This is a genomic window from Shewanella sp. S1-58-MNA-CIBAN-0166, from assembly GCF_040310085.1.
Lineage (GTDB): Bacteria > Pseudomonadota > Gammaproteobacteria > Enterobacterales > Shewanellaceae > Shewanella.
In genome coordinates this window covers 1-54,988 of record NZ_JBEOPN010000033.1, presented here as the reverse complement: position 1 = coordinate 54,988, position 54,988 = coordinate 1, and the positions used below count along the sequence as shown (strand labels likewise).

The 54,988-nt window shown below is 40.7% G+C and carries 47 protein-coding genes and 1 riboswitch; of the genes, 16 read left to right on the top strand and 31 right to left on the bottom strand.

Translation table 11 applies throughout. The features are described from left to right. The first annotated feature begins 260 nt into the window (after positions 1–260). The gene (locus AAEY99_RS17575; protein ID WP_162022300.1) at positions 261–458 is read left to right on the top strand and encodes a hypothetical protein; all 198 of its coding nucleotides are present in this window, start codon (positions 261–263) and stop codon (positions 456–458) included. A 12-nt stretch (positions 459–470) separates the two neighbouring features. On the opposite strand, the gene AAEY99_RS17570 is transcribed toward AAEY99_RS17575, so the two are convergent. Continuing rightward, entirely contained in the window at positions 471–956 is a 486-nt protein-coding gene (locus AAEY99_RS17570) for a GNAT family N-acetyltransferase (RefSeq protein WP_157822781.1), read from the bottom strand. Positions 957–1,268: 312 nt separating this feature from the next. Here AAEY99_RS17570 and AAEY99_RS17565 point away from each other — a divergent pair, with 312 nt between their 5' ends. After that, on the top strand, positions 1,269–1,709 hold the full coding sequence (locus AAEY99_RS17565) for a DUF3429 domain-containing protein (RefSeq protein WP_101086135.1): 441 nt from the start codon (positions 1,269–1,271) through the stop codon (positions 1,707–1,709). 79 nt (positions 1,710–1,788) lie between these two features. On the opposite strand, the gene AAEY99_RS17560 is transcribed toward AAEY99_RS17565, so the two are convergent. Then, positions 1,789–4,836 (bottom strand): transglycosylase domain-containing protein, encoded by a 3,048-nt coding sequence (locus tag AAEY99_RS17560; RefSeq protein ID WP_351011406.1) that lies wholly within the window; start codon positions 4,834–4,836, stop codon positions 1,789–1,791. Positions 4,837–5,057: 221 nt separating this feature from the next. Here AAEY99_RS17560 and AAEY99_RS17555 point away from each other — a divergent pair, with 221 nt between their 5' ends. From AAEY99_RS17555 to AAEY99_RS17540, 4 genes are all read left to right on the top strand, one after another. Beyond that, positions 5,058–5,963: a DUF72 domain-containing protein gene (locus AAEY99_RS17555; RefSeq protein WP_502959510.1), complete on the top strand. Its 906-nt coding sequence runs from the start codon at positions 5,058–5,060 to the stop codon at positions 5,961–5,963. Between the two features lie 141 nt (positions 5,964–6,104). Then, positions 6,105–6,986, top strand: a complete 882-nt coding sequence (gene rluF, locus AAEY99_RS17550) for a 23S rRNA pseudouridine(2604) synthase RluF (RefSeq protein ID WP_351011404.1) — start codon at positions 6,105–6,107, stop codon at positions 6,984–6,986. 329 nt (positions 6,987–7,315) lie between these two features. Next, positions 7,316–7,948: a response regulator transcription factor gene (locus tag AAEY99_RS17545; RefSeq protein ID WP_192115456.1), complete on the top strand. Its 633-nt coding sequence runs from the start codon at positions 7,316–7,318 to the stop codon at positions 7,946–7,948. A 147-nt stretch (positions 7,949–8,095) separates the two neighbouring features. Beyond that, entirely contained in the window at positions 8,096–9,916 is a 1,821-nt protein-coding gene (locus tag AAEY99_RS17540) for a hypothetical protein (RefSeq protein ID WP_351011403.1), read from the top strand. Positions 9,917–10,057: 141 nt separating this feature from the next. On the opposite strand, the gene AAEY99_RS17535 is transcribed toward AAEY99_RS17540, so the two are convergent. The 13 genes from AAEY99_RS17535 to AAEY99_RS17475 all read right to left on the bottom strand — a co-directional run bounded on the left by AAEY99_RS17535 (position 10,058) and on the right by AAEY99_RS17475 (position 21,430). Next, positions 10,058–10,657 carry a hypothetical protein gene (locus tag AAEY99_RS17535; protein WP_351011401.1) on the bottom strand — a complete coding sequence of 200 codons (600 nt, stop codon included), beginning with the start codon at positions 10,655–10,657 and terminating at the stop codon, positions 10,058–10,060. 54 nt (positions 10,658–10,711) lie between these two features. Next, the gene (locus AAEY99_RS17530; RefSeq protein WP_350997746.1) at positions 10,712–11,743 is read right to left on the bottom strand and encodes a hypothetical protein; all 1,032 of its coding nucleotides are present in this window, start codon (positions 11,741–11,743) and stop codon (positions 10,712–10,714) included. 148 nt (positions 11,744–11,891) lie between these two features. After that, the gene (locus AAEY99_RS17525; protein ID WP_350997749.1) at positions 11,892–12,368 is read right to left on the bottom strand and encodes a hypothetical protein; all 477 of its coding nucleotides are present in this window, start codon (positions 12,366–12,368) and stop codon (positions 11,892–11,894) included. Between the two features lie 199 nt (positions 12,369–12,567). Then, positions 12,568–13,128: a hypothetical protein gene (locus AAEY99_RS17520; RefSeq protein WP_351011400.1), complete on the bottom strand. Its 561-nt coding sequence runs from the start codon at positions 13,126–13,128 to the stop codon at positions 12,568–12,570. Between the two features lie 333 nt (positions 13,129–13,461). Further along, positions 13,462–14,439: a transposase gene (locus tag AAEY99_RS17515; RefSeq protein WP_192115450.1), complete on the bottom strand. Its 978-nt coding sequence runs from the start codon at positions 14,437–14,439 to the stop codon at positions 13,462–13,464. Positions 14,440–14,555: 116 nt separating this feature from the next. Continuing rightward, on the bottom strand, positions 14,556–15,533 hold the full coding sequence (locus AAEY99_RS17510) for a transposase (RefSeq protein ID WP_192115450.1): 978 nt from the start codon (positions 15,531–15,533) through the stop codon (positions 14,556–14,558). Between the two features lie 78 nt (positions 15,534–15,611). Beyond that, positions 15,612–15,980 (bottom strand): hypothetical protein, encoded by a 369-nt coding sequence (locus AAEY99_RS17505; RefSeq protein WP_351011398.1) that lies wholly within the window; start codon positions 15,978–15,980, stop codon positions 15,612–15,614. 48 nt (positions 15,981–16,028) lie between these two features. Next, positions 16,029–16,631: a hypothetical protein gene (locus tag AAEY99_RS17500; protein WP_351011396.1), complete on the bottom strand. Its 603-nt coding sequence runs from the start codon at positions 16,629–16,631 to the stop codon at positions 16,029–16,031. 183 nt (positions 16,632–16,814) lie between these two features. Next, positions 16,815–17,321 carry a hypothetical protein gene (locus AAEY99_RS17495; RefSeq protein WP_182743568.1) on the bottom strand — a complete coding sequence of 169 codons (507 nt, stop codon included), beginning with the start codon at positions 17,319–17,321 and terminating at the stop codon, positions 16,815–16,817. 44 nt (positions 17,322–17,365) lie between these two features. Continuing rightward, positions 17,366–18,679, bottom strand: a complete 1,314-nt coding sequence (locus tag AAEY99_RS17490) for a hypothetical protein (protein ID WP_351011394.1) — start codon at positions 18,677–18,679, stop codon at positions 17,366–17,368. Positions 18,680–18,757: 78 nt separating this feature from the next. Continuing rightward, on the bottom strand, positions 18,758–20,002 hold the full coding sequence (locus AAEY99_RS17485) for a hypothetical protein (RefSeq protein WP_351011392.1): 1,245 nt from the start codon (positions 20,000–20,002) through the stop codon (positions 18,758–18,760). A 158-nt stretch (positions 20,003–20,160) separates the two neighbouring features. Next, positions 20,161–20,664 carry a hypothetical protein gene (locus tag AAEY99_RS17480; RefSeq protein WP_351011390.1) on the bottom strand — a complete coding sequence of 168 codons (504 nt, stop codon included), beginning with the start codon at positions 20,662–20,664 and terminating at the stop codon, positions 20,161–20,163. 85 nt (positions 20,665–20,749) lie between these two features. Further along, positions 20,750–21,430 carry a hypothetical protein gene (locus AAEY99_RS17475; RefSeq protein WP_351011389.1) on the bottom strand — a complete coding sequence of 227 codons (681 nt, stop codon included), beginning with the start codon at positions 21,428–21,430 and terminating at the stop codon, positions 20,750–20,752. A gap of 276 nt (positions 21,431–21,706) precedes the next feature. Between AAEY99_RS17475 and AAEY99_RS17470 the strand changes: the two genes are divergently transcribed. Beyond that, entirely contained in the window at positions 21,707–23,155 is a 1,449-nt protein-coding gene (locus AAEY99_RS17470) for a DUF4892 domain-containing protein (protein ID WP_351011387.1), read from the top strand. Between the two features lie 350 nt (positions 23,156–23,505). On the opposite strand, the gene AAEY99_RS17465 is transcribed toward AAEY99_RS17470, so the two are convergent. The 3 genes from AAEY99_RS17465 to AAEY99_RS17455 all read right to left on the bottom strand — a co-directional run bounded on the left by AAEY99_RS17465 (position 23,506) and on the right by AAEY99_RS17455 (position 26,759). Further along, the gene (locus AAEY99_RS17465; protein WP_162022290.1) at positions 23,506–23,898 is read right to left on the bottom strand and encodes a hypothetical protein; all 393 of its coding nucleotides are present in this window, start codon (positions 23,896–23,898) and stop codon (positions 23,506–23,508) included. Beyond that, on the bottom strand, positions 23,898–25,487 hold the full coding sequence (locus AAEY99_RS17460) for a S41 family peptidase (RefSeq protein WP_351011384.1): 1,590 nt from the start codon (positions 25,485–25,487) through the stop codon (positions 23,898–23,900). Before AAEY99_RS17460 ends, AAEY99_RS17465 begins: the two co-directional genes overlap by 1 nt. A gap of 828 nt (positions 25,488–26,315) precedes the next feature. Beyond that, entirely contained in the window at positions 26,316–26,759 is a 444-nt protein-coding gene (locus AAEY99_RS17455) for a DUF2057 family protein (RefSeq protein ID WP_157822782.1), read from the bottom strand. 623 nt (positions 26,760–27,382) lie between these two features. Between AAEY99_RS17455 and AAEY99_RS17450 the strand changes: the two genes are divergently transcribed. Beyond that, a complete protein-coding gene (locus tag AAEY99_RS17450) occupies positions 27,383–30,817 on the top strand; it encodes a PAS domain S-box protein (protein ID WP_351011382.1) in 3,435 nt (1,144 codons plus the stop codon). A 127-nt stretch (positions 30,818–30,944) separates the two neighbouring features. On the opposite strand, the gene pyrC is transcribed toward AAEY99_RS17450, so the two are convergent. Beyond that, complete coding sequence (gene pyrC / locus AAEY99_RS17445; protein WP_351011380.1) at positions 30,945–31,982, bottom strand: dihydroorotase; 1,038 nt, start codon at positions 31,980–31,982, stop codon at positions 30,945–30,947. Positions 31,983–32,199: 217 nt separating this feature from the next. On the opposite strand from pyrC, the gene AAEY99_RS17440 reads away from it, so the two are divergent. From AAEY99_RS17440 to AAEY99_RS17420, 5 genes are all read left to right on the top strand, one after another. Then, entirely contained in the window at positions 32,200–33,204 is a 1,005-nt protein-coding gene (locus AAEY99_RS17440; protein ID WP_350997829.1) for a WD40 repeat domain-containing protein, read from the top strand. A gap of 350 nt (positions 33,205–33,554) precedes the next feature. After that, the gene (locus AAEY99_RS17435; protein ID WP_059747677.1) at positions 33,555–33,836 is read left to right on the top strand and encodes a DUF134 domain-containing protein; all 282 of its coding nucleotides are present in this window, start codon (positions 33,555–33,557) and stop codon (positions 33,834–33,836) included. 45 nt (positions 33,837–33,881) lie between these two features. Continuing rightward, positions 33,882–34,325, top strand: a complete 444-nt coding sequence (locus AAEY99_RS17430) for a transcriptional repressor (protein ID WP_350976986.1) — start codon at positions 33,882–33,884, stop codon at positions 34,323–34,325. A 39-nt stretch (positions 34,326–34,364) separates the two neighbouring features. After that, on the top strand, positions 34,365–36,074 hold the full coding sequence (locus tag AAEY99_RS17425; protein WP_351011378.1) for an FAD-dependent oxidoreductase: 1,710 nt from the start codon (positions 34,365–34,367) through the stop codon (positions 36,072–36,074). 62 nt (positions 36,075–36,136) lie between these two features. After that, entirely contained in the window at positions 36,137–36,565 is a 429-nt protein-coding gene (locus AAEY99_RS17420) for a PaaI family thioesterase (RefSeq protein ID WP_351011376.1), read from the top strand. A gap of 124 nt (positions 36,566–36,689) precedes the next feature. Here AAEY99_RS17420 and lysS read toward each other — a convergent pair whose 3' ends face one another. The 6 genes from lysS to ohrR all read right to left on the bottom strand — a co-directional run bounded on the left by lysS (position 36,690) and on the right by ohrR (position 44,392). Further along, a complete protein-coding gene (gene lysS, locus AAEY99_RS17415) occupies positions 36,690–38,192 on the bottom strand; it encodes a lysine--tRNA ligase (RefSeq protein WP_182743557.1) in 1,503 nt (500 codons plus the stop codon). A gap of 54 nt (positions 38,193–38,246) precedes the next feature. Beyond that, positions 38,247–39,345, bottom strand: a protein-coding gene (gene prfB / locus AAEY99_RS17410) for a peptide chain release factor 2 (protein WP_162022282.1) whose coding sequence is annotated in 2 segments (ribosomal slippage) — positions 38,247–39,269 and positions 39,271–39,345 — 1,098 coding nt in all. Because the reading frame shifts where the segments join, the coding sequence is not laid out codon by codon here. 298 nt (positions 39,346–39,643) lie between these two features. Then, positions 39,644–41,308 carry a methyl-accepting chemotaxis protein gene (locus AAEY99_RS17405; RefSeq protein ID WP_335690630.1) on the bottom strand — a complete coding sequence of 555 codons (1,665 nt, stop codon included), beginning with the start codon at positions 41,306–41,308 and terminating at the stop codon, positions 39,644–39,646. 139 nt (positions 41,309–41,447) lie between these two features. Continuing rightward, a complete protein-coding gene (gene chrA, locus AAEY99_RS17400) occupies positions 41,448–42,599 on the bottom strand; it encodes a chromate efflux transporter (protein ID WP_351011374.1) in 1,152 nt (383 codons plus the stop codon). Positions 42,600–42,777: 178 nt separating this feature from the next. Continuing rightward, complete coding sequence (rlmC, locus tag AAEY99_RS17395) at positions 42,778–43,911, bottom strand: 23S rRNA (uracil(747)-C(5))-methyltransferase RlmC (RefSeq protein WP_101086158.1); 1,134 nt, start codon at positions 43,909–43,911, stop codon at positions 42,778–42,780. Then, positions 43,901–44,392, bottom strand: coding sequence for a transcriptional regulator OhrR (ohrR, locus tag AAEY99_RS17390; protein WP_335690626.1), 492 nt, complete (start codon positions 44,390–44,392; stop codon positions 43,901–43,903). The genes rlmC and ohrR overlap by 11 nt, the downstream gene beginning before the upstream one ends. Before the next feature lie 163 nt (positions 44,393–44,555). Here ohrR and AAEY99_RS17385 point away from each other — a divergent pair, with 163 nt between their 5' ends. Next, positions 44,556–44,750 (top strand): cytoplasmic protein, encoded by a 195-nt coding sequence (locus AAEY99_RS17385; protein ID WP_101086160.1) that lies wholly within the window; start codon positions 44,556–44,558, stop codon positions 44,748–44,750. 100 nt (positions 44,751–44,850) lie between these two features. Here AAEY99_RS17385 and AAEY99_RS17380 read toward each other — a convergent pair whose 3' ends face one another. The 3 genes from AAEY99_RS17380 to AAEY99_RS17370 all read right to left on the bottom strand — a co-directional run bounded on the left by AAEY99_RS17380 (position 44,851) and on the right by AAEY99_RS17370 (position 47,474). Further along, a complete protein-coding gene (locus tag AAEY99_RS17380) occupies positions 44,851–45,231 on the bottom strand; it encodes a SpoIIAA family protein (RefSeq protein ID WP_162022277.1) in 381 nt (126 codons plus the stop codon). 267 nt (positions 45,232–45,498) lie between these two features. Further along, positions 45,499–46,908, bottom strand: coding sequence for a multidrug transporter subunit MdtD (gene mdtD / locus AAEY99_RS17375; RefSeq protein WP_351011372.1), 1,410 nt, complete (start codon positions 46,906–46,908; stop codon positions 45,499–45,501). Positions 46,909–46,919: 11 nt separating this feature from the next. Then, on the bottom strand, positions 46,920–47,474 hold the full coding sequence (locus tag AAEY99_RS17370) for a TMEM165/GDT1 family protein (protein WP_192115431.1): 555 nt from the start codon (positions 47,472–47,474) through the stop codon (positions 46,920–46,922). Positions 47,475–47,569: 95 nt separating this feature from the next. Further along, positions 47,570–47,681: riboswitch (yybP-ykoY riboswitch) on the bottom strand. Positions 47,682–47,939: 258 nt separating this feature from the next. On the opposite strand from AAEY99_RS17370, the gene AAEY99_RS17365 reads away from it, so the two are divergent. Continuing rightward, the gene (locus AAEY99_RS17365) at positions 47,940–49,142 is read left to right on the top strand and encodes an aromatic amino acid transport family protein (RefSeq protein WP_101086163.1); all 1,203 of its coding nucleotides are present in this window, start codon (positions 47,940–47,942) and stop codon (positions 49,140–49,142) included. Positions 49,143–49,357: 215 nt separating this feature from the next. After that, positions 49,358–51,514, top strand: coding sequence for a S46 family peptidase (locus tag AAEY99_RS17360; protein WP_335690619.1), 2,157 nt, complete (start codon positions 49,358–49,360; stop codon positions 51,512–51,514). Positions 51,515–51,517: 3 nt separating this feature from the next. On the opposite strand, the gene AAEY99_RS17355 is transcribed toward AAEY99_RS17360, so the two are convergent. From AAEY99_RS17355 to AAEY99_RS17345, 3 genes are all read right to left on the bottom strand, one after another. Then, the gene (locus AAEY99_RS17355) at positions 51,518–52,225 is read right to left on the bottom strand and encodes a 23S rRNA pseudouridine(2604) synthase RluF (RefSeq protein ID WP_162024265.1); all 708 of its coding nucleotides are present in this window, start codon (positions 52,223–52,225) and stop codon (positions 51,518–51,520) included. Between the two features lie 108 nt (positions 52,226–52,333). Beyond that, on the bottom strand, positions 52,334–53,026 hold the full coding sequence (locus AAEY99_RS17350; RefSeq protein ID WP_335690617.1) for a hypothetical protein: 693 nt from the start codon (positions 53,024–53,026) through the stop codon (positions 52,334–52,336). A 276-nt stretch (positions 53,027–53,302) separates the two neighbouring features. Next, positions 53,303–54,646, bottom strand: a complete 1,344-nt coding sequence (locus AAEY99_RS17345; RefSeq protein WP_101086167.1) for a Na+/H+ antiporter NhaC family protein — start codon at positions 54,644–54,646, stop codon at positions 53,303–53,305. Between the last annotated feature and the right edge of the window lie 342 nt (positions 54,647–54,988).

The following is a 54,988-nucleotide window of genomic DNA, read 5'->3' as shown; positions in this document are numbered from 1 at the left end:
TAAGCCACAACTCAATATTACGAATGCTGAGTTTGGCGCTATTGTTGTTATGGCTTAAACCGATCTCAGGTTAATTAACACGGCAGTTAAATGTGATGCTCAACACATCTTAAGCAGGTCGAGCTTTTTGCGGCAGATATCACTTGACTAAAAAAGTAAGCCTTATACAATTTAAACATGCAAATAAAAAACATGTTTAAATTTAGCCACTAGATTTCATCACAACATTACACAATCAGCTCCCATAACGAGGTATCACCATGAGTTTTTCAATTAGCGGTATTTTCAAGCCAGCCAAGCAAGCTGAACCAGTTAGCAATGTGGCACCTACAGCCCAGGACACTGCTGTAACAGACTCGAACTCTGCAACAGAAAAAGTATCTCAGGCTGAAAATACTACCAAAAAACAAGCTAATGGTGGCAGTTGTTGCGGTGGATGTGGCGGCGGCAATCATTAATCCACGAGAATATTAAACGTTACCACGTCTGAATAAACGTAAATTGTCTTTACTGATTAATTGCGGATACTGCGCTGTAACGTCGAAAAAGCCATTGGCATACGCCACTGCCACTGAGCCTTGATTCTGTTTCTCGATATAAGCAAAAACTGGGCTCGAAATAAATTGCTTTAAAAACATTTCCACTGCTTTGGTGGCAATGCCCTTGCCCCAATGTTCACGTCCAATCCAATACCCAACTAAACGCATTTGTGGGTCGGACTTTGCTGCTGCGTCGGTATTAATCCACGATAAAACATTACCCACTAAAACATCATCGATCCAAATCCCTTGCGCTATCGCCTTTTCATTAGCCAATACTTTTTGCTGCCAATGCAGGTTAAAAGCCTTACGTTTACGCGGCACAAAATCTGCCATTTTATTAGCAATAGGGTCGTTTTCAAATTCAAACAATATATCTAAATCTGCTTCAGTAATGGGATGAAGAGAAATATTCATTTCGGGTTCGCCTTTTCTATGTTGTGTCACCAAGATCATTTATATTATAGATAACCTCAGCTCTAAAAAGAGATGGGATAAATCGTTAAAAACGGGTTTAATTCAAGTCTGCAATATCAAACTTGCCATGTGTTTTGCTAACAAGGCATATTGGACGTATCAATAGCTCGCCTATTGTAAGTCGATTCAACACTGATAGCGGAAATGCCTGTTTGATGACCGTTTATTATCCATAATTGAGGTTATATATTCTCATTCATCGACACACTTGACGATGAATAACCGTATCAACATGCATTAAAGGACTACAGGATGAAAAGCATTAAAACATGGCAATGGTTGGGCTTTGCTGGCCTTTTACCTTTTATTATTCTCAGTGTATTAGCCTTCAATCATAGCCTATTAGCACCCGAACATACTATGCTAGGGTTTGTTAGCTATAGCGCAGTGATTTTAAGTTTTGTTGCCGGTACTCTGTGGGGCAAAGCGGTTATATTAACCTTAGATGACAACATCGCTAAGTTACTTATCATTAGTAATATCATCGCTCTCGCTTGTTGGATTGCACTGTTAACACCATTTGCATTATCCGCGCTTATCCTACTCGCCAGTGGTTATCTGTATCTATTGTATATTGAATTTAAAGCCAAACAATTATCAACCACCACCAGCTACCTCACATTACGCACAATATTAACCAGTGCTGCTGTAGTATGCCACATTATTGTTATGCTCAGTCTTTTTAGCGTTTAACAACATGTTAATTCGAACAAAAAGCCCATACTTTACAGCATGGGCTTTTTTGTTGATCGCAGCAAGCTGGATTCATCATTTATAAACCAGTTTGACACTGTTCTTGCTGGTTTATCATCGGTGATAAAATCGGCATCATGCCTTTAAGTACTTGTAATGGCAGTGCTGAAGTAAAGCTAAAGTCGTCGGCCTTCTCCCCTGGCACAAACGCCGTCAAGGTACCAAAGTGACGATCGCCTAAATAGAACACAAACGTTGCGGTACGGTTTATAGCGGTTGAAGACACTTTACGGCCATTACGAATTTCAGTCGCAATACGGTTATCACCAGTACCCGTTTTACCACCCATAACAACAGCCTGGCCATTGCTATCCACCAAGCTGCCTTTGAGTCTTCTCGCAGTGCCATTTTCGACCACATTTGCCAGTGCTTTTTTCAACGCTCGCGCAACTTCTTGATGCATCACCCGCGTTACTGTTTGCTTATTATTAGCCAATGTCACCTCATATGGTGTGTCCTTGGCAAACTGCAGCTCATCAATTCTCACTGTAGGGTAACGATAGCCATCATTTTGAATAATACCCATTAACTCAGCCAATGCTGCAGGTCTGTCGCCCGAGCTGCCTAAAGCTGAGCCTAATGAAGGCACCATGTATTCAAACGGATAACCCATTCTCACCCATCGCTGATGAATACTTAAAAAAGCTTCAACTTCTAACATCACTTGAATACGCACATCACGTGCATTTTGATGACGCGTTCTAAACAGCCAGCGATATACTTCTTGTAGCTGCGGCTGCGCATCCTCTAATACTTGAGTAAGACCCGTTTCTGGATAGTCATTTAAATAACGTAATACCCACAGCTCTAACGGGTGCACCCGCGCAATATAGCCTTGATCAGCCAAATTGAACTTTTCTTCGCCATACTTGTTGTACAACACATTAATTTGTTTATCAGTAAAGGTTTTTGCTGGTAAACGCCCTGCAAGAAAAATCTTTAACTCACGGGCACCATCGTAAGGTTTTAAATAACGATAAACCGCCGTTAACTTGTGCTCTTGTTGTTGAATACCATCAAATAACACCTCAAGACGTTGCTCTGGTGCAAGCTGACGATACTTGCGATAAAAACGTTTTACAAACGAACTGCCCTCACGCTTAGCAAATGCTTTTAGGTATTCTTCACGGCGCGGATCTTTGTCGTTACGCAATAGCTGCGACACACTGCCTTCACTGTTATAACTACTACTGTAATTAACAATGTCTTGCATTAAGCGCACAAAAGGCAAGTTTATTGACTCTTGCAATGCTTGATATAATGTTGGTACGCGGCTGTTTTCTTTTTTATTAAAATTGTTAAATACATGCAAACCACCACCGGTGAAGAAACGTTCTTCTGGTGAAGCCGAATATTCGCGCTGCAGTGCTGCATCTAACATTCGGGTTAAATTACGGTCACGGGTGGTAATCAAATAATCGACCACCCAGCGTGTAATATGGTCTTTACGTTCCACATCCACTTGGCGTAAATCAGCCACCGTCATTGCCGAAAAACGTTGTTGTAATTCAGCAATAATGTCTAAATATGTCGCTAATACACGTAACTTAGCCGTTGAACCTAACTCCAGCTTACTGCCTTCATTAATATCAAACGGTTGATCAATACTGTCGGTTTGAATCCGTACCCTATTGGCGCTGTCGGTACTTTCATACAAGGTAAAGCTGTACAACACTTTATCTAACTGCTGCACCGACAGTAAACGCTCACCCAGTAGTCCGATACGTTCAGCCGAACTGGGCTGAGCTAAACTACGTAAGTAATCGCTAACTTGTTGTTGCAAGTCACCGTGGAAGGTACTGTTAATTGATAAATCGTAGCGATCGAGATCAAATAAACTTAATCCCAACATACCCGCAGTACGAATACGTACCGCATTAACCCCTTTATTGTTAGCGAGGTTAGTCGTCGCTAACTTACTAGAATTAAATTGTAATGTTTGCTCAAGTGCCGACACCATCAATTGCGTTTCAATCAGACCATCACCGCCCAGTAAACGTAAATAGCTGTCTACTAACGATTCTAAATCCTCATGACCTTGGCGTAAGTAATACGACGGCCGACGCTGAGCAATCATTAAGGCCACGATTTGACGAAACACCTTGCCACGCTCAGCAGCATTTTGCTGAGTATGACGGCTCAATAGTATTTGATTAGCTTGATTAAAATCTGTTTTAAACCAGGCCCATAAGCCATCACCAATACCATGAACTTCACCAAACCCTGGCGCCGATGATAATGGCACTGTGTTGAGATAATCTTGTACGATACGTTGGCGAGCGCCAATGGTGCTTTCACCTTGTTGATACACTCGTACAATTGCCGAACCAATTTGTAATAACTTATCTTTAATACTCAAGGTTAAGCCGTGGTTAGAATGCCTAAATTTTTCAATTTGGGTGGCCAAAGTACTACCACCCGCTTTAGACATATCAGCCCCAAAAATACCCGCTACCTGACTGGCGGCTGCCAGCACAAATCGAGGCCAGTCAACCACAGGGTTGTAGTTAGCTTCTGGACTCAACATTTCACGATTTTCGATAAACAATAAGGTATTGATGATTTGATCTGGGATTTTATCTTGGTCTTGATACACTCGTTTAGGATAGGAGAAATCGAATACCGTCATGTCACGGCAATCTTTTATCATTAAGCCTGATTGGGCTTTTTCATGATACGGCGGAAAAAAACCAATATTGGTATAATCCATCAACATTGGTGAAAATGCTACTTGCTGAGTTATCTGATAATTACGCTCAATAAGACGCGCTATTTTCTGCGGTAATTGGCTATAACCATGGCGATCATCAAAAGGACCATACTTAGGATAAATCACTGCATCGCTGCGATAATCACGTACTTTATAGGTTAATTTAGTCGCATATTGATGCAAAAAATAAGATTGATAATACGATGTCCGCACCTCAAACTCGATCAGATAGGCTGTGGCTAACAATAATACGATGAATAACCAACCCGCTTTACTGCGACGAACCGGAGCCGGTTTGGCGGAAGATGTATTAGGTCGATAATTATCAAACTGACTGTCTGTATTTGGACTAGACACAAACTCTCCATCTAACGCATAAAATCACAATAACGCACCATTTAACTTTTGGTTGAGATGTTCAATACATCGCGTAACTAATTGTGATAATTTTATCAGATGGGTAAAGCCATTAGATATAGACAAAAATAACTAAATGTTGTTTTTTAGCCCATTAAAGACCTTATTAGCACAATATCGATATTTTTATATAAAACACTTACCCAAGTCTAAGGATTGTTTTGGACAATAGCACTTCAACAGCGACTATTTATCCGCCATTAAGATTAGGTTTAGCCATGTGGTCACAAAACCAATGGCAACAAACCGTCTACGGCAATAGCCAAGCACATCGGCTCGCGCGCTATGCCGAAATATTTAATACCGTTGAAGGTAACACTACTTTCTATGCCACGCCGTCGTTACAGAATGTACAAAATTGGTACGCCGCAACCCATGACGAGTTTAAATTTACCTTTAAACTGCCCAAGCACATCACTCATGAATTACAGCTACAACATGCAGGGCCGGCCCTACAACAATTCTTTAGCGTAATGGAACCGCTAATTAACCGAACCGGGGTGTGGAAAATTCAACTTCCGGCCAGTTTTGGGCCACAATCGTTGCCACAGTTAGCACAATTTTTAACTCAAGTACCACAAGGCCTAACCTATGGCGTCGAAGTACGTAATAGCGCCTTTTTTGCTAAAGGTGAAGCAGAGCAAGCATTAAACCGCTTACTCATCGACAATAACTGCAATCGTATCATTATGGATACGAGGCCTGTTTTTGCGGCCGCGCCAACCACAGCCGCAGTGATAGATGCCCACCAAAAAAAGCCTAAAGTGCCAGTACACGCCATTGCAACCGCACACAATCCTGTGGTGCGCTTTATTGGTCATCCGCAAGCGGAAGCCAATATACATTTTTTCCAAAACTGGCTTAAACAGCTGCCTTTATGGATCGCGCAAAACAAACAACCCTATTTGTTTATCCACACCCCAGACAATCACAATGCACCGCAATTAGCGGTCGATTTGTACCGTTTACTGCAACAACAGTTGGCACACAGTGCATCAGTATTGGCCGACATTAACCTATTACCTCAACAACAGCACACCACAACGCAACTGGGTTTTGATTTGTGATACTCACCTATATGACATAGGAAACCTCAACGACTGATAATAAACGTTTATCAAACAGCTCTTTGTCCGGTTATTTTATGATATTATCTGCGCCGATCCAGCCTGCCTTTGCAGTGCGTTTATGTTGATAAAGGAACCACCATGAGTGAATCTGCAACCCGTCTAAATAAGTACATTAGTGAGAGTGGTATTTGCTCACGCCGTGAAGCAGACCGCTACATTGAGCAAGGTAATGTTTTTATCAACGGTAAACGCGCCAAAATTGGTGACAGCGTCGAATTTGGCGATAAAGTCAAAGTGAATGGTCACGATATCGCCCCTCGAGACGAAGCCGATCTTGTTTTCATCGCCCTTAATAAACCAGTAGGTATTGTGAGTACCACCGAAAATACCGAACGCGATAATATTGTCGATTTTGTAAACCACAGCGAACGCGTATTTCCGATTGGTCGTTTAGACAAAGATTCACAAGGGTTAATATTTCTCACCAGCAATGGTGACTTAGTCAATAAAATTCTCCGCGCAGGCAACAATCACGACAAAGAATATGTGGTCACGGTTAATAAGCCGATCACCGAAGCATTTTTACAAGGTATGCGAGCAGGCGTGCCGATGTTAGGTGTCATCACTAAAAAATGTAAAGTTGAACAAGTTTCAACGTTCGTATTTAACATAATTCTAGTGCAAGGGCTTAATCGTCAAATTCGTCGAATGTGCGAACATTTCAACTTTGAAGTGACCAAGCTAGAACGTCAGTCAATTATGAATGTGTCGCTTAAAGGGCTGCCTGTAGGAGAGTGGCGCGATTTGGATGAGCAAGAACTCAGCACGCTAATGAAGTTAATTGAACATTCATCTTCAGAAGTCAAAAACGCGCCCAAAAAAGCCAAGAAAAAGCCGACTCAAAGTTTACGAGATAAAATTGAAGGTCCAGAGCACTTTATGCAAGGTCGAGGCGCGAAACCTAAAAAGCCGGTGGCGAATAAAGGTAAACCAAGTCATTCAAGAAAACCTAAACGTTGATCCAAAAAAACAGCATAAGTGATACACCGCTTAGGATAAGCTTACGGGTTAAAAATAATCATTTTACCGTATGCAATAGTCTTTTTATGTTGTAGGATACTGCTCTGAGCATTATTTAAACAATCAATATTGCTCAAATGTAAATAAAACATCGGTTTACAGTAAACATTGTATAATCACTCATGCTAATAGATTACACAAAATGCATTTTTTATTGATTTGATACATGCTAGTGTTGCTGCAAGTTTTCAATAAATAGCACAAACAAACATCGAAAAAGTATAAAACAACAGCAAACGGACGCTGGGTTTTTAAACAAGGAATGTGACATGTTCAGCAATAACCTTATAATCGTAGATTTCCCTGTCCATCTTCATGGACAATTTCAAAATCTCGCTAGTTTGATTGAATTTAACTTAATTCCAACCAATGCGAACTGCGCGTTATCAGAATTGTCTGCTGCATCAAATGCCGAAAATGGCAGCGCCATTATGGTTCATTATCTTGATAATCCATTACAAGAAATTGGTTACTTATCTGCTGAATTATTTAAAAGCGACTTGCACATTGCATTTTGTTCTGCTTTGAATGTAGAACTAGAAGTTATCCTTATTTCATCTGGATTTCATGGCGCCATTAGTGTCTCTGACTCTATAGCTCATCAAATACAAAGCATTAAACAAGTACAAGATGGCGACATTAGCTTTAACCCTAAAGCCGTTTCTAAATACATCCTCCAAAGAAAGCGTATTCCATCATCAGGTAATCGCGCCAAAATACTTGCCGTCACCACAAAAAAAGAACAACAAGTCTTATCACTTATACTGCATGGATTAACCAACGAAGAAATGGCCAAAGAGCTCAACATCTCTGTTAATACCGTCAAAATGCACGTACAGAATATTTATAAAAAAACCAAGATTAAAAACCGTGGCCAATTATTTGCTTTCGCTGCCGGTTAATCCTCTATCAAATACTCCAGTTAGCACTTAAAAAGTGAGCCTAACAATGTATCCAGTAAACGATACATTATTAGGCTCGCTTAATATTTCACACTCGATATTTTCATTGTTTAAAAACACTTCACCCCATAATGTAAGGACACATTAATGCACCATAAAAGCATATTAGCCATATTAATCTCTGGCACACTCTTAGTCGGTTGCGGTTCATCTGACGACGACTCTAGTATCGAAATCACGCAACCAGATTCAAGTACACCTCCCCCGATTACTACGCCGCCAGTAGCATCAGAATACACTCACCAGGTAAACGGCCTTGCGGTCTATCAAGGGGCATTATCTGGCGCAACCGTGTGTGCTGATTTAAATAAAAACTTAGTTTGTGATAGCGATGAACCTTTTACTATTACAGATGTTGACGGTAACTATCAAATAGACTGGAAGAGCGAAGTTGAAACCCCAGACTATTACTTAGTGGCTAACTGGCAAGCAGCAACAGCAACACAAGCAATCCAGGCCCGCTCTTTAGCACTTAAGGTTAAAAACCCGACTAACCGAGCAGCACCAAAAGCTATCGTTAATGATGCAGGACAAGGGACATTAATCGCAAGCCCACAATACAATGGCGCGATTAACAACCTGACTCATATTAAACAGTCTCGCATTATAGAAATGATGAATCAAAACCTGTCTGACAGTGACATTAGTCAACTATCAACCGAGTTAGACACGCTATTAGCTATTTTGTATCAATTAGATGCAAATACCCTGTACTCAGTTTCTGCTGAAATGTCAGCCACCGCGAGTTTTACCCGCATAGAATATGTCATTGCCTATTTACAACAAGTCATCGCGACTCAAATTCCAAACATAATCGCAGCAGAAAAAATACTTGCTGCGACTTATGCAGAGCTTTGGCAAATATTAAGTGATAGCGGCCTTTCTATCGAAGAGTTCTTCTCAGATGACGCCTTTACCTTAGCCATTAATATACTCTTTAGCGACTCAGCCATCGCATTAGGATTTACAGAATTACCTATCGATTCTCGTATTTTGTCACAAAATGATTGGGATGTTGTGCTAGGTAATATCATTAATGAAAGCGGTTTTGCTAACACCTTATCACTTACTTTATCTTCTGATCTAAGTGGGTTTTCTATGCAAAATGCCGACAACACAAAAGTGTTGGTCTGGGTCTCCGCTCTAACCGGCCAAGGCCTAGCATTTGAAGCACCATTAGATGAAGACGATGACGAGCTTACAGAATGTTGGCACACAACAGACAAGCGCTGGTATACAGAAGACAATGGCCCAGTGACTGAACCTAGCATTACAGGAAATACCTACAATACGGTTTATACAGGCACGAATGTTCCTATTACTATCGATATCAATAAGATCACTAACGCCAACACCAGCGACTTTTGGCAATCAGTGTTAAATACATCTCCAGAAATGTTAAAATTAGACGCATTAACCTGGCCAGATACGCTGTATAGTTTAACGGTCACTCAAGCCGATGATGTGATGTGCCGTGTAGTTGAAGATTATGAAACATATGCGCTATCAAGCTTTGTCACTGAAGAAACACTTTCTACAACAATGGTAGCCGAAGTCTTATTTGATTTTTATTTCCCGCTCGACATCATTATCGATGAAGAAAACCAAACCATTGCCTTGCTTGATAGCGATGGCAATATTGAACAACGTTATCAAATGACTAAAAGCAATAGTCCAAGTGATCAGTTATTAATTAAAGTGGCTGAAATCGTCGAAGGCACCGCACAGGAATATGTGTATCCAGACTACTTCTTATTTGATGAGCAGCGGTTGATCAGAGTTGAACTCAATGAAAAAATGCAAACGTCTGCTTCTAACAATGTGTCAGTCACCTTTGATAACAACACAGGGTTTACTCAAACGTTATACCAACACTTATATGATCAGGTTAATCCACTGGTATTTTAACCCTAGTCATATAGTCATTTGTGTCGCTTAACTTAAGGCGTTTTCACAGATAACAATAAACCCCATAAGCAAAAGCGAATGGGGTTTATTTTTGATGCTGCATTACAATTGCGCGTTAATAAATGATCACTCATATAGACTTTACTGCTCTTCTTCCGCTTGCATACGCTCAACATCTTGCTTGGTGTATCCCATCGCTTCGGTGACATAGCACATCTTCACCAGTTGGAACATTTGCACCAAACTACCCACCTGCCCGGCATGCATTTGCAAATTTAATACTGCCATCGTAGCAGCCATTTCATCACCCGGCGCGACCGTGTTAGTTAACTCAGATAAAGATTGATTCTTAGTTGCGACCTCATTAATAAGCTGATTATATTCAGTGACATTTTCAGGTGTATAACAGGTAGAGGTTTCAGGTAATTGCGCTAAAAACTGCTCATACTCTTTGACAAACAGCTTAGCTTGCACCAACGTCTGCTCGCCTAGAGCTTGTAACTCTATAACCTTACCGCTTTGAAATACTGCAGCAGCATTACCCGACGCCACGAGCTGATTAAACTCACCCATCAACGCTAATTGTTTTTCTGATATCACTTTTGCATCTTGGGCAATCGGTTTAGTTTTAGCCTCAAATGCATCAATAGCACCCTGATTACTCGCCAATGCTGCAAAGCTCACTGTCGTAATGGCGGTAGTCATGGCCACCAGCAAGCTGGCTTTTTTCATCATATTCATCGATAACATCCTGTTAGTTGAGTTTTAAATAAGTGCTTATAATAAATCCAGCGTTTAGCGTTTCAGATATGGCATTAACCAACTGTGAATCGCATAGCTGTGCTCTGTTGGTAATCTAAAAGCTAACCATTCGGCACCTAATCGAGTCACTAAATACGTATTTCGGGTAATGTTTACTACACCAATGATATCTGAACGTTTATAGGTTTTTTCGTTAAACACACCATGTTTAACAATCAAAGTATCATTATAAATTCTGAGTTTTGTCCCCGCTGCGCGGTAAAAAAATACCCAAGAAAAAAAGCCAATCAGTAACGCTGATAAAGCATATTGAACTGGCAAGGATACATAAGGCGTAAAAACGGATTCAGAAAAGAATAATATAAATATCGAAATAAAAAATGATATGCCTATGGTACTCATCGCAAACAACCAAAATCTTAATGATGTAAAAGGCATGCCGCCGATAGTTAGTTGCTGAAAGCCTGATTCATGTACTAAATCACCTGTTGGAAGTGCAGTCGGCTTATGGTCTTTTAATAACCCTTTGGTACTAAATTTGTGCCTTTTATGTTGAACAACTAATGCCAAATCGGTATCAAAGTGTTTTTCAAAAAACATCACAATATTGATCATGGTTGATACATTTCTGATAGTGATATGCCATTCAGGGAAGCTATAAAACTTAAGCGCATAATGATGCCTAACTATTTCTTGACGATCAAAAAAAGCGTTAAATTCACCGGTAATGAAACCAGACATTTCTAGTAAAGATAAACCGCTATTCGTGACTATTTCTTTATTGCTGGTAATACCAAACCAGGACTTGGTTTTCACCACCTCTTTACGTGTCGCATCAATCGTTAATCGGTTACGCTTAAACATAGGAAAGAATAAACAACTGCCGACGAGGGCTATAATGAGTGGCATGAATATCTCACCGGTATCTTGGTAGCCAAACCAACCTAAATATATAACCCCTGCGCCAAGTGACGCAAACACTATTCCAAAAATGAAATCGATGATGCCACCAGTATCTTGCAGCACAATATGCTCATCCGTCTGCTTAATAATTTTATAACTCATTAAATCCCTTTAATATTTTTTAGGCATTAAAAAAACAAAGTGACGTAGTTTAATTGATACGACTAGCCTAGGTCACTATGTCCATTATGTGCTTGTACTCGCTTAACAACAAAATGAGTCGGTTAGCGGTTTGAGCTCACATGTCTTGTTAATCTAACTGATTTATAAACGGTATGTTGCAGAAATCTGCTATTTGCTTGCCTAGAGATTGCATTCGATATAATCCCCCATACTCAAACCTTAACGGTTCAGTTTGGGTGTGCATCACGATTAATAACTCGTAAGCACGACCGCCATTACTACTTGCCCTGCGGCGTAATTGCAGCGCTGCAATATTCCTGATGGGAATAACCTGCTGAGTTAATAAATAGAGAGAGCTGATTTTGGTGGTGATTTGCTGGCTTTGAAGATCAAATGTGACTTGTCGCTTTGCAAATGTGAAATGCCACCAGAGTAGCGCAAGAGTTGAATACATGAACACCTCATCATATGTGTGTTGCGCAATATCCACCATGACAATTAAAAGCATACAAGCAAACACACAGCTAAAAAACACTCGGGTGATAATGTGTAAACGAGTCTTGGCCATAACGGCCTTTGTTGGCGATAGTGGTTTGAAAAACATGCTATAAGCCTCCGATGTATTTCATGGAAAAGCAAAATAACAATATAAAAGGTAATGGGTATAACAGCCTTAATCCAATACGAACTTGCCAAAGTGGTTGGATAAACATTGACGGTGAATCAATGGAATTTGTCTGCTTGGCATTAGCTTTATGCAAAGAGTTAGAGTTAGAGGTAGGCATATCCATGGTATAAATGCCTTAAGAGCCCGATTCAGCCAATGATGCGGCTGGCACATGAGTATCTAAAGTATGGATGTTAGGAAAGTCAGTAACTTGCTCTTTTGCTGTAATATTAAAATTTTGTGAAATAAATAACACAAGCTCAGATGTTTCTTCAAGAGTACCAATCATATAGCTGGTACCGTTTAATCTCATGCAGTATTGGCTTCTGTCATTAACATTATGCAGCAAGATTAATTCAGTTGACTGCAGTGACTCACAGTTATTTTTTTTAAAGCAATAACCTAACAATTGTAATTGCACAAAACGTTGATTAATTGCGCGGTCAAACACGAGGTAGTGTTGGCACAAACCTAATAATATTAGCGTCGGTAATAATAATGCCACCACAGCTTGATAAAAAAGTTGCTGGTTTCCATCAAGTGTTAAAGTCATTAGCACTGATGCACACAGAGGTATTAGCCCAAGAAAACAAAACGCCTTACAAAAATAATGCCTTTTAGTGGCAATGCGTAATTGCTCTGGCAGCCCTACTGGATTGATAAATTTATACTGTTTAGATAATTGCGAATACTGCATTTGTTATCCTTAACAACGATACGAAATGCCAACAATGCAAATGCCAACAATGCCAACAATGCCAACAATGCCACCCATTTTTATAATGAAATAACTTACTGCCAACAATGCTGCCAACAATGCCACCCATTTTTATAATGAAATAACTTACTGCCTTTTCACTTGAATTACGATAGCCTTTTATGACTATACAAAAACAAAAATACATCCTTTTAAACAGTAAATAAGTTTTTAAACTTGATAATCAGCTTATAGGCCAAAATGAAGGCAACACTAGCTGATTGATACCAACCAAAGTGTCAAAATACATTATAGTTTTCTCGATATTAAGCCTTAAGCACACAGCCAGCGCTGGCAATTTGAAGCGCCTTGTCGTCGCTTTCGGTCTAAATGTTCACAATAGTCAGTTAATGCAGGTAAAGCCCCTACTGCGCCTTTGAATAACGCGCCAAACTCGGTAGTAATTTTTAGCCAGTTCTCGGCAGGGATGTTGAGTCTATTAAGAATATCTTGGCTGCTTGAACTAATGGCACCGCGCTTATCTTGTCGAATAATCCTACCAGTATCTTCAACCAGTACGATGTAGTCTTTTACACTGAACATTAACCCATTAGGTATGTTTAAGCGCTCATTACCCACAAAAGGCAATAATTCTGTTGGTTGCTCACCTTTTATCGCTGAATTTATTCGACGCTGAATACTGGTATAGTCTGAGCTTTCGGGTGTGGTGGCCATTTGGGCGCGAATAGGATTTAAATCAACATAAGCCATACAAGCTAATACTGCGGCTTCATCTAATAGTGCTTGAGATTTAAAGCGTCCTTCCCAGAACCTGCCTGTGCACTTATCTTCTTTGTTGGCCATTCGGGCTATCGGCTCACTGAGTGAGCGCATAAACCAGCTAATATCGATTAAGCGTTGTCGATATTGGGTGATACTGTCATTTACCGTCATTAATTCAAATTCATTCAGGTCTTCACCTTTGACTAACTTATGTGTCAGTAAGGTACCTTTAAAGCCTTTGTGCCACTGAATCAGTACGTCTTTATCTGACCAGTTTTTTGCTTTATCTGCGTCCACTTTAATCACTACATGCAAGTGATTGCTCATGACAACATACGCACAAATATCAATGGCGAAAATTGTCGCTAATTCAATAATACGGGCATCAACCCATTCTCGTCGATGCTCAAAGTTTTCACCTGTTGAGCTATCAAAACCGCACAAAAAAGCCTTACGTACCACGCGTGAACAACAGTGATAGTAAGGTGTATCTTCTAAGCTAACGATAGTTTGTCTTGGTCTGGCCATCTTCAAATACCATTTAGGAAGGGTAAATAAAGCGTAGTTGAGTGTTTAATATTTAGCCAACAGTTTTGGGTGGCCATGTTATTAAAAATACATTATAGTTTTCTCGATATTAAGCCTTAAGCACACAGCCAGCGCTGGCAATTTGAAGCGCCTTGTCGTCGCTTTCGGTCTAAATGTTCACAATAGTCAGTTAATGCAGGTAAAGCCCCTACTGCGCCTTTGAATAACGCGCCAAACTCGGTAGTAATTTTTAGCCAGTTCTCGGCAGGGATGTTGAGTCTATTAAGAATATCTTGGCTGCTTGAACTAATGGCACCGCGCTTATCTTGTCGAATAATCCTACCAGTATCTTCAACCAGTACGATGTAGTCTTTTACACTGAACATTAACCCATTAGGTATGTTTAAGCGCTCATTACCCACAAAAGGCAATAATTCTGTTGGTTGCTCACCTTTTATCGCTGAATTTATTCGACGCTGAATACTGGTATAGTCTGAGCTTTCGGGTGTGGTGGCCATTTGGGCGCGAATAGGATTTAAATCAACATAAGCCATACAAGCTAATACTGCGGCTTCATCTAATAGTGCTTGAGATTTAAAGCGTCCTTCCCAGAACCTGCCTGTGCACTTATCTTCTTTGTTGGCCATTCGGGCTATCGGCTCACTGAGTGAGCGCATAAACCAGCTAATATCGATTAAGCGTTGTCGATATTGGGTGATACTGTCATTTACCGTCATTAATTCAAATTCATTCAGGTCTTCACCTTTGACTAACTTATGTGTCAGTAAGGTACCTTTAAAGCCTTTGTGCCACTGAATCAGTACGTCTTTATCTGACCAGTTTTTTGCTTTATCTGCGTCCACTTTAATCACTACATGCAAGTGATTGCTCATGACAACATACGCACAAATATCAATGGCGAAAATTGTCGCTAATTCAATAATACGGGCATCAACCCATTCTCGTCGATGCTCAAAGTTTTCACCTGTTGAGCTATCAAAACCGCACAAAAAAGCCTTACGTACCACGCGTGAACAACAGTGATAGTAAGGTGTATCTTCTAAGCTAACGATAGTTTGTCTTGGTCTGGCCATCTTCAAATACCATTTAGGAAGGGTAAATAAAGCGTAGTTGAGTGTTTAATATTTAGCCAACAGTTTTGGGTGGCCATGTTATTTTTGTGCATTAAAGGAAAACAAATCACCATTATCTGACTTAACAGATATTGCGCCTGACATTTTAAATGGAGGATAACGATTTGCATGAGTTGCTATTGAGGGATTATCATTGGGTTCTTGTTCGCGGATTAGCTCAAAACGGGATTGAGAAGCATCTAAAGGATAATCATCTAACTCATCAAGAATGCCATCTCCATCTTCATCTTTATTTCTCCACTTGACGAGAAAGTCGGCATATTCATTTGACATAGGCGCGGCGGAAATCAGCTTGCCATTCTGGTCTTGTTTTACCGGCTCATTACAACCTGTAACGCCTAAAGTAGCAGTTAACAACATCGCTAACCAAATTGCATTATTCTTCATTGAATCGATTGCCTTATAAGTCCATTTATTTTGCTTTTCCTGTTACGGTTAACACCTTTTTATTTCGATAAATACAAACCCACTAAGTATAATAAAAACAGCCCCAACAATACCTTCAATGGCGTAGGATAAGCAAAAGTAATCTCGGGCGAGTGTTTGTCGTTTGTATTCAATTATTTCTGGCAATGCAAACAGATTTGCTCTTGATATATTTATCTTTTCACCGGTATTAAGCGTGAGTCGTGCATGAGTATAAATATCAGCTTTCGATATTTGTCTATACCATTTCCCAGGGGTTTCACGTTTATAACTAAATCGGTAGCGCTGAATATGAATAGCGCTTATACGGCTCAGACGGATATAACTTTGTGTTGTAGATTTGCAAAATACCTCAGGAAGCGCCAAAGCCTCTTTGGTTAAACTCGTCACCAACCCTGATTTATAGTTAACCCAACAATGGAATATCAAGACAACGGCTATGCAGATTAATGTTACTGGCAAAATAGCATCTGGGGATGCCTGTAACACAAACATCAATAGCAAAGGTACACCAATTAAACTGGTTAACAACAATAGCCAAGTTAACATTGAAAAAGGCGAAATGAGGATCCGAGAGACAAATGTAACTTTATGACGTTCATCTAATTTCATTTCGAGTGTCGTATTACTTTTAAAAATACTAAAACTCTGTTTAATCCACGGCATTAATAAGGGCTCTACTTTAAAACAATCATTAACATCAGAAACTAATACGTCACTGAACATTGTTAAAATAAAACCAACAGTCAACTGACTGCTGGTTTTCATCTACAAGTGGTAATTTATAAAGCAATACTAAAAGGGTAAATCATCATAAAAATACCATTGGCCATCATCTTCAAATAGTATGCATCTTGTGCCACCTGTACGACTTTGCCCATTTGGCTTTATAAAATTATAACTGTAGTTAATTGTTATAACACGTGTGGTATTGGGGTAATTTCCTTTTAAGTTTGCACTCGGCTCCATAAAGCCTGACGATTCTGGATCAAACATCATAAAATCTATTAGCTCTCCTCCACCGGAAGCTCTTTTATAACCGCCTAAACTAAGCTCAATCAACTTCCGAGCTCTTTTTCCATCCTGCCATTGTTGCATCATAGGGTGATACCCTTTGATAATTTCATCTATTTTTTCATCACGAATATCCCGCATTACTTGATCACAACGCGGCTTTAACTCACTGACCTCTTTAGGTAAACTGGCCTCGCTGGCTGATACGGAAAATACCAGCATTGAGCTACATGCAATAGTTGAAAATTGATAACAGCGACTTTTTACCCATTTAATGAACATCATCATTTATCCCTAATTGATTTAATAGTTACACTTTTCACCAGTCTGAATTATTTAATTAAAACGGTATCCAGTTTCCAGCTGTTATTTTCGTAAACCCACTCCAGTTGTTGAGCACTGTCAGCGTCTTTTAACATTAAACGTTTTCCGTTAACTTCAACTTTCCCTTTAAATTCATCTAATAGCATATTGTAAGCGGCTACATCTTTGTCGCTACTTTTTGACGGTGAATAACGTATTGCTTTACTGTACTTTTTTATCGCTGCTGAAAGTATTTTTTGCTTTGAGTCATCACGATTCAAAATATCTGTCATCACACCGGCTCTAAACTGAGCTGAAAACATGGCTAATTGCTCAGGCGTGCCAGACTCAATGGTGTGCAACAATCTAAACCAATTTGCCATCAACCTAGCGGAATCGTCAGGCTTAGGGTTGTTAATATCGCCTTTTGATATCACTACGTTGTTTACCTGCTCAGGTAACGATAATGCTTGGCTTAATGACTCATTAATCATGCTGACAAGTTTTTTTATATCCGCATCGGTGGTCGACAAAAACGGGGCGATTAACGACTGCACTTCCCCTGTAAATATCGTTTTATCCTTGAACCCTTTGGTGAGATTTGTCAGTTGATCGAAAAACGTTGGGTTAGTCAGTGAAATTTTATCTGTCATTGCCTCATAGTCAGCAAAAGCGTCCTGCTGGCGGGTTTTCGCCCCTAAAATATTTTTAAAACTTTTTTGCGGTGCCAATATTGCCAGCCATTGTTTAATCACATCGCGGGTATGAGGTGGCTTTTCATTAATAGCACCAATATTGGGTGGAGTGATATATCCTGCCTCAATAGCAGCATTAACAATCGCCTTTGACCTTTCACCAAAAACAGCTCTAACATCGGCATAGCGAAGATAATCAAGATAGTCAGCCTGCTGCACAACCAAAGCGTTCAACTCTTTATCCATCCCTTGCTGTTGGATCTCTTTCGCGACATAGGTGTATTGTTGCAAGTCGCAACCAGCACAACTTCTAAACGCTAATGTATTGCTGTGACTAAAATAAATACTGGATTGATTAGGAAACAAATGACTTTCAAACACAATATAACTGGTGCCCTCTTTGGTATAAGTCATAGTCAGATCGGCTTTATGCTTTTGAGGACAGCCAGGCAATTCAATATTGTTTTTTGTAAACGCGGTAAGATTGTTTAAATCCATCGTCTTACGTGAATGCAGAGTATTATAGTAAGTCAATTGGTACTGCAATGTGGAGTCCAATTCACCTTGTACTTCAAAATCAATATTACAACTGGCATATACATTGGCAGTGCTTAAGCCGCACAATGCCAGTAATCCTATCGTTTTCATTTTTAGCTCATCCTTAAGTCATGTATTTAACACTAACTCTGTCGTGTTCTGACAACGTTAATGATGCTGCTTTTGCTGTTAAATCAAATAACGAATATACAGCGAGTACAAGCCAAAGCCTGTCATACCTAGTAGCGCTATAGCCATCGGTATGAGTATGTAAAAACGCCATACCGCTGCTATTTTTGGGATTTGCGTCAACGTTGCACTGTAGCCGAGTTGAGACAGTGCAATAACAAATTTATTACTATCAAATGTTTGCCCAGCTAACGTAATGCTTTCACCGTGACTGACATCAATGTTTACTCTAAATACAAAAGGTCGCCTGTATTGCCTAAGGGTACTGTCACCATCGCCAGCTTTATACCAATTCCACTCAATATTAATTGATTTAATCGCAGACTTTTCTATCTGTCTAACTTGCTTGTCCTCAAAATACACTCTTGGAATAACAAGTGAATTCTCGCTGATAACAATCTCATTAGGATTCGATATCCCCTGTGTATAATGCTTATCGCAAATGAGCTTTCGCCTTACAGCAGACACAGCTACCCCAAATAATGCAACCACTATGGCCGCTACGATATTATGGCTGGAATAAAGGATAAACAGGGCGGCCATAAAACTAATATAACTTGAAGCCCAGACTTGATGAAAGTATTGCCGAGGTAAAGGCAGCATAAACAGTGTGACGGGGTATTGTAATTTTATCGGGTCGTTAAATAGCTTAATCCCAATAAAGGCTTTTACGGTATCTTGGTCGAGCGGAACTGAACTAAAGGTTGGCCAATCTTTACGGCTAACGCTATCAAATTGACCGACAACATTAATCCCCTGCGACATTAACTCTTTTCGACATTGTTGCACCAATGTGGGCAACTTATGTTGCTTCACTTTTAACAATATCGATATCGATATCGGTTCAGGAAATGGAGCTTGTTGACTCTCTTTAACATGCAAAATCACTTTATAAGTATTATGCACTTCTTTTAACTCAATATTTTTTATTATTGAGTAATCAACATCTTGTTGTTGAAGGGAATAAATGGATTTCCTCCCTAACTTGAAACCATGGAACTGTATTAACACATTGCGTGAGGCATCAAAACACCATCGACATTGATAACTAAACGCTACCAACATCGACAATATACTGAGCATTAAACGCCCGACAGTTTCAGCCGAAAAAGAAAAGACACTTACCGCCAACACCACATAAATCAGATTAAAGCATATAAAAATCCACTTTATTTTTTCAACGGCTGACACGATTGTAAATGATGACGCTGTAATCAATAACGTCCCTGTTAACTTGTTAAACATCCTGTTCCTTAATCGAATTTACACTTTTTAAGATTATTGTTAGTGTCTACCAACTATATAAAGAGCCTCGTTATCGACTATTTTTAGCCATATAATTCTATTACGTCATTAACATGCCGATAATGAACAAAAAGGATAAGCAGGTACCATATAATGGCCTACAATAACGAAATAATTTTCCACTGGTTTTGTAAATAGGCTAGTTTACAGTATCCACTCGCTTGACGAGGTTTGTTGGTTTTCGGTGAAACAGTATCAAAACGATATCCTACCCATACCTCAAGATCATGTCCACGCATCTGCGCAGATTGACGAACAAAATTATTGTTAGCGTTTTTAGCATCTTCAAACGCAAACTCGCGTCCTTCATCAATTCGGTAATTATCGATACCCAAATATGACTTGTTATAATATTTATCATGTAAGTCGGCTAAATGCATTTTTACTTGTTCATCTGTTGCTGGTATCTCAGCAAATATTGTTCTGAATAACTTTACATCTTGATTGATTACGACATTAACTGATTTTTTACACAAGGAATGCGGTTCAGATAAGTTAATTTTCTTTGCGGCTGCCATCCACTGAGCTTGCTCATCTTCAGTCGCTCCCATTGACGCTGTCGAGATAAATAGTAATAAAATAATAGCGATTAATTTGTACATGAAAACATCCTTTTAATTTACGCTTTGGCTTTACTAACGCTTAAAAACTCACAATCAATCATGTATATAATCAATTGAATATACACTACAAAAAATAGTGTTTCACTAGCATGCCTGTGACAACGACATTGACTAAAACAGGGAATATTACGGCTATAATATTAGGCAAAAAAGCCCATGACCAATTGCCGTGCAGCGTTGTTAATGGGTAGTCGAAAAAACACAGCATGTAAACAATGTGTTTAAGCGGGAAATACATCGCATTAAGGGTAATGAATTCACCGCTTTTTAGCTTAATATCACACGCGGTAATATGATTACGCACATGTAAACGATGCATTTGTGATTTATATTTTACCGTGATGCGCTCAATGTTACCGCGTTGTAACTCCAACTGCCCCACAGGCTTATTAATTATTGCATTAGCAGGAATGGCAATACGCTGCTGGCTTACATAGCACCGTAATGTCCCGCTAATACCGTAACGTCGCCTAACCAGCCAATAACGTCCTATTAAGTAGACAGGTAATAATCCCACGTTGATTAATACTAATGCACGAGCAAACTCAGTATTTGGGAAGTTAAGAGGTAACACAGCCAAACCGACCATCAAAATAAGCAATAACAACGAAACGCCCAAAGACAGAGGGTAACCTATATTAGCGACATATAAACCCACGTCACTTTGCGCGTTAAAGTTACGCATCCCTTTTATGTACAGGTTATAAAACCAAGATTTATCATCTAACTCTATTATTTTGGCCATAATGATTATTAGTGAGCAATATCCTTATTAATGTACTCAAATTTTATCACCATCAACAGAATGTCCACCAATAAACCTGTTACCTTTTCCTAATAAAATATTACTCACCACTTAAATACATCCTTAAGGATGGAGCAAAAAACAAAAGGCACTAAAAGTGATAGGTATATAGTCATCATATTACAAATTGTTTTACACCTTATTGATGTTTGAATATCTTATGATCACTTAATGTTATTTCACAAAATATTGGATACCACACAACAGGGAGTTGATATGTTAAAATCCGCGCTAATGTCATTGGCAATCATCATTTCGGCGATGCCAGCGATGAATGCCTATTCGGCAACATCACAAGAATTATTTTCTGAGCCTAAAGAGGTAAAAGAAACAAAAAATGAATTAAGGCACTTCACGCCTGTGCAATTGATCACGGCAATTGACGATAAAAATATTCAATCAAAAGAAGTGAAAGGAAAACTAACTAGAACCAACTATGAGCTACCGCCGTCTTATACACCTGCTCATTTAATCAATAACTATAAAAATCAGCTAAAAGCGCTAAATGCCGAGATCATTTTTGAATGCGAGCAAGCAAGTTGTGGTAGTGAGGAGAAATTAGGCAAATTTATAAAACCGCTATATACAATTTCAAAAAGTTCACCCTCGTTAATTACTGCTTATATCACCCTTCCTAAAAAACAAGTACATGTGTCCATATATGCGGCTGGCTGGCAGCGCGCCACCAACGTAGAGATCGATATTATAGAAGTAATCGATGAACCATTAGATTTGGTGACCACTAACCAGAGCTATTTATCACAAGAGGTGAGTGAAATAGCAGTAACAGACAATAGCAAAAAAGATGAAAAAAACTCTGCCGATCATCCAATGTTAACTCGTATACCTGGTGCTTATATTGATGAATATACCACCCATAGTTTTGGACAAATCGCCGTATTAATAGGTAAAAACGGCAAGAAATTTGAGACTAAGATGTTAGACGGAAAAATAACCGATATTGGCTATAACTTACCTCGAACTTATTCTGAATACGAGATTAATGCTAATTACCAAAACGCGTTAACTAGGCTTGGCTTTAAGGAAGTTTATGCTTGTACAGGTGAGCTATGTGGTCGAAAAACAGAAATGTATAACGCTTTAAAATTACTCATGTCCAATGGTCGTGATGACAGTCAATTTTATCGATTGTATAAGTTAGATCGGCCCGAGGGAAATGTTTACGTTATGGTGTATGTGATTGGCTTTGTTGGCAATCTCGCTGCTGAAATCAGAATCATTGAAGAAACCACGTTAAACAATAACCGTGTGGGTATTGATTTGCAGGGCTTAACCGATGAGATAGCTAAAACGGGCCATGTGGCACTAGACGGTTTGTTGTTTAAATATGATAGCGATGAATTACTGCCAGAAGCTTATGCGATTGTTGAAGTGGTAGCTCAATACTTACAAACACACCCTAAGCAGCTTTTTTATGTGGTAGGACACTCAGACGATCAAGGCTCACAAGCTTATAACCAAACCTTGTCAGAAAAACGCGCGACTGCAATTAAAACCCGTTTGATTAAACAGTTCTCTATTTCTGCACAACAAGTTGAAGCCAAAGGGGTTGGTGAGTACTCGCCTATTGCCAATAATCTTGATGAAGCGGGCCAGAAACAAAACCGCCGCGTTGAGTTAGTGATACGTTCAGATAATAAATAACCTCTGCTACAGATAATAGATAATTATCTCACTGGAGAAGTAATCATAGAAAGGCAGCCTAGGCTACCTTTCTATTCACTAAGAATATTTTACTTACCAGACACAAGGTTAATACGTAGTCTGTATTTAGTCCTGAATTTAGTTCTTAACTCAATCCTTAACTCTTAACTCTTAACTCATTATTGTGATTAACGCTGAAGCGTTAATCACAATAATATCCATCAGATTGACAATAAAACTCCGGTAATAAACCGGCAATATTCCAGTAGTACCAATGATAATATTTCGTCATTGGTACTACTGAGTCCAAGCCTGAATTAACAGGTAACTACGCCATAAGTTAGCCAGTGTTACTCGGCTCGGCAGGTGGTTATTTGCAATATTTTACGTTGGCCGCTTTTGGCGTGTTCAAGCAAGCATGTATCGCCTTGAATAAGCAATTGCACACTCTCTGGCATCTCGGTAGAGCGCCCCATTAATAAACGACCATTAGTGTCTTTGTGCATTGCAGGTTCAATAGACAAGACGCTGGTGTCTGTAAACGCGCTTTGAGCAATCATCACATGGTCTGTATCCAACAAACTGGCAATAGCCGCTTGTAGTTCATCCACACTGGCACTATTTGGCGACGTGATTAGCGCAGGAACCGCTCTATCGTTTCCGGCCGTTGAAGTGCCACACCCCATAAAAGCCGTGGAAAACATCACTACAGCGATAAGTAAACCAGAAGGTAAACGGGACATTACATGGCTCCTGTCGACATTATCCGATTATTTTTAAGCAATACTGAGTGACGGTCATCTTTCAACATAAAGCCTTTATCCATCATTGTTGGAGCCGCTGACACTTTAGCCGCTGATGACGTCAGCGCTGGGCACTGGTTATTATCACGATAATACAATGCGGCGCTTAAGAGTCGCTCATTGGTATCACCAAGCGCATGGTTTAAATCATCGCTTAGCGCACAACCTTCAATTTCACTGTCGAGTGTTGGACTTGTAGTGGGTACAAAACCATCTGAATAATCACCAAAACCTTTATCGTTTACGCCTTTAAATTGAATGCTAAAGTAAGTGGTGCCGCAGTTTGGTGTTGGGTAAAATCCATAAGGCTTTCCGCACGTTGTGCCACCAATTTGAATCACTTCAATATCAATACCACGCAGACTATTCATCAATGCTTCACTGGCCGAGCATGTATCTGCTGTTGTTAATACATAAAGCCGCTTAAGGTTTAGTGAAGGCAGTGTAATCCCTGCACGCAGCAACCCAGTATTAAAGCCTATTGTTTCCGGAATAAACGGCGTTGGTTCGAGTATTGCTCTAGTTACGGGATCGATAGTTCGATATTTATCATTAAAACTGGTGCGTTCAAATATGCGATTATTAGTCGCGGTATCACCTGCTATCATGTAACCCAACTGACTCGCTAAGGCGAGTAAACCGCCACCGTTGTAGCGTAAATCTAAGACTAAATCTTCTACATCCGCTTCGCTTAACGTGGTAATGGCATCAAACAACCCTCGCTCAGCAGTCGCAATATGAGAATTAAATTGTAAGTATCCAATCTTGCCGCTTGCGGTTTGGATTACTTGGGTATTTTGTACCGGGGTAGAGATAACGGTGGTGGCCGACAATATGACATTGCGATCGACACTGGCATTGAGATCTCGCACGGTAAATGTCGTTTGTTTGCCACTTTGAGTTGGGAACAACCCTGCATTTAATGTATCTATACTTGCACTATCGTCGGCATTAGCCACATTGACGCCATCTACAGCAACAATAATAGCGCCGCGATTTATTCCCGCGGCCACTGCCGGTGAATTAGGTTCGCTATAAGTAATGGTGACCTGACGTGTTACCCCCGAAGATGCATTGCGAAGTGACAGGTTAAATCCGTAACCGAATGATGCGCCAGATTGATTTAATTGCTCCCATTCATCAGTCGGCATTGAGAAATGAAACTTATCTTTTACATTACCGGTTTCAGACAGTTCATCTGTGATTAATAAATCAAAGTATTGCGCTACGGTATAAGGAGCAGGATCGCGATCGAAAATTTCATCATACCAAAGGTAAGTGTCGTTACTCCATGAGCGAAGCCAAAGCTTTTCGGTGAGTTCAGATCCAGTTTGATCGGCCTTGCACTGTAATGCGATCTCAGCGTATGGAGTAAATTGGCCCTTGGTCCAAGTGATGCTACTGCTGTCTGTCACCGGAGGTGTGACATTATTACTGGCTGACTCGCTTCCCCCACCACTGCAACCTGCAACGGTTAAACTGGCGGTAACCAATAACGGAGTGATAGCTTTCCTAAAAAGTAACTGCATTAATATTCCTTTATTTTACTTTATGTTAGTCATTTTTATTACAAATAACTGCTCTAGAATGCAACAGTATATTAACGCAAATGATTTACTAAAATACAGAGAATGATCAATAAATGAATTGATTATCGCGCCGCGAGTTCATCTTGCAAGAACCAATGCTTTGCTTACCAACGATATTGTTTAAGGACTGTTTTGGTAAGTAGTGTTCATCGTAGGATGAACACAAAAAATCAACTCCATTTCGAAAAACATAAAATAGTCATTATTTATCAATTACTTATGATATCACCCATTGATAAAAATTATTGGTTCGGTATCTATTATTTAAAGCAAACACTCATGAGCAATAAGCGTTGGGCAGCTGTATTCTACAACTCAATACCCCAGAAAAATGGCAAAAATGTTCTACAACGTAGTATAAAAGCTAGTTGGCGTGTTGAAAATTTGAATGGAGGAAACTAAATACACATTAATGATGAAACTGAATCTACTATTTTCAATAAATATCTAAAAACACGACAAAAACTATAAATCAACCTATAGATATCATTAACAAAATAATCCAAACAACATTAATCGACAATACCAACGCAATAATATCAACTCAATAATATCAACTCAATAAAACTACTGAGCTGAAGTTATCAAAAAAACAAATAAATTAACAAATAAACTAACAATTAGAAATATTATTACTTAAATTAATATTTACACAATAACAAGTTATAGAATCGGCGATATAGAATCCGTATTACGAAAGTAGCAGTGTCTTAAAATAATTTTTAGCAAGCCGCTTCTGATGATAAGACTTGCTAACCACTTTTAAACTTACCTCAACACTAATTGAGTTAATAACTGCGACTGAGTCAATAATGCGACACTTTTGTGTTGTTGACCATTAATACTCAGCGTGACTTGTGGGTTATCTAAAAAATCACGAGCAGCTTCTGCACTATAAATATCAGGTGTAGCAAGCTCATAACGTTGATTTTCAGCAACTTCTAATGTGAGGTACAAGGATTCAGAACGTACCCAATGGCCTGAATCATCAGCATTATCTTGAAATAAGTCGCGATAGTTAATTTCAACCAATTGTTGCCCGCGGCTGAGTCCAATCGTATTTTTTATACTGACGTTCTGACCATTCACGGTTTCAACTATCATTGAGTCCGGTACTGTAATACTCGATGCTTGAGCTGGCATGCCAAATAATAGCGTTAAGCCTACGGTGGTTGAGGTGAGTAACATTTTTACAGAAAATGAAGTCGTCATAATAATATTCATCCATATTTCATACTTAACGATTAAGTATGTTGGTATTAATGTAAAAGACCTCGATATATACAAATAAATTTCAACTTTTTTATATTAAAGATGACTTAATACAAATTAGTGTCACTCGTTAAGCTTTATCTTATTGTATTATTGATAGTTAGCATTTAAAAATATAATCGGCTTTATAATGCATAGCCCCGAAATGAATTAACACACGCCAATGACAGATCATTAAACACCCTGTCATTCGACAGAAACTCAAGCTATTGAATAGCTGAATAATCGTTCAATATTCAGCCATTCATCCTTAGATAAGTCATCACTCTATCGTTTTAGCTAGATTGCGTTTTTTGCCCTACATTTACAGCCGATAAAAATGAAGCGCGGTGTTTCACAGAACTCGTCAACGGATGAAGATTTAGTACACAAAAATACCGTTTAACGACTAAACTTGATCATGCCATTTATTTGAACCTTTGCTCAGATTTCAATGGTCACAGGCGTTAGATAATAATGGTAAAAATCTTATTAACGTAATGATAAAAATAGTTTATTTTTTTATTATTATCAGATTTGAACTACAGTAAAAGAAGGCAATGCTCTTTTTATGCGGGGAAAGAATGGATAGTTTTTTCAGTTTGATGAGCAACACCGTATTGTTACTGGCACTTGTCGTTATTTATGATGCCATAAAATTACAAAAGATAGCCCCCAAGAAATATGGAAATGTCTTGAGTGGGGTTTTTATCGGAATGATTGCAATTTGTGTCATGAATAATCCTTGGGAGTTAAGGCCGGGAATATTTTTTGATACTCGCTGGGTACTGTTAAGTTTAAGTGGGCTATTTTTTGGTTTTATCCCGACATTGATTGCCGTGTTACTCGCTGCTTGTTTCCGTATTTATCAAGGCGGCGCCGGTTTATACGTTGGAACCTTAATTATTATTATCAGCTCTGCCATTGGGTTAGGCTGGCGATACTGGATGAAATCTGCAAACAAACAACCCAATTGGCAAAACTTACTGGCCATGGGGTTTGTGGTGGAGATTGGCGTTTTGCTGTGTTTATTACTCATGCCGGTGGTAGATAAATACGACATTATTCTTACAATTGGTCCGACATTATTAACGGTATATACATGTGGCACCATGCTAGTGGGGTTATTGCTAAAACAGCATCAACAAAGGCAACAAATATATCAAGAGTTACATCATCACAAAGGCCTCCTCGAAACCGAGAAAAACCTGTTACAAAGCATTATTGATGGCATTCCCGATATCATTTTTTACAAATCGGTCGACGGGATTTATTTAGGTTGTAACAAGGCATTCTCTGAAGCGTTACACCTTAAACCCGAGGATATTAAGCATCAGACAGACTATGACTTATTTGATCGTCAGCAGGCAGACAGCTTTATCAAAGCCGATCGCTTTGTATTACGAGAAAACAAGCCATGGATGAATGAAGAATGGGTCACAACCCCCGATGGAATCGCCCATATTTTTAAAACCCATAAAACGCCTTTTACTAATTCGTCTGGGGAAATTGAGGGGATTGTGGGCGTAAGTCGAGATATGGCCGACCGAAAACTCATTGAAGAACAGTTACGCCGCAGTGAAAGTACTTATCGTAATATTATCAGTACCGCGCAAGATGGCTTTGTTATTGTGTCGGTGGACGGCAAAATAATTGAGTCGAATCAGAGTTTCGCTAATATGACCGGTTATACTCTCGACGAGCTTAGCAATAAACCGATTGGAGAGATCGAAACCAGTGAAAAACACCAGTATTCTACTCAAAATGTCATTAAAGTTAAGCAAACAAAGTCTATTAATTACACCTCTCAACACCGACATAAGTTAGGTCATTTGTTTCATGTTGAGGTGAGCATCAGCTTTTGGGATGGTGATGATGGGATGTTATTCTGCTTTGTTAAAGATATTTCACAGCGCATTAATGCCGAACAAAAACTGCTTCTGAGTGAATCTAAGTTTAGACATATTTTTGAACAAATACCCTCAATTTCGGTCCAAGGTTATGATAAAAACCGTTCGGTCATTTTTTGGAACCAGGCCAGTGAAAAGCTTTATGGATATACCAAAGAGCAAGCATTAGGGAAGCAATTAGAAGACCTCATTATTCCCCCACCTTACAGAGAACATGTGATCAATAACGTCAATGCATGGATTAATGATGGGGTTCCTATTCTCGCTGAAGAATTACTCCTGCAACGTGCAGATGGTAGTAATGTAGCGGTTTATTCATCTCATACGTTAATCAACAATACCGATAATGAAGCAGAAATGTACTGCATCGATATCGATTTAAGCGCCCAAAAAAAGGCTGAAGAACAAGCTCTTACATTGTCACAAGCAATAGAACAAAGCCCAATATCAATGATATTAACTAATATCGACAGCAAAATTGAATATGTGAATAGTGCCTTTGAAAAAATTTCTGGCTACGCCGCGAGTGAAGTCATTGGCCAATCGGCCAGCATGCTAAAGTCGGGATTAACCCCAAAATCACTTTATAAAGAATTATGGAATGCTATTTCTACCGGACATGCATGGCAAGGCGAGCTGCAAAACAAAAAGAAAAACGGCGATATTTTTTGGGAACATGCTCATATTGCACCTATTTTTGATAACGCTGGCGTCACTAAACACTATCTAGCCCTAAAACAAGATGTCACTCAATACAAACAACAAGAAGAAAAAATTCTTCATCAAGCCCATTACGATAGCTTAACAGGCCTGCCTAATAGACTACTGTCACTTGATAGATTGTCGCAAATGCTTAAAGACGCCCATCGAGCCAAAAATAATGTGGCAGTATTGTTTATTGATTTAGACGATTTTAAAAAGGTTAATGACACCATGGGTCACTCTGTTGGTGATGAACTGTTGATCCAAGCGGCGGTTCGGTTAAAAAATACCATTAGAGAAAGTGATGTTGTGGGTAGGTTGGGAGGTGATGAATTTATCATTATATTGAGCAATATTAATGAACCCACTGAAGTTGAAATTATTGCCCGTAAGCTACTCGAGCAATTTTACCAGCCTTTTAGGCTCGAAAATCGTGAGCTAGTGTCAACCATCAGTATTGGTATTGCCCTTTACCCGCTAGATAGTGAAGACCCTAAAGAATTGCTAAGACAAGCAGATTCAGCCATGTACCATTCAAAGGATCGCGGCAGAAATACCTATAATTTCTATACACATCAAATGAACCACGATATGAATCGGCGCTTGAAAGTTGAAGAGCAATTACGCAGTGCATTGAAGCAAAAAGAACTCGAGGTTTACTTTCAACCTTTTGTAGATATCAAGAGCCGCAAAATTATCGGCGCGGAAGCCCTTTTACGCTGGAATAATGCTTTGCTCGGTCAAGTCACTCCTGATGAGTTTATCCCTATTGCTGAACAAACGGGACTCATTGTCACAATCGGTCAATATGTTATCGAGGTTGCATTTGCTACAGCCAAAAAATGGCAACAAACCTATAATCCTCATTTTAAAATTGCCATTAACGTGTCCCCAAAACAATTCAGGGAAAATACCTTTGTTGATATGCTTAATATCCAGCTAGATAAACATCAGATTAATCCTAGCACTATTGAACTGGAAATCACCGAAGGAGTCTTACTCAGTGGCGACGCCGTCATCGACAGTAACTTGATATCCATTAACAACATTGGTGTCAGTATCTCAATGGACGATTTTGGTACCGGATATTCGTCGCTCAGTTACCTGCGCAGTTACCCATTCAATACCTTAAAAGTAGATAAAAGCTTTATTAACGATATAACCGTCGATCCTGGCGATCTAGAACTTGTTGGTGCGGCAATCGCTATGGGGCATGGGCTCAATTTAACGGTCGTGGCAGAAGGCGTTGAAACAGAAGAGCAGTATCATCTGCTTAATGCATTGAAATGTGATTACGGCCAAGGTTACTTATTTAGTAAACCATTACCCCAAGCAGCATTTGAAGCACTTTTACAGGCGCAGGCAACAAATGAAACAGCCAATAAGAGATCTTTAATAAGACGCTGATCAAAAATGCCTGTCAGCAAACTGACAGGCATTAATAAATCTATTTGGTTATTAAGCTATTTCCACTTAGCTACACGTGATAAAAACAGCATGCTGCGTTAATTACCTAGATAACTTAGTGATTAACTTAAGCCGTTTTCACTTTCCAATTCACTTTTTGTCCTGCAAAAAATGGCACGATAGGATTACCGTTTGGCAGAATAATCTCTTCTGGTACCGTCCATTCTTGTTTCACTAGCGTCACAGTGCCGCTGTTGCGTGGTAAGCCATAAAAGTCTGCGCCATGTAAGCTGGCAAAACCTTCTAACTTATCTAATGCCCCTAAGTTATCAAATACTTGTGCATAGAGTTCTAATGCACTCCAGGCACTGTAACAACCTGCGCAGCCACAGGCTGACTCTTTGCGGTGTTTTTCATGCGGGGCAGAATCAGTGCCTAAAAAGAATTTACTTGAGCCTGTCACCACAGCAGCTTGCAATGCATGCTGGTGAATGTTGCGTTTTAATACGGGTAAGCAAAAGTTATGCGGACGAACACCACCGACGAGTAAATCATTACGATTTAACAATAAATGCTGTGGGGTAATGGTTGCAGCAACATTAGCTGAAGCCTCTGCGACAAACTCAGCCGCTTCTTTAGTGGTGATATGTTCAAACACCACTTTAAGGCTAGGAATGGCTTCGACAATGCGCGATAAATAGCGATCGATAAACATCTTTTCGCGATCAAAAATATCAATATGCGATTCTGTTACTTCACCATGTACTAATAACAACATGCCTTGTTGCGCCATAACCTCAAATATCGGAAACAACTCATCCAAGGCTTTAACTGCTGCATCTGAATTTGTGGTCGCACCTGCTGGGTATAACTTTCCAGCCACTACCCCTGCCGCTTTGGCATCGATAATATCTTGAGCGCTGGTGTTATTAGTTAAAAATAGCGTCATTAACGGCTGAAAACTACTTCCGGCTGGGCGCGCCGCCAAGATACGATCTCGATAAGCTAAAGCCATTGTAGCGGTCGTTACTGGTGGGACTAAATTAGGCATCACAATCGCGCGTTGAAACAATCGAGCCGTTGCAGGAACCGTTTCACCTAGCATATCCCCATCTCGAAAATGAAGATGCCAATCATCGGGAGTGGTTAAGGTAATTTGCGTCATGTGGGTTCCTTGGCTTAAATAACAGATTGTTAGCCGTTATTGTGCCTGAATTCACTTTTTCTTAATAGATGCATAATTTGAACGCTGACTTTGCTATAGCAAAAAGTCATGCCATTTATAGTAAATATTCCACGATTCATGCAGTTGCGAGCCCATAAAACCGGCGGTAACGCTCTATGCTATTATGTTGAAAGCATCTTTTTATAGGGGAATTAAATTGTTAGCTAATGCCGGATTTAGATTACAGATAAGTGTGCACCTTATTAGCGTCATCACGATAATGATGGCTGTCTCTGGCTGCAATCAAGCTGAGGTGATGAAAACCCCCGATAATATTCAACCACTCGTACAAGAAACGCTAATTGATGGCGTATTGTCTAACGATGCCAGTATGGCTGTCACATTAGGCAGAAGCCGTACATTATCAATTTGGGATGTGGCAACAAGCCAACTATTACGCCAATGGTCTGACGATGACTTTGATGAAACCAATTATCTGCTGGCGTTGTCTGGTAACAAACAATTCCTTGCGACGGCTGGCAAACAAAAAATATCCGTTTTTAACCTTGAGACAGGCAAATTAGATATACGTTGGCCCGCCCACGGATTTAATCCCGATGCCAGCATTTCGAGCCTTTTTCTGAGCCAAACAGGCAGCACTATTTTGGTGGGGATGAATGATGGTTCAATCACAGTGATACAACGAAGTAGCATGACAATGTCATTGTTTAAACAACACAGCGCCGCCGTTAATCATGTTGAGCTATCAGGCTTTGAACAACAGGTTTTATCGACAGGACTTGATGGTGATGTCCATATTTGGGCTGCTTATAGCGGTGAGTTGATCAGCAGTTTCTCACGTCCTCAACAAATCACCAGCGTGAGTTTTGATGACGCTAATCGGCGCTTATTTATTGCCGATGCACTCGATAACAATGTCATTATCGATACCCAAACAACGCAGCCAGTAAGTCATCTGGATTACCTTGAGCGCTATCGCTATTTTCGGCAGGCGTTATTCGTCAATCACGGCAAAAACTTAATTACCGCAACCTCAAAACAAAGTGTTATCTATTGGGATGCCTCATCTGGAAAAGAGCTTTCTCATTGGGATATCACCGCCTATAACGCTGGCACTACGGTATTTTCAATGGTGATCAAACCTAATGGTAAGCTATTGACCTTAAGCTCTGATGGTGCACTTGAGACCTGGAGCTTATGAGTTCATATCCACCAGAGATAATAAAAAATCATAACAGCGTTATTTGATTTGCATTGTTCGTGTGATTGACTGGCAATTGGCACCTCATAGATACTGGCACTGTTGGGCGTATCACTGGTAATCAATAATCTCTCAGATAGTAATCGTATGAATCAATAGCATCACTAAACAGTCACTAACAATTCCAAAGCCGGCTGGATTTAGCTCGGTGATAAAATCAGTATCGTTGAATAGTCAGTTTTATGGGCTAGATCAAAGATCTGTTTGTATCTCATACTCAATAAAGAATAGAGCTTGCATGTGTGAACTACATTCAGTATATATGGCATATGCTACAAACGAGGTGTTACATGGCAAGACCTAAAATCCCCCGAACTATATGCGGCCAAGCTGCCAACATCTGTTTTAAGCCCAATGGTATTCCGATGACGCAGTTAGAACAGGTACCACTTGCAGAGGATGAAATGGAGGCTTTACGCTTAGTTGATTTACTGGGGATGCAACAACAAGAAGCAGCTAAATCAATGAATATTTCTCGTCAAACGTTGGCGAACTTGGTTAAAGGAGCTAGGCATAAGGTGGTTGATAGTCTTATTAATGGCAAAGCGTTGATGACAAATAATATCAGCTGAAGATTAAACACAGTTAACACGTATCGACGTGTTTAGGTCAATCTAATGCAAGCAGTATTGAAAGAATCTGGTCTCAAAATAACCACTCAAAAGTGTAAGTTACTTGAGTTTCTTACTCAAACCGATGAACAGCATTTAACGGTAGAAAATATCTATCAAGGGTTAAATTCACAGGGAGAGACCATTAGCCTTCATACTGTAGACCGAATTATGGCGCATTTTGAACAAGCAGGCCTCGTTGTAGGTCGATTATTTGAATCTAAAAATACTGTTTATGAGCTCAGTAATAAACCACGGCATGATCATCTAATTTGTTTAACCTGTGGCAAGTTAATCGATTTTATCGACCCCTTGATTGAGCTACGCTTAGGATTAGCGGCAGAACATCACGGCATGAGTATTCACCACCACAGCCTCAATATGTACGGTCACTGCTTTGCTTGCCAAAAAGCACTTAATAGCAAATCAGAAAACAAAAAGTCTGATTGATAGTCGCTAGGTTAATCGTTAATTTTATTGGAGAATAGCATGACCAAAATAGTCATTATTGGTGGTGTTGCTGGTGGTGCATCGGCAGCAGCAAGAGCAAGACGCGTATCTGAAACCGCTGAAATAATCATCCTTGAAAGGGGCGAATTTGTTTCATTTGCCAACTGTGGTTTGCCTTACCATATTAGTGGTGAAATTGAATCCCGAGACGCACTATTACTGCAAACACCCGAAAGCTTTAAGTCGCGTTTTAATGTCGATGTACGGGTACATAATGAAGTCGTGGCGATTGATAGACAAGCCAAGCAATTAACCGTACGTAACCTTATGACCAATGAAATGTATCAAGAGTCATATGAAAAGCTATTACTCAGCCCTGGTGCATCACCAATCAAACCACCCGTTAGCGGCATTAATAACCATTTCGTCCATAGCCTGCGTAATATTCCTGACATGGATAAAATCCTGTCGAATCTTCTACTGCATAAACCTAAACATGCCACGGTAGTAGGCGGTGGGTTTATTGGCTTAGAAATGGTAGAAGCGCTGCGCCACCTTGGGTTAGACGTCACCTTACTCGAACTAGCAGACCAAGTGATGGGGCCAGTTGATCTGGAAATGGCCAATATGCTGCATCAAAAGCTCGTCGATAATGGCGTTGATTTACGCTTAAAAACCGGCTTAACCGCTGTTGATGAATACCCGATACAACTGGCTGAAGCCGATAATACCGGTGATTATGATAAGCCAATATTACCTCACTACCATCTGCAACTAGCATTGAGTGATAACAACACCTTAGCAACCGATTTAGTCATCCTCGCCATTGGTGTTAAACCTGAGACCAGCTTGGCGTCTGAGTGCGGTTTAGTATTAGGCCCACTCGGTGGTATTCGGGTTGACGAAGGCATGCGAACCTCCGATGCAGATATTTATGCTGTGGGCGATGCCATCGAAACTGCAGATTTTGTTACTGGTAATCCAACACTCATCCCCCTTGCGGGCCCTGCCAACCGCCAAGGACGATTAGCTGCCGATAACATGCTTGGTGGTGATAAAAAATATCGTGCCACTCAAGGCACAGCTATTTGTAAGTTGTTTGATATGGCCATTGCTTCAACAGGATTAAATGAGAAAAGTTTACTCAAGCAAAATATCCCATTTGAAAAAATCTATGTCCACACAGCAAGCCACGCCAGCTATTATCCTGGGGCTCACCCTATTAGCTTAAAGCTGTTGTTCTGTCCTAGTTCTGGCCGTATTTTAGGCGCGCAGGCAGCAGGGATTGACGGCGTTGATAAGCGTATGGACGTATTAGCCGTGGCGCAACGCGCTGGTATGACGGTGCATGACTTAGCCGATCTTGAGCTCACATACGCGCCTCCGTTTGGTTCTGCACGCGATGTAGTCAATCAAGCAGGTATGGTCGCAGCCAATGTATTATTAGGTGATGAAGCCATTTGTCACAGTCAAGATTTACACGCTTTGACCGCAGAGCAAATCATTGTCGATATTCGAAACCCTGGGGAACTCACGGCCGTGGGTTCAATTGCAGGCGCAATGAATATTCCACTGCCAGAGCTTCGAGACCGACTAAACGAACTCCCTAAAGACAAAGAGTTACTGGTATTTTGCCAGGTGGGTTTACGCGGTCATGTCGCTTATCGCATGTTAATCCAGCATGGTTTTAAAGTGCGTAACCTCACTGGTGGTTATAAAACCTACCAAATGGTTAATGCGCGCTTTTAGTCTATAACAGGCTTTAGGGGAACCTTAAAGCCATCTATAACAATGAACAAACAAGGTCTTGTGTGAACCATTATCAAGATTGTAAACAAAGCCACAGTCAATGTGTTGTCTGTGGCGACGCTAAACAAAATCCATTGTCGTTACAGTGTAAATTTTTTGCTGACGGTGACAATCAAGTTGTCGGTTATCATAAAGTGAGTCCGCAGCTTCAAGGCTACAACAGCTTCTTGCATGGCGGCGTTGCCAGTGCCTTAGTCGATGCGGCGATGACTCATTGTTTGCTGATGCAAGGTATTAAGGCCTTAACCGCCGAAATGACCATCCGCTTTATTGCCCCCATAAAGGTTGGTGATGCCATCAAAATTGCCGGTCGATTGGTGAGCCAACGTTTAGGGATGTACCAATTAGAAGCTGCGCTCTTTGTTAACAATAAAGCTTTCGTGACAGCATCGGCAAAGTTTATCCAACCTAAAAGTGGCGTCATCGGCTAGCGTTTTTTGCAAGCAGCAAATTAACCAGTACGAGACAAATTTCCAGTTAATTTTAGTCAAAAAAAACCAGCCCGAAAGCTGGTTTTGATTATTCCTCAGTGTCAGCTACTGCCAACCTATGCCATTACGCTTGTGGGCGCATCGCTGGGAATAAAATCACGTCACGAATAGTATGCGTGTTAGTGAATAGCATCACTAAACGGTCGATACCAATACCTTGACCTGCTGTTGGTGGTAAACCGTGCTCTAGTGCTGTGATGTAGTCAGCGTCATAGAACATTGCTTCGTCATCGCCTGCATCTTTAGCATCAACTTGCGCTTTAAAGCGGTTGTCTTGATCTTCAGCATCGTTGAGCTCACTAAAGCCGTTAGCCACTTCGCGGCCACCGATAAAGAACTCAAAACGATCGGTAATGAAGTCATTGTTATCATTGCGACGCGCCAAAGGTGAAATATCCGCTGGGTAACCAGTAATGAACGTAGGTTGCATCAGCTTAGTTTCAGCCGTTTCACCGAAAATTTCTTCAAGTAACTGACCACACGTCCAGAATTTTTCTAGCTTGATGCCTAAGCTCGATGCTAAATCGCGCATAAACTCTACGTCTTTAACTTGCTCGTAGGTCATAGCTTGAATAGTCGCATTGTCAGGATTGTATTTCTGAATCGCTTCTAACATGCTTAAACGAGCATAAGCGCCACCAAACTCAACAGTTTCTTCACCATACGGCATGCTAGTACTGCCTAATAATTCTTGAGCAATTGACCCCAGCATTTCTTCAGTTAAGTCCATTAGGTCTTTGTAATCAGCATATGCCATATAGAATTCCATCATGGTGAATTCTGGATTATGACGTGGTGATAAACCTTCGTTACGGAAGTTACGGTTAATTTCGAACACACGCTCAAAACCACCAACCACTAAACGCTTAAGGTATAGCTCAGGCGCGATACGTAAGTACATCGCCATGTCTAATGCATTATGATGAGTCACAAATGGACGTGCTGAAGCGCCACCAGGAATAACGTGCATCATTGGGGTTTCAACTTCCATGAACTCTTTTTTGATCATGAAGTTGCGAATAGCAGAAACCACTTTAGAACGCATAATAAAGGCATTGCGCGAATCTTCGTTAACGATCAAATCAACGTAACGCTGACGATAACGCGTTTCTTGGTCGGTTAAACCATGGAATTTTTCAGGTAATGGACGCAATGCTTTGGTCAGTAACTGATATTCTTCCATATTAACGTACAAGTCGCCTTTGCCAGATAAATGCAGCTGACCTTTAACACCAATGATGTCACCGATGTCTAAACCTTGATAACGCTCTTTTAAATCGCCTTGTACTGGCTTACCAGCATAAGCTTGAATACGGCCAGACACGTCTTGAATCACTAAAAACGGACCACGCTTGGCCATAACACGGCCAGCAATACTGGTTTGAAAAGCTAACTCTTCTAGCGCTTCTTTGGTTTGCTCGCCATATTGAGCCTGTAACTCAGCCGCTTTATGACTACGCTGCCATGTATTTGGATGAGCATTCGCAGGACAGTTGGTGCGGATGTGGTCTAATTTAGCGCGACGTTCAGCAATCAGTTTGTTTTCATCTTGTACGTGTTCAGTCATATTATATTCTCGCGTTTACTCGCCACACTTACATGGCGGAAAAAGTTAATTTAATTAAAGTCCTGATTTTAGGCTGGCTTCAATAAACTTATCTAAATCACCATCCAGCACAGTTTGAGTGTTGCGGTTCTCAACCCCTGTACGTAAATCTTTGATACGGGCGTCATCTAATACGTATGAACGAATTTGACTGCCCCAGCCGATATCTGATTTTGCATCTTCAGCAGCTTGTTTATCGGCATTTTGTTTATGCATTTCTAACTCGTACAACTTCGCCTTTAATTGCTTAAAAGCAGAGTCACGGTTTTTATGTTGCGAGCGATCGTTTTGACATTGCACCACAGTGTTGGTTGGTAAATGTGTAATACGTATCGCAGAATCGGTTTTGTTGACGTGTTGACCACCCGCGCCAGAAGCACGGTAAGTGTCGATACGTAAATCTGATGGATTGATATCGATTTCAATATCATCATCAATTTCAGGGTAAACGAAAACAGAACAGAAAGAAGTATGACGTTTACCTGATGAATCAAATGGCGATTTACGTACTAAACGGTGCACACCCGTCTCTGTTCGCATCCAACCAAAAGCGTACTCACCAGTGAACTTAATCGTAGCACCTTTAATACCTGCCACATCGCCGTCGGTGACTTCCATTAACTCTGGGCTATAACCATGCGCGTCACCCCAGCGTAAATACATGCGCAGAACCATGTTGGCCCAGTCTTGTGCTTCGGTACCGCCTGAACCAGATTGAATATCAAGATAACAGTTTGAAGCATCACTCTTACCAGAAAACATACGGCGGAATTCGAGATCAGCCAGACGAGTGTCTAACTCCTCAAGTTCTGCGGCAGCATCATTAAAGGTTTCTTCGTCATCTTCTTCAATGGCAAGCTCAAGTAACCCTTGGATGTCTTCTAGACCCGTGTCCATATCATCAATGGTTTTGACCACAACCACTAACGCAGCACGCTCTTTACCTAATGCTTGAGCACGTTCAGGCTCATTCCACACTTCAGGGCTTTCAAGCTCGCGACTGACTTCTTCTAAACGCTCACTTTTGGCAGCGTAGTCAAAGATACCCCCGAAGTAACTCAGTACGTTCGGCTAGCTCTTTAATTTTGAATTTTACCGGATTAACTTCAAACATGAATATTCAACTTAAATTTGGCGGTTAACAAAAGGTGCAACGGCGTATTTTACCCCATGATAGGCACTAAACCTAGACCGGAAGGCCGATTATTAATAAACAAATGACGAATATATTTCATCAAATCAACATCTGGAAAAACGCTTACCCACGAATGAATAGAATAAATGGACCGCTTATAATGTTAAAGTTTGCTTCAACAAATATAGGTTCAAATTTAGGCTCTGGTGTAGATTAAAAATTGGACTAAAAAAATGAACCGCTTCGGGTTCATTTTTAATTACCTACCAAGTAAACATTATATTTTAAATTGACCCACTAATTCCGCTAACGTCTGACCATCATCAGCAACGGTTTTACTCATACCGGACGCATCTTGACTGGCCACCAATAACGTATTAACAATCTCTTGCACTGAATTGATATTGCGATTGATTTCTTCGGTCACTGAGCTTTGTTCAGTAGCCGCGGTGGCAATTTGAGTACTCATGTCATTAATGCTGGTTACTGATGATGTCACGGCACCTAAACTTTCAGAAATCGCTCTAGAAGACTCCACCGAACTCAAACAACTCACCTGACTTTCTTCCATAGTTTGTACCGTTTGAGTCACTAGCTTATTCAGTTCTGCCAGCATTTCATTAATTTCAACCGTACTGGCTTGGGTTCGACTAGCCAAGTTTCTCACTTCATCAGCAACAACCGCAAAACCCCGACCTTGCTCGCCCGCTCGGGCTGCTTCGATTGCCGCATTGAGTGCCAGTAAATTAGTTTGGTCAGCAATCCCACCTATCACACTCAGCACTGAATTAATTTTCTTAGATTGTTCACTTAATGATTTGACGTTGGCCGCAGCGTTGTCAATTTGGTTCATTAAATTAGACACTTCCGTTAATGAGGTATCGACACAATCTTGCGCTTTCGTAACGTTATCAGAGGCAGCATGCGTGGCTTCAGCTACCATATTAGTATTGTGGGCCACGTCATGCGCCGTCGCCGACATTTCGGTGATCGCGGTGACAATTTGGTCAATTTCATTATTGTGATTGTAGAGTTGCTCTGTCATTGACACTGTTTGGCCACTGATACTTTGAGCCGCATGCTTAACCCTGTCGGTCGCACCAGCCACATCACCTATAATATGTTGTAATTTGTCGATGAACAGATTGAATGCGCTGCCTAATTGGCCAATCTCATCCTCACTGGTGATATCTAAACGTTTGGTTAAATCACCTTCACCTTTAGCGATATCATTAAGCGATGACGCCATATTTTGAATTGGCACCACCATTTTATGGGCCATCACTACCACACCAAAAGCAGTTATCCCCGTAAGACCTAAAGCAATTAATAGAAACATGAATGCTTTTTGATTCATCTCTTCAGTTTTATAAGTTTCATAACCGCCAATAGACTCTTCAATATCATCAATATAAGCGCCCGAGCCTAACATCCAATTGGTATTAGGGATCATTACCGCGAAACCGAGTTTTTCTACAAGCTGTTCGCTACCGGGCTTTTTATAATAATAAGAAAAATTACCAGTACCCGATTTAGCCGCATCTAATAACCCAACAATAATCTTGGTACCATTGGGGTCGGCCATGTCAATTTTGTTTTGCCCTTCAAGTTCAGGCATAGTCGGGTGAAAAATATTGACGCCGGCATTATCATATATAAAAAAATACCCTGCACTGCCAAAACGTAAATCTCTTAATGCATCATTCACACTGCCTTTATCACCCAGAGCCAACTGGTATTCGATAACCCCTTGGGCAATTTGAACCGATTCTTTTAGTTGATTTTTACGTTCTGAAATTAACTCACTGCGAAAATTATCAATATCCTTGGTTAGAGACGATTCTTCATTCACATAAAAAATACTCAGTAGTACGATGAGGATCAACGACAGTGGAATTAATGATAATCCCAGTAGTTTATTGCGTAGGGAAGATCTCAGCATGATGGTCGCCTTTTGAAGGTCTTTTAAGGTAATAGCCTATCAATATAATAGTCTATTTATTATAGATGGTTAATCTAACAAACTATTACAACTCAATAAAGTGAGACCTATCGCAAAATCATACAATATAATAACCTTTTTACAACATTGCCAATCCAGCGCCCATTGCAGCAAATCCTATTACCAACCATACAAGACCGGGCTTAAAGACTTTTAATACACTAAAACCAACAATAACTAATGCCATGTCTAGCGGCATGATCACCGCACTAGTAAACACGGGTTGATATAGCGCCGAAAGCAACAAACCAACAACGGCTGCATTTACCCCCGCTAACGCACCGGCTATGGCAGGATGTTGGCTAATAGAATGCCAACTTTTTAAGCCCACCAGCATCAATAAAAAACCTGGAAGGAAAATAGCTAACGTCGCCACTAACGCACCCAAAATAGGAGATTCTAACCATAAATCTGCCCCTAAAAAGGTTGCTAAGGTAAACATAGGGCCAGGAATGGCTTGCGCAAGTGCATAGCCAGTTAAAAATCGATCTGGGGTAATGTATTCACCGACACTGGTTTCAAGCAAGGGCAATACCACATGCCCACCGCCAAATACTAAACTGCCCACTTGGAAGAATTGCGCAAAAATCTGTCCAAGACTGTCAGGTTGATTGATCAAATATAAAGATGCTGCGATGCCTATAATAAATAACGCTAACCAAGCATAATTAAGCTCGATAGCAGGTGTGTCTGGCGTAATACGCTCACCCCGAGTCATCAACATGACTCCAACAATAGCGGCCACAACTAGTACGCCAATTTGCATTAATAATGAAGGCATTAATATGATAGCAACGGCGGTGGCAGCCATGAGTATTTTAGCGGTTTTTCGTTGACAGAATTGATTGAACATTGACAAAGTCGCATCCGCTACGACCACTACTGCCAGTAGCTTTAAGCCATGAATAGCCCCCTCTACGGCCGTCATCTCCAACCATTGAGCACTGGTCACAGCAAATAAAAACATCAGTAAAAAAGACGGCAAGGTAAAACCTAAAAAGGCGGCTAATCCGCCCAATAAACCACCTCGATGATACCCAATTGCAAACCCTATCTGGCTTGAGCCTGGCCCAGGCATAAACTGACTCAGGGCGATAAAACTTGAATATTGTTTACCGTCTAGCCATTGTAAGTCGTCAACAAATGCTTTTCTAAAATAGCCTATGTGAGCCGCAGGGCCACCGAAACTGATTAACCCTAACGCTAAAAAGCGACTGAAAATTTGCCACATCGTCCTAGTACCTTTTTTATGTTAATAAACAATGTTATGACATTGAGATGACATTTTTATGATGACAACATATACCACAACCTAACAGCTACCTTTGTTCGATATAACCTATAATTTAGCGACACCAAACGAGTACTTAATTTCGATTATAAAACACCTTAATTGATAACAAAGACTATTACAGCTGTTCTAGCATAACCAGTACTTCAAAATGATCGGTATGAGGAAACATATCAAACATTTGAACTTTGGTGATTTGATAACCCGTAATGCACTCTAAATCGCTCATTAAGGTGTGTGGATTACAACTAGAATACACGATTGCTTTAGGCGCAAACTCACTCAATAAATCGCATAATGATTTGCCTAATCCACGCCGAGGTGGATTGACAATAATAAGATCTGGTTTATCTTGAGCAGATTGTCCTTTGGCAAAATGAGTTGAATCGAGTGCACTAAAATCCACTTGTGTAAGCCCTAGTTTGGTTGCTGACAAGATGGCACATTCTATTGCTTCAGATTCGATCTCAATTCCAGTTAAACGGGTATTGCTGTTAGCGCAATGAAGCCCAAATCCACCGACACCACAAAATAAGTCCCAAATATAGTTCGGTTTGAATTCAGTAACCCACTCCCTCGCTATTTGATACAACTGGGCGGCAACCTCCGGATTAGTTTGAAAAAAGCTTTTTGGCCGTATGAACAACGGTACATTATTAAGTTGTTCTTCTAATCGTGTTGTTTCCGTTAAAAATATTTCCCTTTCGCCTTCTAGAATAGCCATGTGGATTGGCTGAATATTGGCCGAGACTAAGGTAATTTCGGGAAACTCTTGTAATAATTGGGGTAATTCTCGTTCAATTCTCACGATGGCTTGGTCACTACGTAATACAAAACGCAGCATAAACTGGCCACTACTTTGGCTGCGAGTCAGTAAAATAAATTTTAGCTCGCCTTTGCTCTTATCGACCCGATAAGGTGGTATGCCTGCTTGCTGCACAAATCGCTCTAAACGGTGTAGCAATAATTGCATATCTTTAGGGTATAACGAGCAGTCACATAAACTGACCGGCTCCCCTTTAGGATTAACCAAACCTAAAATAGGTTTGTGAGCTGCACCTAAAACGACCATTTTGGCTTTATTACGAAAACCTGATTCTGCGCTTAATATTGGCGCTAACCATTGTTTAACTGAGATGCCGCGAAACAAATCGGTTAATTGTTGTTGCTTTACACTCACTTGCTCAACCATAGGTAGTTGAATATTGCGGCATGACAGACAATCGCCACGCTCAAAATAATCACATTTCACAGCTGCTCGCCTCTCCGGAATTTAACATGGTAAATGCTTGATCACACAGTTGCTTTAATTGTTGTAAGTCTTCAATAGTGCCACCCACTTTACAACGCATCTGTTCAGGAATACTCAACGCTTGCTGATGTAATTGTTGGCCTTGCTCAGTAACATGTAATACTCGCACGCGTTCATCTAACTCACTGCGACCACGGCTCACTAAGCCCTTACCTTCTAAACGCTTTAGCAAGGGCGTTAACGTTCCAGAATCTAGATGTAATTTTTCACCTAAGGTTTTAACACTAATCCCCGGCTCTTTCCAAAGTACCATCATCACTAAATACTGAGGATAAGTCAGCGATAACTCATCTAATAATGGTCGATATGCGCGGATCATCGCATTAGTCGCACTATACAATGAAAAACACACTTGATTTTCAAGTGCTAGCGGGTTTTGCGCTGAAGGTAATTGAGACTCAGTAAGCGCTTTACTAGACATAGGCTTCACTCCACTAACCAATAATATGAGTTAATTATAACATTGGTTGTGCGCAACCTATAATCAAAAAAAGCTCAACGAATGCTTTTTAGCAAAAATGTGTCAAGCACTTCGATTTTCAGCCGATATACTATTACCATCCGACTTTATATTAAGGTTAACCATGTCAATTAGTGTTAATTCACCGTCTTCAATGCCAACAACGATTGATTCTGGCAGCAGCTTAAAAGTGGCCGTAATGGCTAAAGAACAGCAAAAGATTGAAGGTCAAATGGCATTGCAGCTCATTGAAGCAGCGCAACCACCTGCGCCGCAGCCCGTTGGCAACAGTGGTCACAATGTTAATACCACTGCGTAAATGCTTATAGCCCTAGAGAATCTGTTCCTAGGGTTAATCATGCCATCACAACGGTAAAGATATAGGCATCATTCGAGATAAACATACCTTGAACATCGTATTAGTATCGAAGCCATTTCAACGCATCATCTTCATCGTCGAAATATTTTATCTCGCCCGCAATAAACCAACTACCGACTTTGGCCGCCCATTCTTGCCAATCTCTATTGCCCCAAATGGCCACTCTTTCAAACTCAGATTTGTGCTTTAACCCCAGCTTTAAATCATCCCACGCGGCGCGCAAATCCCAGCCGTCGAGCTCGGTAGCATCGAGAAACAAACTCACTTTAGGTTGATCAACTTGGCTTAATGCCCCCTCTAGCATAGGGGTAATGACGAGATAGTCTTCGTGGGTTAATGTGCCAATGGCTTTTAATGTCACAAAAAACACATTTTCAATTCGGTTTATGCCTATCGATAAACCATGTTTCTTCATATCCATATCGTGACTCCTTTAACTATCAGCTTATTATCCGTTTACCATCCGCTTACACATTTACATGCACACGGCTATCCATAAAGCTTATGCATGCTTATATTTTAACCAACCATACAATGAAGTGTGTGCCGGACTGCACAAAAAACTAATGGGAAATTAAAATTGAGGTTTATCTGTGTCATATTCAGAGCATCATTTTGGTAAAAATACCGCGTTATAAATAATCGCAAAATACCTTTTTTTATCCGAAATCGGCGAAATGATGCACTGTTATGAATGGGTTATCCGACGGCCATCGTCTTTAGATAATTGCGAAAATATCACTGCGGCTAACATTGTCATAAGACCAACGGTAACGAAAGTCAGTTGGAAAGCGCCAAGTACCGTTCCCGCTGTACCGCTGCCGACATCGGTACTGAAGCCACCGAGCAAAGCACCTGCACACGCAACCCCTAAACTTAATGATAATTGACCTACTACCGACAATAGACTGTTACCGCTACTGGCATTAACATCATCAAGATCTATTAAGGTCACGGCATTCATGGCCGTAAATTGTAACGAGTTAATCGCGCCAAGAATCGCCAACAGAGCTAATAGCAACCAGTAAGGAGTTTGTTCGCTAACCAAGCCCATGGTCGCCAGCATAACGCCAAGCGCCAAAGTATTCGCGGTAAGCACTACTCGATAACCTAAGCGTTCGATAATCGGTCGAGCCACTGATTTGGCCATTATTGCTGCAGCGGCCAGCGGCAGCATACTCATTCCAGCCTGAGATGGTGAATAACCCAGTGCAACTTGCAGCAACAACGGCACCAAGAATGGCAATGCACCACTGCCCAAACGAGCAAACAGATTACCAAAAAGACCAATAGCAAATGTTTTGGTGTTGAATAGCGATGGCGAAAACAGTGGATGACTAATACGACCAGCCCGCAGCCAATATGCTATCAAACACGCCATACCACCAAATAACAGCAACATCACCCGTAAGTGTGGCAAGTGCAGTTCGCCGAGTCCTTCCATAGCGATGGTGATCAATAACATCGCAGCCCCAAACAACAAAAATCCGAAGCTATCGAAACGTGATTTTTCCTTACCACGAAGATCTGGAATGAACTTCCACACCGCATAACAACCGACTACACCGACAGGCAGATTGATTAAAAAGATCCAATGCCATGTCAAGTATTGCACCATCCAACCGCCCATCGTTGGACCAAGCAGTGGCCCCAGTAAACCGGGGATGGTGATAAAGCCCATAATCCGTACCAATTCCGAACGTGGATATTCCCGCAGCACTACAAGTCGGCCGACTGGCAACATTAAAGCACCACCTAACCCTTGTACCACCCGAGCACCAATCAGCATATCTAATGAATTGGACAATGCACAAAGCAATGATCCAAAGCTGAACAATAAGATCGCACCAAAGAAGATTTTTTTGGTGCCAAAGCGATCAGCGATCCAGCCAGAAGCAGGGATCAGCAATGCTACGGTGAGCATGTAAGCGATAATCACGCCTTGCATACGCAGCGGGTCTTCATTTAAATCACTGGCCATAGCGGGTAATGCAGTATTAAGGATCGTTCCATCGAGTGACTGCATAAAAAAAGCAATGGCAACAACCCAGGGCAACCCGCGGGCAGTATCTGCATCAAGAACTTGGTTATCGGACATTGAACCTCCTTTTACCACAGCAGTGTAGCGACCCCAAGTAGCGCAAACAACACAGCACAACCGCGATGAATCAGTTTCATGGGCAATTTGTTAGCACTAAAATGCCCAGCCAGCACAACTGGGACATTAGCAATTAACATTCCCAATGTCGTGCCGATGACAACCCATGTCAGTGCTTGGTATTTTGCCGCTAAGACTACTGTCGCAATTTGAGTCTTATCCCCTATTTCAGCAATAAAAAACAAAATAAACGTCGCAGTAAAAGCACCGAGTTTATAGAAGCGATTATCATCATCATCCATTTTATCGGGTATCAGCACCCATAGTGCAATAGCAAAAAATGACCCGGCCACCAGATAGGTCGCCCATTGTGGATCAATCCACGCAATGGCCCATTGACCTAGCCATGCAGCAAGAAAATGATTTAATAATGTGGCGAACAAAATGCCTGAGATTATAGCGGTTTTATTGCTAAATCTCACCGCGAGCAGTAAGGCTAATAATTGAGTTTTGTCGCCTATTTCAGCGATGGCAACAGTAAGAGTTGAGGCGAATAAAGCTTCCAATGTGATATTCCTAGGGGTAAATGACAACTAAGCACGAGCCACCGCATACCCCTTGATGCAGTTACTGTGCTTAGGTCTCGCTTGGTAAAATCACTGATTAACAGTGTGTTACTGTCTGCACCATGGCGTGAGGCCAATTATGTTGATACAGACATCTTGTGTGCCATAACAGCAAGACAAGATTAGCTACTCCCCTAAAACAAGTCGCATTATAACGATTAAATAATTTTATTCAACGCACTCATTTTACATTGTAAATTCGACATATAAATAACCTTACCCTACTCGTAACGCCGTAATGCTACGCTATTGCAATAATCACGTGTAAAAAAGTTTGGTCTATTGTTGTGTAATTGTTTATAAACATAGCTGTTAGCCTTTAACAGTCAAAGATCCTTGCCTGCTCTGTCACCCTTCTGCTAATGTCCGACACAAATAAAATAATAATTAAACAGGACGTTTTCTGTGAATTTTAAAACTTTAGGTTCTATTTCGATTGTCGCGGGAACGGCAATTGGCGGAGGCATGCTAGCGCTACCATTAGCAACAGCTGCTTTGGGGATGATCCCCGCATTAATCTTATTAGTGGTTATTTGGGGTTTATCGGCTTACACCTCGTTACTGATGTTAGAAATTAATCTTCATAGTGGTGTCGGCGATAACGTCCATGCCATTACCGGTAAAACACTGGGCAAAGTCGGCCAGCTCATTCAAGGTGGCTCATTCCTTAGCTTATTATTCGCCTTAACCATGGTGTATCTAATGGGAGGGTCATCGCTATTAGAAACCCGTTTACAACCCATCGGCATTAACATGAGCAACCAAGTCGCCGTCATACTGTTTACGGTTATTTTTGGTGGCTTGATTGCCATTGGTGTTAAATGGATTGATAAAGTATCACGTATTTTATTTACTTCGATGGTGGTGCTGCTGGTCATTGTGGTGGCATTTCTATTACCAGACGTTAATTTAATCAGTGCATTAAACAATTATTCAACCGATGTGGCTTCGGGCACCGCCCTGCAACAATTATGGTTAGCAGCCATCCCAGTGGTATTCACTTCATTTGGTTTCCATGTGTGTATTGCCACCATTGTGCGCTACTTAGAAGGTGATGCTGCATCACTTAGAAAAGTGTTATTAATAGGATCGACCATTCCACTGGTTTGTTACATCCTGTGGTTGCTCGTAACGCTAGGTTCTTTAGGCGGCGAAACAGTTCATAGCTTTGGTGGTTCACTGCCTAAACTGGTTGCTGCTTTGCAAGGCTTAGCCCAGTCACACATTATCAGCCAAGCAATTGATCTGTTTGCCAACCTTGCATTGGTGACCTCATTTTTAGGTGTCACCATGAGCCTATTTGATTATGTCGCCGAACTGACCCGAGCTAAAGATGACGCTGTTGGTCGTGCTAAAACATGGTTGATAACCTTTATACCGCCGCTGTTATGTGCGCTTTACTACCCAGACGGATTTTTCAAAGTGCTTGGTTTTGCAGCCATTCCATTAGTGGTGATGATTATCTATTTACCCATTGCGATGGCATTAAAGCAACGCGCGCAGAAAATGGGCGGTTATCAAGTGTCTGGTGGCACATTGGGGCTTATCGCCGCAGGATTGCTCGGCACATTAATTGTTGTGGCGCAGTTGATGGTGGCATTAGCCTAAATCGGATGACTGATAAAGTGGATTTGTAAGCGAGTTTTTCAAACGCTGTTAAGATAGTAAAACATTTGTTAAAGTCAGGCTTAGCCTGACTTTTTTGTTTTTATGGTCCGACGTTTTTATAGTCCGCCAACATTGACCTAGATGATTAAACAAGAAATCGACACGACTTACGGCAATATTGATTACCCGTGAACACCCCAAATGGAATTATTATAATGAAAAAATGGTTATTAACTGTCGCTATGGCAGCCAGCTTTGGCGCTGCGGCAGATGAAGGTATGTGGCAACCACATCAACTTCCCGCTATGGCTGATGAACTTAAAGCAAAAGGCTTAGAAATAAGCGCTGATTCAATTTCAAAATTAACCGAATTCCCAATGAATGCCGTTATCAGCCTGGGTGGTTGTACCGCATCATTTGTGTCGCCAAAAGGCTTAGTGGTTACCAACCATCACTGTGCCTATGGCTCAATTCAGTACAACTCAACCCCAGAAAAAAACCTCCTTAAAGACGGATTTTTAGCCAAAACTTACGCAGAAGAATTACCGGCGACACCTGGTTCACGTATTTTTGTAACTGAAGCGGTAACCAATGTTACTGATAAAGTTAAAGCAAACCAGATGGATAAAGTGGGTAATGAGTTTTATAAAGGTATAGAACTACAAGAAAAAACCTTAGTTGCTGAATGTGAAAAAGAAGATGGTTACCGTTGCCAGGTGTATAGTTTCCATGGCGGCCTAGAATATTATCTTGTTAAGCAGTTAGAAATTCGTGACGTACGTTTAGCCTATAACCCAGCCGCTAGCGTGGGCAAATACGGCGGTGATATCGATAACTGGATGTGGCCTCGTCATACTGGAGACTTCTCATTTTATCGTGCTTACGTATCTAAAGACGGCAAGCCTGCCGATTTTAGCAAAGACAATGTACCGTACGAGCCAAAAAGCTTTTTAAAAGTATCAGCTAAAGGCGTTAGCGATGGCGACTTTGTGATGGTTGCTGGTTATCCTGGCCGTACCAACCGTTACCGCACAGCCGATGAAGTTAACAATCAGTTTAATTGGGCTTATCCAGAAGGCAAAGTCCTACAAGAGCGCATGATTAGCATCATCAAAGAAACAGCTTCTGAAGGCAGCGACGAACGGATTAAATACGAAAGCTTGATTGCTGGTTTAGCTAATTATGCTAAAAACTTTACCTCGATGATTGAGTATTATGGAAAATCAACCATGCTCGCTGATCGTGAGAAAATAGAAAGCGATTTAGCAAACTGGATTGGTAAAGATAAAAAACGCCAACAGCAATATGGCGAAACACTATCAAGCTTAGAAAAGTTAGTGGCAAAGAGTCAGCAAAATCAGCAACGTGACATTTTATTAGGTTACATCGGTTACACCACTATGGTCACTACCGCACGTGATTTGTATCGCTTAGCTAATGAGAAAACCTTAGCTGATATGGCACGTGAACCAGGCTACCAAGAACGTGACATGACCAACTTCACTTCAAGCATGGAACGTATTGATCGCCGTTATGCTGCCAGTGTCGATAAAGCCCTGCTAGCCGATTTACTGACACGTTATGCTGCACTACCTGCAGAGCAGCATTCAGCCGCTTTAGATAAAGCCTTTGGTATTAGCAGCAAGTTCGATGCTAAAGCATTAGCTAAAACACTCGATAAAATGTACGCCAACACCAAGCTAAATAACAAAGAAACTCGCTTAGCATGGATGAACAAATCGGTTGCCGACTTTAAAGCATCTAACGACCCATTCATTCAATTTGCAGTACAAACTTATGATGCTGACATGGCGCGTGAGAAAGAGAAAAAGCAATTAGAAGGTGACTTAATGAAAGTACGTCCACAATATATGGACGCTATCATTGCCTACAATCGCGAGTTAGGAAAACCTGTTTATGCTGATGCAAACTCAAGCCTGCGTGTAACGGTCGGAAACGTGAAAGGTTATTCTCCACAGGATGGTTTAGTGGCGGTGCCTTTTACCCGCTTAGAAGGCATTTTAGCCAAAGACACTGGTGTTGATCCTTTCGATGCGCCAGCTAAACAACTTGAGCTGATTAAACAAAAGCAATACGGCGATTACTACGTCAAAGCGGTTGACTCTGTACCGGTTAACTTCTTATCTACCCTAGACACAACGGGTGGTAACTCAGGCTCACCAACCTTAAACGGTCGTGCTGAACTAGTGGGTTTACTGTTTGATGGTGTGTACGAAAGTATCATTGGAGACTGGGGATACGACGCGCAAAGCAACCGTTCTATCCAAGTAGACAGCCGCTACATGCTATGGGTAATGCAGTATTTAGATAATGCTGACAACTTATTAGCTGAAATGGAAATCGTTAGATAAGGTTCAGTTTACTGCACGTTTAAGACTCAATAACTCTGCGGCCGTTAATGGCCGCATTGTTTTTTCTGCAAGCTCATCAATACGCATATCTAATAATTGTGTTCGCATTAAATCAATCACCTTGTAACCTAATGCTTTGCACATACGGCGTATTTGCCGATTTAATCCTTGGGTTAATACAATCTCAAACCTGTCTTCTGCACTCGCCAGGCTCAATGGCCGAACTTCGCATGGTCGAGTTTGCACATCGCCATAACTAACACCCTTTGTCATCATCAATAGAAAACTAGCGCTAATAGGTTTATCAACTTGGACTACGTATGTCTTAGGATGATAATAATCGGGATGCATGAGCGCTTGCGTTAATTGACCATCATTAGTGAGTAGTAGCAAACCACGAGAATCTTTATCCAAACGCCCTGCAGGATACAACCTTGGTAACTCAGGTAATACATGCAGTAAGCTGTGAGGATCATCAACTAATAAACGGCAATCAATTCCAACAGGCTTATGATATAGCCAATACTGTTTATCTTGCACAGCAAGGATCGGTTTATCGTCTACTAGAATTGTCTCGATTTCGCAAAGGTTAACTCGATCAGTGTGTTTAGCTAATTGATGATTAATACTCACTCGACCACTGTCGATAAGCCGTGCAGCTTGGCGTCTTGACGCCACACCACACACCGCCAAATAATGACTTAATCGCATTGATGTCATAGATTTAATCGCATTGATGTCATAGATTTAATCGCATTGATGTCATAGATTTAATCGCATTGATGTCATAGATAGTACTCAAGCAAGAATAAATAGACGTTAACGGGTTTCGAGAAATTGATACACACTATGTTGTTGAGTTTTAATGGTTGTCAGTAGGCTTAACCCAAGGCAAATACACCATAGAATATTCGCTTGCGTTAATGTCCACATGGCTGAGGACACAATACAATACTGAGGTAAATCGGCCGAACACTCGGCAAAATCCAACTGGCTCCAATCAAACAGCGTCAATAATAATAACCCACTACACAGTGAAATAATGCTCAAACTAAGCATTCGCTTGGTCATCGTGCTGCCAGGTTTAAAGTAATCAAGTAGGCAAATACAATGCAAAAAAATAGTACTGAATAAATAAAGCGTCGACGCTTTACGGTGTAAGTCTAGAAAGTTAATCGGAAACACACCCATTAGCACAATACTCACACCCACTACGCCACCAATAATGGCGATGTAGCGGCTCAGTAAATCAGGGAAAGTATTAAACACCGCCACCATGGCGAGTAAGAAGCATGAGCCACCTGCTAATAGTGATAAATTAAACACGATTGCAAACGACGAATGCATATAATCGCCAAGCGTATCGGGGCGGATCATCAACATGTCCAAATTGATGCCGTCGGCTTGCACGATTAACGCACTTCCTACACCAAAAGAGCAGATTACAGCCGCAGCCAATGACATAAATACAATCACTAGGTGTAAATCATAATTACGGACTCTATCTGTCACTGAACGATACTTATGTCAAAAATGGGATGAGAATGTTAACGCGGAAAGCCAAAAAGTAAAAGCCGATAATCACATAACCAAAAAACTAAACCTAAGCCGAAACTTAAACCAAAATTTAAACCAAAATTTAAACAAAAACTTAAACCAAAAACTTAAACCAAAAATAAAAATGCCCAATCGTTACTGACTGGGCATTGGTTGCAATAGTGGCTAAATCGTCACCTTAACCTTAATCTTGTTAACCTTAGCGACAGTGTGATTTACCCTGTAGCCAATTTAATTACGTTGACGCAATATTACAATTATCACTGCTACAACGGCCAAAATCATACAGTACCAAGCATTAGACACTGCAGTTAATGGGCTGATGGTAAACACCGAGGCAATTAATAATGCTTGGGCACCATGTGGAATTAATCCCTGAATAATACATGCAAAGATATCTAAAATACTCGCAGCTCGTTTTGGCGATACCCCATGTTTTTCAGCAAGCTCTTTAGCAATGTCACCGGTGACCACTATCGATACTGTATTGTTAGCAACACAGGTATTAGTGGCGGCAACAATCGCTGCCATGCCTAACTCTGCCGCACGACTTGATGCTTCGCCATTGGCTTTTGAAAAGCGACTGATTAAACCTTCAATTTGCTTACTGACAAAGGTTAATCCGCCTTGTTGCTGCATTAACGCCGCTAAACCACCGACTAACATCGACAGAATAAAAATTTCCTGCATATTAGTAAAACCAGTATAAATATCATTACCAAATTGAATAACGCTATAACCCGAGCTCAGCACGCCTGTCATGCCAGCAAGTACAATCCCTAACGACAACACTACAAAGACGTTTAAACCGATCACAGCTAGCACCAGAATGGTTAAATACGGTAATACTTTTAATATTTCGATGTCCTGAGCTGCAATATCCGCTTGTCCTTGACCGACAATCGAAAAAGCAATCAAGGTGAGGATCGCCGCCGGTATCGAAAATACTAAGTTTTCACGGAACTTGTCTTTCATTTCACAACCTTGAGTACGTGTTGCCGCAATCGTGGTATCAGAAATAATCGATAAGTTGTCTCCAAATAATGCACCAGACATCACCGCACCCGCCATTAAGGCATAATCAATTTGTGCTTGGTCTGCGACACCTAGTGCCACTGGTGCTACCGCCGCGATGGTGCCCATAGATGTACCCATTGAGGTCGCGATAAAAGCGGCAATAACAAAGAAACCTGGCAATAATAAATTTGATGGGATAAACGATAAGCCAAGCGCAACGGTGGCATCAACGCCACCAGTGGCTTTAGCCACTGCAGCAAATGCGCCTGCCAATAAATAAATTAAACACATGGCTATAATATTGCTATGGCCAATACCTTCAATAAAGGTTTCTATCGCACTATTTATTTTCTGTTTCGACAACAAAACTGCCAACACGATGGCAGGGAGAATCGCAATCACACTGGGTAATTGATAGAACGCATAATCAACACCTTGGCTTTGAAAATATAAGCCTGCGCCAATAAATAATCCTAAAAACAAAAATAACGGTAATAACGCCACAAACGATGCCGGGCTGTTTCCTGCTGTGGTAACTGATGAAGTAGCTTTGGTCAAAATGATCTCTCTTTATCTTAACGAATAGGGATTGTTGGATGAGAAAAGCGAGTACGACACAATCTCGGTCATCGGTGATTATTTAACAACAGATTCAAAGGTGCTAAATATTGCAGTCACATCATAACAAGTTGTGCCAAGAATAAGAGAACTGTTCGCCGCTGTCAATCTAGACGTCTAGACTTCTTTGCTTCCAAAGCGTTTTTTATTCTAAAACCTGAGAACTGCTACAAATATTTTACATAACCATAATCAATTTATCTATTTAACCTGAGATCGGTTTAAGCCATAACAACAATAGCGCCAAACTCAGCATTCGTAATATTGAGTTGTGGCTTAGTT

Excerpts from the sequence above, each read along its gene's own strand:
- AAEY99_RS17575 (WP_162022300.1), top strand. The coding sequence starts at position 261 with ATGAGTTTTTCAATTAGCGGTATTTTCAAGCCAGCCAAGCAAGCTGAA.
- AAEY99_RS17570 (WP_157822781.1), bottom strand. The coding sequence starts at position 956 with ATGAATATTTCTCTTCATCCCATTACTGAAGCAGATTTAGATATATTG.
- AAEY99_RS17565 (WP_101086135.1), top strand. The coding sequence starts at position 1,269 with ATGAAAAGCATTAAAACATGGCAATGGTTGGGCTTTGCTGGCCTTTTA.
- rluF (WP_351011404.1), top strand. The coding sequence starts at position 6,105 with ATGAGTGAATCTGCAACCCGTCTAAATAAGTACATTAGTGAGAGTGGT.
- AAEY99_RS17545 (WP_192115456.1), top strand. The coding sequence starts at position 7,316 with ATGTTCAGCAATAACCTTATAATCGTAGATTTCCCTGTCCATCTTCAT.
- AAEY99_RS17540 (WP_351011403.1), top strand. The coding sequence starts at position 8,096 with ATGCACCATAAAAGCATATTAGCCATATTAATCTCTGGCACACTCTTA.
- AAEY99_RS17535 (WP_351011401.1), bottom strand. The coding sequence starts at position 10,657 with ATGAATATGATGAAAAAAGCCAGCTTGCTGGTGGCCATGACTACCGCC.
- AAEY99_RS17530 (WP_350997746.1), bottom strand. The coding sequence starts at position 11,743 with ATGAGTTATAAAATTATTAAGCAGACGGATGAGCATATTGTGCTGCAA.
- AAEY99_RS17525 (WP_350997749.1), bottom strand. The coding sequence starts at position 12,368 with ATGTTTTTCAAACCACTATCGCCAACAAAGGCCGTTATGGCCAAGACT.
- AAEY99_RS17520 (WP_351011400.1), bottom strand. The coding sequence starts at position 13,128 with ATGCAGTATTCGCAATTATCTAAACAGTATAAATTTATCAATCCAGTA.
- AAEY99_RS17515 (WP_192115450.1), bottom strand. The coding sequence starts at position 14,439 with ATGGCCAGACCAAGACAAACTATCGTTAGCTTAGAAGATACACCTTAC.
- AAEY99_RS17510 (WP_192115450.1), bottom strand. The coding sequence starts at position 15,533 with ATGGCCAGACCAAGACAAACTATCGTTAGCTTAGAAGATACACCTTAC.
- AAEY99_RS17505 (WP_351011398.1), bottom strand. The coding sequence starts at position 15,980 with ATGAAGAATAATGCAATTTGGTTAGCGATGTTGTTAACTGCTACTTTA.
- AAEY99_RS17500 (WP_351011396.1), bottom strand. The coding sequence starts at position 16,631 with ATGAAATTAGATGAACGTCATAAAGTTACATTTGTCTCTCGGATCCTC.
- AAEY99_RS17495 (WP_182743568.1), bottom strand. The coding sequence starts at position 17,321 with ATGATGATGTTCATTAAATGGGTAAAAAGTCGCTGTTATCAATTTTCA.
- AAEY99_RS17490 (WP_351011394.1), bottom strand. The coding sequence starts at position 18,679 with ATGAAAACGATAGGATTACTGGCATTGTGCGGCTTAAGCACTGCCAAT.
- AAEY99_RS17485 (WP_351011392.1), bottom strand. The coding sequence starts at position 20,002 with ATGTTTAACAAGTTAACAGGGACGTTATTGATTACAGCGTCATCATTT.
- AAEY99_RS17480 (WP_351011390.1), bottom strand. The coding sequence starts at position 20,664 with ATGTACAAATTAATCGCTATTATTTTATTACTATTTATCTCGACAGCG.
- AAEY99_RS17475 (WP_351011389.1), bottom strand. The coding sequence starts at position 21,430 with ATGGCCAAAATAATAGAGTTAGATGATAAATCTTGGTTTTATAACCTG.
- AAEY99_RS17470 (WP_351011387.1), top strand. The coding sequence starts at position 21,707 with ATGTTAAAATCCGCGCTAATGTCATTGGCAATCATCATTTCGGCGATG.
- AAEY99_RS17465 (WP_162022290.1), bottom strand. The coding sequence starts at position 23,898 with ATGTCCCGTTTACCTTCTGGTTTACTTATCGCTGTAGTGATGTTTTCC.
- AAEY99_RS17460 (WP_351011384.1), bottom strand. The coding sequence starts at position 25,487 with ATGCAGTTACTTTTTAGGAAAGCTATCACTCCGTTATTGGTTACCGCC.
- AAEY99_RS17455 (WP_157822782.1), bottom strand. The coding sequence starts at position 26,759 with ATGACGACTTCATTTTCTGTAAAAATGTTACTCACCTCAACCACCGTA.
- AAEY99_RS17450 (WP_351011382.1), top strand. The coding sequence starts at position 27,383 with ATGGATAGTTTTTTCAGTTTGATGAGCAACACCGTATTGTTACTGGCA.
- pyrC (WP_351011380.1), bottom strand. The coding sequence starts at position 31,982 with ATGACGCAAATTACCTTAACCACTCCCGATGATTGGCATCTTCATTTT.
- AAEY99_RS17435 (WP_059747677.1), top strand. The coding sequence starts at position 33,555 with ATGGCAAGACCTAAAATCCCCCGAACTATATGCGGCCAAGCTGCCAAC.
- AAEY99_RS17430 (WP_350976986.1), top strand. The coding sequence starts at position 33,882 with ATGCAAGCAGTATTGAAAGAATCTGGTCTCAAAATAACCACTCAAAAG.
- AAEY99_RS17425 (WP_351011378.1), top strand. The coding sequence starts at position 34,365 with ATGACCAAAATAGTCATTATTGGTGGTGTTGCTGGTGGTGCATCGGCA.
- lysS (WP_182743557.1), bottom strand. The coding sequence starts at position 38,192 with ATGACTGAACACGTACAAGATGAAAACAAACTGATTGCTGAACGTCGC.
- AAEY99_RS17405 (WP_335690630.1), bottom strand. The coding sequence starts at position 41,308 with ATGCTGAGATCTTCCCTACGCAATAAACTACTGGGATTATCATTAATT.
- chrA (WP_351011374.1), bottom strand. The coding sequence starts at position 42,599 with ATGTGGCAAATTTTCAGTCGCTTTTTAGCGTTAGGGTTAATCAGTTTC.
- ohrR (WP_335690626.1), bottom strand. The coding sequence starts at position 44,392 with ATGTCTAGTAAAGCGCTTACTGAGTCTCAATTACCTTCAGCGCAAAAC.
- AAEY99_RS17385 (WP_101086160.1), top strand. The coding sequence starts at position 44,556 with ATGTCAATTAGTGTTAATTCACCGTCTTCAATGCCAACAACGATTGAT.
- AAEY99_RS17380 (WP_162022277.1), bottom strand. The coding sequence starts at position 45,231 with ATGGATATGAAGAAACATGGTTTATCGATAGGCATAAACCGAATTGAA.
- mdtD (WP_351011372.1), bottom strand. The coding sequence starts at position 46,908 with ATGTCCGATAACCAAGTTCTTGATGCAGATACTGCCCGCGGGTTGCCC.
- AAEY99_RS17360 (WP_335690619.1), top strand. The coding sequence starts at position 49,358 with ATGAAAAAATGGTTATTAACTGTCGCTATGGCAGCCAGCTTTGGCGCT.
- AAEY99_RS17355 (WP_162024265.1), bottom strand. The coding sequence starts at position 52,225 with ATGCGATTAAGTCATTATTTGGCGGTGTGTGGTGTGGCGTCAAGACGC.